Genomic DNA, 57,671 nt, shown 5'->3' on the forward strand with positions numbered 1-57,671 from the left:
ATGGATGCGCGTGCGGATGGTGATGGACCCGCCAGCAGGGGTGAACTTGATGGAGTTCTTCAGCAAGTTCCAAAGGATCTGCGTGATGCGGGCGCCATCGACGAGGATCATCCGCTCAGGCTCGGTGATGTCGCGGACTAGGTTGAGATCGCGCGCCTTGAGTTCGGGCAGGCAGGTCTTGATGGCGTCTTCGATTACTTCGCCCAATGGAACGGGCGTGAGATGAAGCTCGAGCTTGCCCTGGCTGATGCGTGTGAGGTCGAGCAGGTCATCGATGAGGCGGGATTCCAGTTCGACGTTGCGACGCATGGTCTCGAGATCGCGCGTGATCTTCTTCGGGAGCGAAGAGGCGTTTGTGCAGAGATCGGAGAGCAGGGCGAGAACGGGCGTCAGCGGAGTGCGCAGTTCGTGACTGAGCGCGGCGAGGAAATGGTCTTTCGCGTGGTTGGCCTGTTCCGCAGCAGCGCGGGCTTGTTGCTCGGCTTGGTAAGCGGTGGCGGTATCCATCGCGGCAGCGGTTTGGGCGGCGATGCCGACGATGATCTTTTCATCGCGTTCAGTGAAGACACCTGCCTCTGAGTGACCGAAAAACAATCCGCCCAAGACAGTTCCAGAGCGCGAGATGACAGGCACGGCAAGGTAGCTGACCACGGGCAGATGGCCAGCGGGCATGCCGTGATGCGGGGCGTTATGGCCGAAGCGCAGGTCTTGCCGCACATCGTCACGACGGATCACTCCCTCGCCGCGAAAGGTAGGACCGAACAAGCCGGTGGCGCGTGGCATCGGGAATTTGGAAAAGGCTTCGCGAGGAACGCCAGACAGGGCGTAGAGCATGTAGGAGCCGCCTTTGTCATCGAGCACATTGTAGAAGAAGGCACCGAATTGCGCACGTGTGACCTTGGTGCCGGCATCGGTGATGAGCTGGACGATCTTGCTGATGTCGAGCTCGGTGGCGAGGGCGCGGGCGACGCTGTTAAGCTGCTCGGTGATGGCGTATTCCTCGCGCAAGGCTTCCTCGACGTTCTTGCGCTCGGTGATGTCCTGCACGATGCCGATCATGCCGGTGATGGAACCATCAGCGGCATAAACACCCTGGCCATTGGCGGCGACCCAGCAATTCTCGCCGGAAGGGCGACGCACGCGGTACTCGATGCGATAGGCGGAGTGCGTGGCCAGCGCGCGTTCCACAGCGATTCGGGCGCGTTCGCGATCGTCGACGTGGAGGTAATCGCGGAGCTTGGTCCAAGAAATGGTAGTGCCTGGCTTGAGACCGAAAATCTCCAGACCACGAGCGCCGAAGACGACTTCGTCTGTGTGGGTGCTCCAGGACCAATCACCCAGTTCACCGGCGGCCAGGGCGAGGTTCAGATGCGCTACAGCCTGTTTGCGGCGGGTGGCTTCTACGGCACGATTGGTGATGTCGTGAAAGCTCCAGACGCGGCCGACTTTTTCGCCGTTCACGAGTTGCCATTTCGAGTAGCGTTCTACCACGCGGCCGTCATTGAACTCGATGATGTCAAATGTCTCCGGAGGCCAGACGGTGTAAATCTCCTCGATGCGTTCGAGAAAAGGGATGGGATGCTTCACCATGCTGGCGGCGAGCTTGCGCAGTTCAGCACGGTTTTCAGTGACGAACATTTCCCGGGTCACGCCCCAGAGTTTCAGGGCGTTTTCGTTGAACCAGGTTACGATGCCTTTCTCGTTGGTGACGATGATGGCATCCGTAGTTGCTTCGAGGGTGGCCTGCAGGAGAGAAAGAGAATGAGCCAAGGCGGCAGCATCAGTTGCGGCAGCCGGTTGGAGAGTCGAGTCTTTCTCAGAGTTTCCCAAGCGTGTGCTCCTGAGGATGGATTGAACCGGCAAAGCATTGGCAGGGGCAGTGCTTCTGCTGGAACCCTGCGTGTGCGGAGTGGCGATTCATGTGGGTGATGGTCTATGAGAAGACCCGTCGAATATAAATCTTTTTCAGTCAGCCGCAAACAAACATTCGTGCCGGGAGTGGCACAGGCTCAATAAACCAGCAGATCAATGAGCTTCTGACCGGTGGCGGTCAATTCCCACTGGTTGCCCTTTTTGCTGACCAGTCTGCGGCAGGGGTGTTTCGCTTGTTCTTCGGCATTCACACTCAGGAGCTGGATGCGCGCTTTGCCGGGGATCTCCATGGCAGAACGGGGGATGAGTTGGAAGGGCAGACCATTGTAGTTCAGGGCGATCTCGTATCCGGCGATACCGCTCTTCTCTGCCAGGGGATTGCGACGGACCAGACGGATGTAGCGCGCGAGCCACGGGAATTTATTGTCGCGCACCACGATCCGGCACAGTTCCCTTTGATTGCGTATATAGTTCAAAAAGCTGTAACGGGAACCGTCCTTGTGCTGTTCGCGCAAGACTTCCAGTGGATCGACGCCGATGAGGTTCTGACCGTTCCAATCACCGTGGTCGTTTCGCTGGCCGGGGAGATAGGACTTGTGCCATTCGGAAAAGCGATCGTTGACCATGAAGTTGATCTCAAAATGCAGGTGCGCGCGGTCTTTGGTGATGGCCTGACGCGTATTCGCCGTGCGGCCCATAAGGCCGATGACTTCACGCGACTTGACGGGCTGACCGATCTTCAAATCACTTCGGACAGAGGCTAGATGGGCGTAAAGCGTGTAAACTTCGAGTCCTTCGATGTTGTGCTTGAGGATGATGTAATTGCCGTAATTCGAGAGGGCGACTTTGCGGTTGATGTAGGCAACGGTGCCATCCGCTGCCGCCCAAACATCGTCAGTGGGTTCGCCTTTTTTGTCGCGGTTCAAAGGCAGGATGTCGATGCCTTCATGCATCTGCCAGCCTTCGGAGCGGACGCAACCGAAGGTGCCGCTGCGCCAATCGCGACCCGGTGTGGGTGCGAAATACTTGGTAACGCCTTCTGGATCGTAGATGGCCCGATTGGGCGAGGGCAAGATGAATGGCTGTGCGTTAAGCGATGCTGGCAACAGGATGAGTAAGGCGAGCAGCGTAGTGCGTACGACAGGTGGCATGTGTAAGGTCAAAGTGTAGGAGTTACGATGAGGCTTTGGCCCGGTCATTTATCATCAATATCTTTGATGAGGTTCTTTTTCCTGACTTCCACGATGATGTTGTTTAAGCCCAGAGCGATGCGTTCCGCCTCTTCGCGGGTGGCATCCGGGGTGAAGCGCAGCACGCCATCCTTGATCGGCTCATTGATGTAAGGAGCTGCTAAGAAGCGGAGCTTGTCCGTGGTGTCCCCGAAGAGGGCGGCGACGACTATCTGGCGGCCTTTGTAAGCGGTGGTCTGGTTTTCAAGCAACCACGTGCCGCGACGGTTGAATTCTAATTTCAGCACAAATCCGCCGATGTCATCCACTACGGAAGCCTTGGCCAAATTGATCTCATCCAAGAAAGCGATCTTATGGATGTCGATGGTCACCGGGTTGGCGCGATAGACTCGGACCTTGACGGTCCGCTCTGTGGCATCTGGTTCTTCTTGGAGATAAACACGCAGGAATGTTCGCTCCTTGCCTTTTTTATCCAGTACGGTCTTTTGTTCTTTGGGTGGCTTGTCCTTCGCATCCTTTTTGCTTTCGGAAGAGGAGGCGCAACCCGTCAGGACGATGGCCAAAGCCAGCGTCAAATAGATGTTGATACGTTTGCCATGAGTAAGCATAGTCTCGCCCTACAAATTCAGAACCGAATTAAAGATATGGGCAAACAGTATAACAAGACGATTAAACGGAAAAGAAGAGTTGCTTACGTGAAACGCCGCGCCGACAACGCCAAAGCGAAGTACGGCAGCAAGAAGGCCTAAGCCCAGCTTTTTCCCAGTCCAGCCACCACAAGCGATTGTGGTGGCTGTTTTCGTTTTCTTCAACCGGTAGATGTCCGGTTTTCTTAACTTCAGCGACACCTGTTTGTAACACATAGGTGCGAGCTTGGTGCTGACTTCTATGAAAAAAGTCATCATCCTGACAGCCGGATTCGGCGAGGGCCACAACGCGGCGGCCCGAAATATCCGCGACGCACTGGAGCACATCTCCGATGAGGTGAAGGTGGAGGTTCTCGATCTCTTCGAAACCAGCTACGGCTCCATCAATGAGATTGTCAAAAAAGCCTACCTCGGGCTGGTGCAGTATGCACCGGGGGTCTGGGGCGGCATCTATAACCTGCTGGATAACTCCGCGCTGCTGAACCGCAACCTCGGCGGCTTTGGCCGGTTGCGCGATGCTCTCGGCGACATCCTGCACGAGACGCAGCCGGACTGTGTCGTCTCCACCTATCCCGTTTACGCGCATGTCATACAGGAGTTGTTCAAGGATCACTCGCAGCGCAATTTCCGTTTCATCACCGTGGTCACGGATTCCATCTCCGTGAACGCCGCCTGGTTTCGCGCGCCGAGCGATCTCTATTTCGTGCCGAATGATGAAACAGCGGAAGTGATGATCGCCGCTGGCGTGGACTCTGAGCGTATCAAGTCCATGGGTTTCCCCGTCAGCCATCTTTTCGCGGAACTACAAAAGGAAGTGCTGGATCGTCCGGAAGCGGCGAAGCTACGGCGCATCCTCTATCTCATCAACACGGGTAAGAAAAAGTCCGGCAAGGCACTGGACCGTCTACTGGAATTGCCGGATGTCCACATCACTGTGACGGTCGGTCGTGATGCGGAGTTGAAAGAAAAATTGCTCGAACGCACGGCGGAACACAAAGACCGCGTGGAGATCCTTGGCTGGACGAATAACATGCCCGCGCTCATGCGGCAGAGCCACCTCATCATCGGCAAAGCCGGTGGTGCGACGGTGCAAGAGGCGATCGCCGCCAAGACGCCCATGATCATCAATCAGGTGATCCCTGGGCAGGAAGAGGGGAATGCGCGCCTCATTGAAGAAGCGGGCTTCGGTGCCATTGCGGAGAAGAACAAGGAAGTGGTGGAACTGGTGGAGGATGCCTTTGCGGATGGCTCCAAGCTCTGGCACAAGTGGAAGAAAAATCTCGAAGCCAAGAGCAAGCCGGATGCTTCTCTGAAAATTGCGGAAGCTATCCTTGCCGAGAGCGACCGGCAGGATGACCCAACGAAGAAGATCAAACTCTTCGAGAAACCCTCGGAACGTTTGATGGAACGAACGGTTGCTGGTATGCCGGGTGTCATCACGAATCAGCAGAAGATGCTCCTGTGCGATTTCCACATGCACAGCAATTACTCGGACGGCAAATTGTCCGTGCCCGATCTCGTGGATTTCTATGGCAAGCTGGGCTTTGACTGCATCTGCATCACAGACCACTTGGCCGATCCGCGTCGCCTCATCGGCAAGCTGGTGAAGCTGAGCAATCTCACGCTCGGCCACAATCAAGTGGAGGAATACTTCGCCGTCATCGAACGCGAGCGCAAACGTGCCTGGCGCAAGTACGGCATGATCGTGATGACCGGCATCGAGTTCAATAAGGACGGCTACACTGCAAAGTCCTCGGCTCACTTGCTGGGCATCGACCTGAAAGCGCCCATTGACCCCGCGCTGGATTTGCCCGAGACCATCGCGCACATCCATGGGCAAGGCGGCTTGGCCATCGCGTCACACCCGCACTTGATGAAGAGCGAGTGGGGTAAGAACACGCTGCACCTCTGGGAGAATATCGACACCTACGCGCCGCTCATCGACGCGTGGGAAATCGCGAATCGGAATGATATCTTCAATCCCGTGGGCACACGGCAGTTGCCCTTCGTGGCGAACAGCGATTTCCACAAGCCCAAGCACATCTACTCGTGGAAGACGTTGCTGAACTGCGAGAAGAACGCCGACGCGATCAAAGAGTGCGTGAAGAAAAACGAACACGTCGCCATCACGCTCTATCGTGATTTTCCGAAGACGATAAAGCAGATGCCGCGCGTGGAAGTGGCTCCAGAAAATGTGGTACACTTGGAGCACGACATGCGGTTGCGGCAAGTAGGGGCTTAAAGTCAGGGCGAGCGCCGCTTATTTGGCCTTCGCCAGTTCCTGCATCATCTCCAGAAGGTTCTTCACGAGGATAACGGAAGCATCTTCCTGCACAGTATTCGTGCCGAGCCACGTCTCATAACCTCCCAGCTTGTGATGTTCGGGTGTGGGGAGATAACCATGGCGGCCATTCGCGAGGCCGATCACCATGGTTTGCCCAAAGGGACTTTTCTTTTTCAGCTCCAGGCCGATCTCCACAAACGTTTCGAACGGGATGCCACATACCACGGTGTCCCCGATACGGATGGCTTGCAGCTTCACCGTCAGGCTGCCAGGCCGCTCGGCGGCGGATAACGTGCTGCGGGCATAGTTCTGCGCGAGGCGCGGCAGTTTTTCAATTGCCGCCGGGTCTTTGATAGCCACGACGCGCCGAGCCTCGGCGATCTGTTCTTCCGTGGGTTTGCGATAGTTCAAGGTGATTTCGCGTTCCACCATGCCGAGGCGGATGTCTGTTTCGTGCTTGGCGATCTTGCGGTGCGCCAGCCATGCCGTATCGGCGGCTTTGCTGGCGACGATGCGGATCTGCTCGAAGGGTTCGCGCGGCGGACGGGTGACGAGGAAGGGGATGTTGTTGATGTCCCCGGAAGCGCCATTGGACATCATGGCAACGAAATTTTCATCGCCACGCAAGCGCGAGGGCATGAGGCGGGCGAATTCACCGAAGTAATCGGCGGAGACCTGGGCACCGGGCATGCCACCGACGTAATGGAGGGCGTAGTTCGCAAAGAGGGCGAGGGGCTTGCGCTTCGTGTCTTGCAGGGAGAGCACCATGATATCGGGATCGGTCGGGCCAGCGGGGCGTTCCAGCACATCCGGGCTGGTGCCGGGGTTCATCTTCACCTGGTCGAGTTTGCCGTAGGGGTTCAGCGGCATCTTGCCAAGCTTGAGATACCAACGGCGGTTGAACACCTCGTCAGGCAGAGGATGCGAGGCGGCACCGAAGGCAGCGGGCTTCAAGGCGGCATGGGCCTTGATGATGGAATCCGCGAGGCCTGCGAGGAGAAGCTTGCGATAGGCGGCAGCAGGTGAGTTGCCTTCCTTGGTGCCCGAGGAGGGCGCGCTGTGCGTGTGCGTGGAGGAGACGAGCATGCGGTTCACGGGGATGCCGGTCTTTTGGGACGCGATGCCTTTGGCTTCCTCGATGGTTTCGGGGGCGGTGCCCAGATTATCCACCACCACCATGGCGAGGGAGAGCTTGCCGTCATCCAGAACGATGGCGCGGGAGTGTAAGGGGTCGTGGGCATTGGTGGCCATGTTCGCGCTGAAGCCGCCGGGCATGTTCAGAGGGAACTCCTTGGGCGTGATGTCCACGGCGGCGGCTCCGGCGCGGAGGGCGGCATGGCTGTCCAAACTGATGCATAGATGAATGACTGCAAGCAGGAGGACGTATCGGAGGGCAGTCTTAGTTTTCATTCTGGGAATTGCGTCCAGCATAGCGCAGGACAGGAAGGCCGTTCAAGCGGCGGTCTGAATTATTTCTGAAAGATTTCGCGATCGTTTTGTCCGTTTCGGACGTTTAACCTTGGTAAAGCTATGAGAAAAAACTGGCTGAAAATCTCGGCGGTGATTGGGTTGATGCATTATTTGGGTGGAGGTCAATTCGTTCAGGCTCATGTCATCGGCGAGACGGATGATCACGGTCATGCGGCGCATTATGATTTCTCCGTGGTGCCGCCGGTGGTGGTGCTTAGTGCGGCACAGCTCAAGCCGGATACCGTCTTGATGGCGCAAGCAAAGCCGGGGGCTGCACCGATCGCGGCCAAGCACGCTCCCGGGATGGTGGCGCATTTTGAAGCGTTCGCACCGAAGGTGAGGACGCGGATCGACGGGAAGTTTCTTTATGTGGAGTCGGACGGGATGCCGGCGCACAACATGATGGTGGGCATCACGGCGTGGCAGCAGCAGGTTCCTCTGCCGCAGCCTTATACGGGGAATAATGCGTGGCGCATCCCTTTGCAGCCGGTGCCGTCGAAGACACCAGTGCCTATCAAAGACCGGTTTCTACGAGGTGCGGTGGCACTGGCGGTGAATGGCATTCCGATCTTCAATCCGCAGAATAATCGCGGGGAAATCTCGCAGGAGATCGGGGAGCTGGATCAGTGGGGCGGGCATTGCGGTCGCGCGGATGATTATCACTATCACGCCACGCCGTTTCATCTGGAAGCGATCGTGGGCAAGGGCAAGCCGGTGGCTTATGCGCTGGACGGATATCCGATTTATGGGCTCACGGAACCGGATGGTTCCACGCCCACGAAGTTGGATGCGTTCAACGGGCATGAGACGCCGAGGCTGGGTTATCACTATCATGGTTCCAACAAGTACCCGTATGTGAACGGCGGGTTTCATGGTGAGGTTACGGAGGCGGGAGGACAAGTGGACCCGCAGCCGCGTGCGCAAGGTGTCCGGGAGGCACTGACAGCCTTGCGTGGTGCGCGCATCACTGACTTCACGGGAAAGGAAAACAAACAGTTCAGCCTGAAGTATGTGGTGGGTAACGAGACGCGTTATGTGAATTACGCGCTGAATGACAATGGCACAGTGAAGTTCGATTTCGTGGACGGGCGCGGTCAGGTGAAGTCTGAGGTCTACTCACCCAGGCAAGGTGGTGGCGGTGGAAACCGCCCGCCCGGAGAGCCGAAAGGAAAGGAAGGACAGAAGAAGGGGAAAGGAGGGGAGCGTCCACCGGGAGGCAAAGGCGAACCCAAAGGAGCGGATAGTGCGCGCCAGCCTTGGATGAAAGTGCACGCGAGCGAGATGGATGGAAACAAGGACGGCGAATTGACTCGTGATGAACTCAACACGGAAGTAACGGCGGTTTTCAAAGGCTACGATCGCAATCAAGACGCCCAGCTGACCCGAGAAGAGTATGAAGGGGGCAGCCAAGTACGTTCGGCCATGGGTGGTTTCGTGAAACAACACGCGAGCGAGGTTGATGCAGACCATGATGCGATAATCACCTTGGCTGAAATACAGGCCACAGCCCGCCGGATGTTCGAGAAAGCTGACACCAATGGTGACGGGAAGCTGTCCAAGGACGAACTGACGCTTCCGCCGGGTTATGTGGCTACGCCTCCGGAGAATTCAGCAAAGAAATAATAAGCCATGAAAATTTTTGCCACTAAACTCATGAGTTCCGTTAGATGGATGCTGCTGTTGCTGGCTGGACTTTGTCTGTTCGCTAGACCCGTGACTGCTGCCTCGAAACCCAACTTTCTCTTTATCCTAGGCGAGGGCCAAGGCTGGAGCAGCCTGTCCGTGCCCATGGATGATCGGTGGCCCAACTCCAAGAGTGATCTGCAACTGACACCTAACCTCGACCGGATCGCGAAGGAAGGAATGCGGTTCGCAAACTTCTATGCGCCTTCGCCGCGTTGCACACCATCGCGCGCTGCTTATTTCACCGGGGTGAGCCCGGCGCAATTGCATATGACGTTTGTGAATGAGGGAAAGGGAGATGCGGTGACCGCAGGCACGAAAGTCATTGCCGCCAAAACGACGACTGAGATGAGCCAGGAAGTGATCACCGTGGCCGAGTTATTAAAGAGGGCAGGTTATGCCACAGCCCATTTCGGCAAGTGGCACTTGGGCCGAACGAATCCTTCCCAGCATGGTTACGACGAAAATGATGGGCCTAATTCAAACGACGGGCCGGATCACGTGGCCAATCCAAATCCCAAGCAGGCTTATGCTACGGCTGAGCTAGGCATGAACTTCATGGAAAGGCAGGTCAAAGCAGGAAAACCATTCTACCTGCAAGTTGCACATTACGCCGGTAAAAGCGTTCTGGATGTGAAGCCTGAGACGTATGAGGCCGTCCTGAAGCGGGCTGGCGGCCGGGATAAAACCAGAGTGGGAGCGGCAGCAGTAGCAGAGGATGCGGACATCACGGTGGGTATGTTGCTCAAGAAACTCGACCAACTGGGCATCGCCGAAAATACCTACGTCATTTACACGACCGACCATGGGGCACAGGGACGTAGCGCCAATGAACCTTTGAACAATGGTAAAGGGACGATTTGGGATGGCGGCTTGCGAGTGCCTTTGCTTATCCGCGGACCCGGCATCAAAGCAGGGACTTTTGCACGCCAACTCACCAGTGGCGTAGACCTGTTGCCAACGATTGCTGAATTGGCCGGAAACAAAGAACCGCTTTCTGCGCAAGTGGAGGGTGGGAGTTTGGTGCCCATTCTAAAGAATGCGGGATCGGGAGAGGTGAAGCGGGCGCGTGAGGAGTTCGTGGTGCATTTTCCTCATTACGACAAAGACTTGGTAGGTCCGGCCTCGGCGATTTATCTCGGGGATCTGAAGCTGGTGCGCATCTACGAGACGGGTGAACGCAGGCTTTATGACGTCACGAAAGATATCGCGGAGAAGAATGATCTGGCCAAGCAACAGCCGGACAGAGTGGCCGCATTAGATCTAAGGCTTACAGACTACTTGAAAGCTGTGAAGGCAGAGATGCCATCGCTTAACCCGCGTCCCGACCCCAATGTGAAAGCAACTGAACTACCAGGCGACCGCCGTGGGGGCAAAGGCAAGGATGGAAAGAAAAATGGCAAAGATGCCGAGCAACCGAATAAACAGTAACATGAAACGCATTTCATTCCGCCTCATCGGGCTGGCTTTACTCACCCCTTTGGTTTTGGGGACGGCGTTCGATCTCTTACAACCTTTGGCTGCGCAATCCGAGCCAGCTAAAACAATCGAAAAGCCTCGCAATGGCGGCAAAAGCGGCCAAGGAAAAGGTGAAGTGAAGATGCCAACTCCGGCATTTCGCACGGAGGTGCCTGCTCATGAGTATGATTTGATTTTGGGCAGGCCGACCAAAGAGGCGATCACGCTGAGTGTGCTAACTTATGGGGAGAGGGAAGGTTATGTAGCTTATGGGACGAAGTCGGGGGAGTATGCGAAAGAGACGCCGAAGCAGAAGTTTCTAAAAGGGCAGCCGGTGGAAATGTTGATCAACAGCTTGGCGCCCAATACGCGTTACTACTACCAGTTCTGTTCGCGCGCTGTGGGTAAAGGAGATTTCGAACGCAGCGCGGAGGCAAACTTTATGACGGCCCGGCCACCGGGCAGTGAATTCACTTTCACAGTGCAAGCAGATCCGCACCTTGATTTCGCCACGGATCCCGATGTCTATCTGCGGAGTCTCACCAACGCGATCGTGTCGGGAACAGACTTCCACATCGACTTGGGGGATACGTTCATGACGGACAAGTATACGGACTACAAGGCAGCTGCTGACCAGTACCTCGCGCAACGATATTACTTCGGAGTCGTGGGGAGATTTGCTCCAGTTTATCTGGTGCTGGGCAATCATGATGGAGAGGCAGGGTGGTTTCTGGATGGAGGACGGGAGAATTCGGCTGTTTGGTCGAACGAGATGCGCAAACGCTACTATCCAAATCCGTTGCCCAATATTTTTTACACGGGAAATCAGGTGCCTGATCGGCAGGCCGGGCTCTTGGAGAATTATTATGCTTGGACATGGGGGGATGCACTGTTCATCGCACTGGATCCGTTCTGGTATACGCGCAACAAAACGCGTGGAGATGACAATTGGAATCGCACGCTGGGCGATGCGCAGTATGCGTGGTTGAAGAAAACTCTGGAGAACAGCACCGCAAAGTATCGGTTTGTATTTCTGCATCATCTGGTAGGAGGTTCGAGCAAGGAAGCGCGGGGCGGGGTGGAGGCTGCGAAGCTTTTTGAGTGGGGTGGGTTCAGTTTGAACGGGCAGAATGAATTCGCAACGAAGCGGCCGGGTTGGGCGCTGCCGATCCATCAATTGCTAGTGAAACACCATGTGAATGTGGTGTTTCATGGGCATGACCATCTCTTCGTGAAGCAGGAGCTGGATGGTGTGATCTATCAGGAAGTTCCTCAGCCCGGACATCCGCGTGGAACTACGAGGAGCGCAGAGGAGTACGGCTACAAGAGCGGTGTTATATTGCCCGCATCAGGAATTATGCGGATAAAAGTGTCATCGGAAAACGCGGTGGTGCAGTATCTAAAAACGGGCAAGGAGATGGAAGTGGCGCATGAGTATATGGTGAAGGGGCGGTGATAGAGGCCGAGTTTGTACCGGCGAACCAGCAGCGCAATGAAGGCGGGTGAGGGGATTTCAAATTGAGGATTTCAGATTTCAAAGGGGGAAGGTCAGCTCGTTGAAGCGAATCAACGTCAAAAGAGGAAAAGGGTACCCTCATCCTCAATCCTTCTCCCGGACGAAGTTCGTCTTCCATTGGAGAAGGAGGAATAGCGATCTGCGGCCAAGGGGAAATCGGTAGAATACCTCGGCACTTATGTGCATGTGTCAAGGTGATGGAGAGGGAAGGCGGGAGGTGAGCGAAGGGCGGGAAAATGGACTGGCGGGTAGAATTCCTCGGCAGTTGTGTACATGTGCCGAGACATGAGATGTTTCGAGTTTTTTGGTTTCTTGTTTCTGGTTGGAGAAAAAAAGGGGGGTGAAAACGGGTGGGTTTTGAATTTTGGCGCTTCAGAAGTGCAGATTTATGAGAATGGAACAAAGGACTTATTCACCGAGGGGTTGGCGGGTGGGTTTAGGATGGTGAATAACTTGGCTGGGTGTGGAGAAATGCTGGGTTTTATTGAGGGATTTAGTGCTTTTTAGGGGAGCGTTTTATCATTAGCGGTGTATAAGTTGTGCATAAGAATTCGTAGGCAAAATGGGGTTTCCTGTTATTGTGAATGCGTTCTCTGAAAGAACCGAGTGACCGGAGAGCGGCGCAAGTCGATGTGAAGGTTGCTCAGGATAATCCCCGGTGACGGGGGAAAGGTCGGGACAGGCTGATTGCCCCGGCCCCTCAACAATCTTAATTGGTTGCTGCAGGCAGGATTCACCGATGCCACTGGATGGGGTCGCGCCCGTTCCAGTCTAACGCGAAAAAAGGCATCTGGCGGCCAGGAGCGATTAGAAACCGCTTCAAGCCGAGTCAAGTAGTCCGGGCCCGTTTCGAGCCCGCACGAATCGCAGTCACCCCAGAGGGTGGAAGATAGCTACTGCGGATCAGCACGGAGATGGCGAAAACGTGGTTTAACCGCCACGCCGCGAAAAACACCGAAAGGTGAACAAGCGGACGCGATCCCCGGGAAGGTCACGGAGCCCAGGCAAGGCTCGTGAAAACCTTCCGTCCTGTTGGCGACACCGGTAAATACGGTTCGCTGGCATGTGAGCGAAAAGCTACCTGAGAGTTAAGAGGTCAGACCCGTTGCACGGGGCCAACGCATCGCCAAAAGCGATGGCCGACCCCGGGCAGAGAGGTCAAGACGCGGAACGCAGTCACAAGCGTGTCTTGACCCGGTCCGCCAGCCGGTGGCGCAACCACCAGCCGAAGCGGGCCCAGAGGCCTCACTCAATAATTCAGCGTGCGCAAGCCGCTGGACGGCCCTGCTACGAGGCCGATAACTCCGCTTGCCGTGGAGAATGGCGTCGGGAAGCTGGCAGCCAAAGTGCGCCTAATGTCAGCCCGGGAAAGAGAGTGCGGCGAACTCCCACCCCCCATTTCGTCCCCGTCTGGTCGCAAGACCGGGCGGGGACACTTGCTTTCAAGGGACGAGGTGAGAAGGGCAAAGGGCGATGGACCAGTTAGCCATTTTTCCGACTTGTTTCAGATGATTTCTTTAGTAAAAAGGGCGTCTTGTGTCGTTGAAACCGAAAGTCAAACTGGGTGTTCTGGGTTCGGGCAAAGGCTCCAACATGGTGGCCATTGCCGAGGCTTGCGCTGCCGGGAAGTTGAATGCCGAGATCACGATGGTGGTGAGTGACGTGGAGACGGCGGGTATCTTGGATCGTGCGAAGGAACGCGGCTTGGCGGCGAAATACATCGCACCGGGCAAGTTCCGCACGAAATTGGATGAAGTGGCGGAGCGGGAATACATCACGGCGATGCAGGCGGCGGGTGTCGAGTGGATCGTGCTGGCGGGGTTCATGCGCATATTGAAGGGTGATTTTCTCCGTGCATTCGAGGGCCGGGTCATCAATATTCACCCCTCTTTGCTGCCGTCCTTTCCGGGATTGGAAGCATGGAAGCAGGCGCTGGATTACGGTGTGAAGCACACGGGCTGCACGGTGCATTTCGTGGATTCCGGCATCGATACGGGCGCGATCATCGCGCAACGGACGGTGCCGGTCTTGGATAATGATACCGCGGCGACGTTGCATGAGCGGGTGCAGGTGGCGGAACGGGAACTGTATCCGGAAGCGTTGGGGAGATTGGTGAACGGAGGCGTCAAGGTAGTAGGACGCAAAACTGTCAGTCAGTGATTTGCTGATGGTTGATAGTGGCTAGTTGATGGAAAGATTTTTTGAAATGAGCAAACAGGTATTAAAGTTCGGATTGCCGAAGGGCAGTTTGCAGGACGCCACCATCGAGAAGATGGCGAAGGCGGGGTTCAATATTCAGGTGAGCAGCCGCTCCTACATCCCGTATGTGGATGATGTGGAGCTGGACATCCGCCTGATCCGTGCGCAGGAGATCAGCCGTTACGTGGCGCATGGGTATCTGGACTGCGGTATCACGGGCCATGACTGGATCAAAGAAAATGACTCGGATGTGCATGAAGTCGGCGAGTTCATTTTCAGCAAGATTTCCCGCCAACCGACCCGTTGGGTGCTGTGCGTGCCTGAGCAATCACCAGTGAAATCAGTGAAAGATCTGGAAGGCAAGCGCATCGCCACGGAAGTGGTGAATTTGACGAAATCCTACCTCCGCAAGAACAAGGTGAAGGCGGAAGTGGAATTCTCCTGGGGCGCCACGGAAGTGAAGGCCCACGAACTGGTGGACGCGATCGTGGAAGTGACGGAGACGGGTTCCTCCTTGCGCGCCAACAAGTTACGCATCGTGGATACGCTTTTGACCTCCACGCCGCGGTTGATTGCGAATCACGATTCGTGGAAGGATAAGTGGAAAAAGCAGAAAATCGAGACGATCTCTTTGCTGCTCCGTGCGGCCATGGAGGCCGAGACGAAGGTGGGCATGAAGCTCAACATTGCCGAGAAGAACCTCGCAAAATTGTTGCAAAGTTTGCCCGCTTTGCGTAATCCAACAATTTCCAAGCTGAGTCAGGATGGCTGGGTTGCGGTGGAAACGATCATTGACGAGCACGTTGTTCGCGAATTGATCCCGCAGTTGAAGGCGGCCGGCGCAGAAGGAATCATTGAGTATCCGCTGAACAAAGTGGTTTACTAAACGAAGAAAAAAATATGGGATCATTGAAGAAACGTCGTAAGTCGAAGATCAACAAGCATAAGCGCCGCAAGCAGCTCCGCGCCAACCGCCATAAGAAGCGTACCTGGCAGAAGTAAGCCTCCCGGCTTGCTTCTTTGGAAAAAGAAATGCCTTTCACCGCCGTCCCGCTCTTGCGGGACGGCGTTTTTGTGGCACAGAATACGTAGCGATGCGTCATTCTGGATTAATCGGGTGTCTCGGTGTGGCCGCCAGCCTTCTGCTGGCTGGGTGCCAGTCATCCGCTCCGAAGTCTTCTGCCGGTCCAGCCAAGCCTGTATTAGTCACTGCTGAGGGCATTCCCGTCGAGAAATGGGATCTGACGCTCGATAAGGCAGGCGAACAGCGGGTGGAGGCGTTTGCCCGTTTCTCTGCGGGTATCAGCCTTGAATTGCAGGAGAAGGGTGATGAAGCCCTTGAAGAGTTTTTCCGGTCCGCACTCTCCGATCCCAAGAACGAGCAACTCGTCTTGGACGTCGCGCGTCGCCTGATGCAAGCGCGGCAATTGGAGAAGGCGGCCGTCCTTCTGGCCGAGTCTGGCAAAAACCCAGATGCTTCAGCGAACATGCTGACCTTGCTGGGAGCGGTGTATGCTCTGCAGGATCGTGTGGAAGATTCCGTGGCTGCGAACCGGCGAGCGATGCAAAAAGCACCGAAGTCGCTGGGACCGTACCGCAATCTCGTGGATCTTTATCTCAAGAAAGAAAACCACGCTGCGGCGCTCAACACGTTGAACGAAGCGTCCAAAGTGGAAGGGGCCACGCCGGATTATTACTTGGGGCTGGCCGAGCTTTACGGATTTTATCTCCGCTCCAAACCCGATCAGGCCGAGCTGGTGAAACCGAATGCGAAGGCGGCCTTGGACAAGGTTTACGAGGCGAAGCCGGAGAATGCCGAGGTGTTGCAGAAGCTGGCGGAGGGGTATCAGTTCATCAAGGACACGGCGCGCGCCACGAACCTTTATCTGGAACTTCTGAAGCGCTTTCCCAATGCGCCGGGATTGAAGGAGCGGCTCACGAACCTGTTCATCCAAGGCGGCGAGAAGGACAAGGCGATAGATTTGTTGCAGAAGATGATCCGGGAGAATCCGACCAGACATCCGGAAGCTTATTTTATCCTGGCGAACTTGCTGCGCGAGGAAAAGAAATACACCGAGGCGGCTGACCAGTTGGAGCGTATGCTGATTGTGAAGGATGATGCCGAGCCTGCTTATTACGAACTTGCGGAGATCCATAACCTGAACGAAAAACCGGAACAGGCGATGCTTGTGCTGGACAAGGCGAAGCGGCGTTTTGGCGAAAGTTTCGTGAACCGCTTCTATCGCGCCATCACTTACAACCGGCTCAAGAAGTATGATCTTGCGGTGGAGCAGTTGACGGCTGCGGAGATCATGGCGCGGGCTACAGCGCCGGAGCGGCTCACGGCACAATTCTACTTTCAGATGGGCGCGGCGTTTGAACGGAACAAGCAGCACGATCAGGCGGTGACCTATTTTGAGAAAAGCATCGAGCTGGAGCCGGATTTCGCAGAGGCCATGAATTACCTCGGCTACATGTGGGCCGAACGCGGAGAGAACCTGGAGCGGGCGAAAGTTCTTATTGAAAAAGCACTGAATCAAGAGCCGGAGAATGCGGCGTTCCTCGACAGCATGGCGTGGGTGCTCTTCAAGCTGAACCAGCCCAAGCCCGCATTGGAGTGGATGCTCAAGGCGATGAAACACGTGGAGGAAGAAGACGCCACACTATTCGATCATCTGGGCGACATCTATGCTTCCATGAAAGATTATGGCAAAGCACGCGAAGCGTGGGAGAAGTCCTTGAAGATCGAGGTGAACAACGACGTGAAGAAGAAGCTGGATTCAGTGCCGAAGTGATCTGTTTTAGCCACAGATCAACACGGATGGGCATAGATAAAGACTTCCTGTGAGAACACTTCTTATTCTTGTGGCGATGCTTTTGCTGATGAGTTGCTGAACCAAGCACAGGGAAAGAAAGGTTCAACAGTGGTCGTGCCGTAAGGCACGTAAGATTCATAGCGGCAACTTTCAAGCCGCCGACATCGTTTGAGAGGCAGCGTCGCATTGGCGACGCAAGATTCGACTTCTTCGGTCACTACGTGACCGTGTATGTATGGCGTTGAAACAGCGGCTTGAAAAGCCGCTGCTATGAATCTTCTGGCCCTACGGGCCACGGAACAATTGTCCGTTGATCGGCAAACTCGATTCTTATTCGGGGTAAAGCCGGGGCGGACTCGATGCTCATTTCCCGAACTTCTCGAAGGCCGCTTTATAGAGCGTAGGCTGGATGGTTTTGCCGTTATCCGGTCCGGCGTAACCCTGGTGTTGCACCATATAGATGAGGGCCAGGCCTTTGTCTTTGTAGATCGTCATGTTCGTAGCGAGCGCGCCGCCGTGACCGAATTGATCTTTTCCACTGCTCCAGCCGAGGCCGTAGCTTTCTTTCAATTCCGCTGGCGTCTGGCGCTTGCCCATCTCGGCGATGGAAGCCTCGGAGATGTAACGTTTGCCGTTCAGTTCGCCACCGTTGAGAATCATCTGGCAGAAGCGGGCCACGTCCGATGTGCTGGAGAATAATCCGCCACCAGGCATGGGCTGCCGTAAACGACTATCAAGTGGGTAAGTGAGTTGGCTGATTTTCGTGGCTTCCAAGCCGTCTTTCTTCGCATTGGGTTTGTGCGGCGTGACAAGACGTTTTAACTGCTTCTGATTCGGCCAGAAAGTCGTGTCCTTCATGCCGAGCGGTTCAAACAGGCGGACGTCGAGAAACGTTTCGTAAGACATGCCGCTCACCACTTCGATGATACGCCCGGCGGTGTTGATGCCTTCGTTGCTATAGAGATATTTGCTGTCCGGCTCGTGCAGCAAAGGCATGGCGGCATAGCTCCGCACCGCCTTCTGCAGGGTGAGCATGTCCAGAGTGGGTTCTTCCACAGGGGATTTGAAATTCAGGCCGCTGGTGTGCGAGAGGATATTACGGACCGTCACTGGGCGCGTCGGCTTCTTCAGCAGCACATGGTTGTCATCTTTCTCAGCAATGACCATTTGGCCTTTGAATTCCGGCAGGTATTTCTCCACCGGATCGTCCAGCTTCACCTTGCCTTCATCCACCAGCATCATGAGCGCGGTGGCGGTGATGGGTTTTGACATGGAGGCGATCCAGAAGATGCCGTCCGTCTTCATCGGCTGCTTCTGGGCGACATCAGAGTAGCCGACCGATTCCAGGCTCTGGATGCCGTTCTTATCCACCACGGCTGTCACGGCACCGGCCAAGACGTTTTGCTCGACGAATCCGACAAGGCTGTTGGCGATGCCTTTCGGAGAATCAGCGGGAATGTTTTCGGCGTTGGCGATATAAGTGTGAAAACAAATTGCCGCACCGATAACGGCGATAAAATTCCGTCGCGTGATGTTCATGGTGTGTTGTGTGATAGGGAGAATGAAAGCCACTGTTTGCGAATCAATCAAGCATGATGGCCTTACTTGATTTGGATTGACCCATCCGCTTTATGCTAAATAAATAGGCTCGATCCTATCTCATATGCATCCTCGTGTTTCGCCTGTGCTTGGCCTTATCGTGTGGCTTGCTTGCATACTTGGACTGTCTGATGTCTTCGGAGCCACTTTGATCCAAGGCTACGTGCGCGCTGAGACTGCAAGATCCACCAATAGCAGTCATTTTTCACTCGTTCTGGATGGCGACGGTTCATGGCTGATCAGCCTTAAACCTGCTGCTGCACATCTGGACCGCCTTGAGGCCGGACATCTCTCCCATGAAGACACGGCTTATCTGTGCATGTCCTATCCTACCGCCTATCGCCGAATGCTCCGTTCGCTTCCGTCCAATGAAGCATATGATGCCGACGGTATCGTAGGGAGGGGTTGGATCAAACGTGGGGAGATTCCTCAATTCGTGTTTTCAGAATACATGGCCATGCTCTGGCTCGCTTACTCCTCGGACCGGTATTTGGATGCGCACGACCGCTTGCTGGAACCTTGCTATCACGTGGGACATCAAGATTTTGTGGAAAAGAATTTGAGATTTAAAGCTGAGGTAGCCCGGTTCACAGAGCCTCCGCATTTGCCTCGCTCGGTCATCTACTTCAATGACGGAGTATTCCGCGGGACAGATAAGAATGGTAAAGCTGCGAGCAAAAAAGAAACCCCGCCATACGATCTCGGCTATACCAATGCCATCCACCAAGTTTTAGCAGTAACCAATATTGCGGGCCTGCATTTCCCGGTCAGATTCAGTTTTCAGACATTTCGTCCTCAACCCGGGGGCAAGACCAATGTGGATCTGCTGCTGATGAAGGATTACACGTTCATCGCCACGAACTTTGCCGTAGTTCCCAAACTTACGGATTATCGCCCCAAAATCAGTGGTCCCACCGAAGTCACCGATCGACGGGAGTTTCCTCTTACCGGTGTCGAAACGGAATACGTCATCACGGACAGTTGGGTGGACCGCCCTATCCCTGATAGCGGGAAAAAATCGACTGCCAAGTAAGTGGATCAGATTTCTCTTACTTGATTATCGCATCGTAGATCGGTTTCTTCAGTGCCCATTCGAGCATGAAGGAGTAGGGGATGGTTTGTTCCATCGTCACGACCACGAGTTCATCTTTTGGCGAGGCCCAGTAATGTGTGCTGGCCATGCCACCCCAGCCCCATTCACCTACGGGCGCGGCGGCATCCCATTTGTCAGACGCCGCGGTGCGGACATTGAAGCCAAGGCCAAACCCAATGCCATGACGCAGTTCGTTGCCGAACCGGATGGGCATGGCCTCCTCGGGCACTTCATTATGAGTCATGAGATCCACGGTCTTCTTTTTCAAAAGACGTTTGCCGTGCAGCTCGCCGCCGTTGGCGATCATTTGGAGGAAACGGAGATAATCGCGGGTAGTGGATACGAGCCCGCCACCGCCGGAGGAGAAGTTCGGCTTGAGGCGATAATTGCTCGTGGCCGGAACATCATTGGTTTTCAGCGTGCCTTTGCCGTCTGAGTTGTAAGCGGTCATGAAGCGATCCAGTTTTTCCGCGGGCACATGGAAACCGGTGTCCTTCATATCGAGCGGCGTAAAGATGCGTTCTTGGAAGAAGACGGCAAGCGGTTTGCCGGAGGCCACTTCCACGACGCGACCCAAGACATCGGTGCCGAAGCTGTAGAGCCATTGTGTGCCTGGTTCAAACTTCAAAGGAAGCTTGGCAATCTTCACGCCAAACTGTTCCAGCGTTTGATTACGATCGAAGAGATTGGCCGCCTTAAAAGCCTTGTCGGCTTCACCATTACCCACACCGCCATAGGTGAGGCCAGAGGTGTGGCGCATGAGGTCGCGCACGGTCGGTTCGCGTTTCACCGGTTGCAAGCCGCTTTCAGACCAGATCTTGATGTCTTTGAATTCAGGGATGTATTTGGAGACGGGATCGTCCAGGCCGATCTTGCCTTCCTCATAGAGCATGAGCGCGGCGGCGCTGGTGATGGACTTGCTCATGGAGTAGATGCGGATGATGGCGTCCTCACGCATCGCCTTGTCCGCTTCGATGTCCATTTTGCCGAAGGTTTTGTTGTAGACGATCTTGCCCTTGCGCGTGACGGCGACTTGCGCGCCCGCGAGACGTTTCTTGGCGATGAGGTCCTCCACGATCTTGTCCACCTGCGCGAGTTTTTCGGAAGACATGCCCACGCTTTCCGGCTTGGCGGTGGGAAGTTCTTTGGCGCAGAGGGAGAGTGACTGGCCAAGGAGGACGAGAGCACACAACGGACTGACCCAAGAGTTGGAGATGGACATGGCGCGAAGGATGTTGGGTGGGGTAAGGAGTTGCAAGTTTTCAGTGCTCAGTTTTCAGCCGGTTGTACCGGAGGCCTAAAAAGTTTCGTGTTTCTGGTCTTGGGTTTCGGGTTGGTAAGGATGCGCTGATCGATTTGGGGGCATTGCCGCGACTCGGAGAGTCCGGCTCCAAAGAAAAAGCCCGGAAGCTTTGGCTTCCGGGCTTTGCTAGAGTTTTAAATGGTCAACCGCTTAGTCCTTGGCGGTGATGGTCCACATGCCGGACATGATGGCGGTGCTGGTGTTGGTGTTGCCCAGCGTCTTGGCCGGAGGCAACGTTTCCACATGGCCGTCCAGCATCAGGTAGTTCGCCATGCCGTTCTGGAAATCATTGGCGAGCAAGCTGGAGGAAGAGGACGAGGTGGAGAGCAACTCGGAAGCGCTCTGCATCCACGCGTTCTGTGTGACCAAGGAGCCCTGGGCGTTGTCTTGGTTGATCATCTCCGTGTAGAGGATGGTGTCATCCGCAGCCTGCACCATGGAGGTGCGGACGGCGAGCTGACGGCGGGCAACGATCGGGTTCGCCGTGTTCGGCGAGGTGTCCATCGTGTTCCAACCCACGGCAGCAGCACCTGCGCCAGAGAGGGCGTCTACGTTCCAGTTCAGGCCGATGCCCGTCTTGTTTGCCGGGCTAGGCGGCCAATCGCGGGAGGCTGACGGGGTCACGCTGGCAAAGGTGAACGTGCCCATGTTATGCCGCGGTATGGAGTAGCTGCGGCGCACGTTATTGCTGGGATTGTTGCTCGGGTTCATCGGAACCTTGTCTGCCGGGCAGATGAGGAGCGGGATGCCCTTGAGGCTGGTCGTGCCGCCGTACGTGGTGGAGGCGCCGATCTGCGTCGCGGAGCGGCTGCCACCGAGATAGGTATCCAGCAAATCATCCCACGTGACGCCCAGGCCGGAGCCGGGACGGAGGGAGGCGTAAGTGGTCTTTTCGGTGTTATCGCTCGTATACATCGCGGCGGAGACGCCGATCTGTTTGAGATTGCTCATGCACTTGGCAGTGAGGGCGCGTGTCTTGGCCTTGGAAAGGGCCGGGAGCAACATGCCCGCGAGGATCGCGATGATCGCGATGACGACGAGCAATTCGATGAGGGTGAAAGCCCGCATGTTATGCTTGGGCTGGATAGGGGAGGTCATATGTGTGTCTCGAGTCAGGTTTAAATCAGTTGCCGATGCGTTTGTTGATCTCGGCGGCGGTTTGCAGGTAAGCGCGTTGGGCCTGTTCGGCGGTCAGCGGGGCGGGATCGACATCACCGGGCTGGCGAGCGGCGAGCACGATGCGATTCTGCTGGGCGTCATAGAAGAATTTTTTGCCTTCCGGCGCCTTAGGAAGCTGGCGGATGAGGCCGCGCTCCACGAATTCATTCACACTGGTAGGCGGGCGACCGATCTCGGCGAGAAACACGCCGGTCAAAATTTGGTTTAACTGGGCGAGTGCCTGTTCAGCATCCGCTGGGACTTCTGTGCCGGCGATGGCTGCAGGGGCACCAGAATTGCCGCCAGCGAGCGGAGCGGCAGTGGGGGCTGCTGGAGCGATGGCTGCAGCGGGAGCCGCACCTAATTCAACACTAGCTTGGGCTGCGGCCGGAGCGGGAGCCGGGGACGGAAGATCGGCTTCTTCTGACTTACCACAACCTACCAAAAGGAGGCAGGCCACAAGGTAAGGAGAACTTTTTACAACTGTGTGCTTCATAAGTTTACTATTTAACTCCACTGCAGTGTGTTTGGCTCGCTTTTTTTTAAAAAATCAGTAAATACACGTAAAACTGTCAAATTTTTCCCGGTTGATTTATTTAAAACTAATGAAAATCATGTTTAAAATTCAATAATCTAATCAATGTTTGCGCCGTAATACTCGGTAAAGATAGAGATAATGGGGGAACTCCTAGTCGATTTAGCGGCGTGGACGGTAGAAAAGAGTCAAAGATTCGAGATCTTGGCTTAAAAGCTCCAACTGCCAGCCTTGATGGCCGGCGGCGATGGTGGAAAGCATAGCGGCTGTGGTGAGCTCCGGCTGAGTGGTGAGGGCCGTGAGCCAAGTCTCCGCCTGGATCCCTTGGGCGGGTAAGTGGATTGTTTCAGGCAAGCGGCCGTGAAACCAGCCCGCGGGCATGCCGATGAGGCCGCGCTCCGCGCAGGTGAGAGCCCAGAAGACACGGACGAGTGAAGCCAGCATGATGGAAGCCCCACCTTTCAGCGGGCCGTGACAGGTCCAGCCCTCTTCCGCTTTATTCTGCAGACAAAGAGTGATGCCATCGCGCTCCAGTTTCCACGCGAGGACTTTTGCAGGAGCGGGCCAGACGCCGGCACGATTGAAGCGCGGTTTCAATTCGCGCAACAAAGAGGCTTCTTGTGCCAAGGCGGCGTTTTCATCCGTGCATTCCTGATAATCAATCCGAACCACGCATTTCAGGAGACGCAGGAGGCGTTTGGGGACACGGTCGGGATTGGCCACGCGATAGCTGCCTAATCGTTGACGGAGATTCTTGGCTTTGCCGATGTAAACGATGGCCTCGGTATGATCGCGCATCAAGTAAACGCCAGGGCGTTTGGGGAGCTGGCGGAAGAAATCGGCGCCGAGCCGTTCCACCAACGGCTTGGCATCCGGAAACAGCAATGTCTGACCGCCTGTCATCACACTTATGGAACGGCAATCGATAACGGCTGGCGAGTGCGATTTTGTCGCATTTTTGTCTCACTTTCAGGTGGGCATTATTTGAATCTCAAATGACAAATTTTGTTCACTGCTTTTGATTGGTGCTGTTAACCGATGTTGTCATTAATATCTCGACAGATACAGCCGCCATCCTAGCTTGCGGTTTGTCACCTGTTCGCAGCTTTCAGTGACACATGTTTGCGCGGAGCCTGACACAACTTCGCGTAGCCAGAAAAAACTATCGCCTATGGCACAGCCGCCTCCGGAGCAGATAAACTTTTCTGCCGCCGCCCGCTTCAAGGGCATGATCGTGGGCATCATCGTTCTGATCGCCACGATCCTTTGTTCTGCCGTGCTGCACTTCCGCGCGATGGATGCGCTCAAGCATCAGGTGCGCAACAACCTCATCCGTGCAGCGCAGAATGTCGCCCGGGAAGTGGATGGTGATCTGCACCGGACATTCACGAGCAAGGACCAGGAGACAACGCCAGAATACGAGAAGGCACTAATACCTCTGCGGCGGGCATTGTATTTCGTCGAACACGGCAAGATGCGGCGGAATGATTATCGCTTCATTTACACGTGCGTGATGTCCAATTCACAGGTCTATTTCGTGCTCGACCCGACTCCGCCGGGTGATGCAGACAAGGACGGTGTGGAGGACAAATCGCACATCATGCAGCCGTATGATGAGGCGAGTGAACAGCTCAAGAACACCTTGACGAGCGGCGAACCTTACGGCGATGAGGAACCTTACAAGGATGCTTGGGGCACGTTCGTGAGCGGTTATGCGCCGTTCTACGATTCGCACGGGAAACTGGCGGGCGCAGTCGGTGTGGACTGGTATGCGGATACGTATGCCGAGCGTCTCGCAGGCATCCGTCGCGCCTGGTATCTGCAGATCGCGTTGTGTTTGATCAGCGGGTTCGTCTCCGGTCTCGGGGCAGGCATGGCGCTCGTGAAACGCGAACGCGCAGAAGCTGAACGGCGTCATGCAATCGAGGAAGCGCGGCGCAATCGTGAGCGCTGGCGAATCATGGTGGAAACCTTGCCCAAGCCGGCGGTGCATTTGGAAGACGGTGTGTTCTGGATCAATGCGCAGACGGAACATGCGCTTGGTTACAAACGTGATGAGATCAAGTCGCTGGATCATTGGTTCGAAGTTCTTTTCGGCGACAAGGCCAAAGAGATCCGCGCGTTATATGATGCCGATCGTGCAGCCGGCTTCCCGAAATCACGTGAAGTGGTGGTGAAGCATAAGGATGGCCGTGAACGCTGGGTGGAATTCACCGCACACATCTACGAGCCGGGTGAGGTGTGGTTGCTCGAAGATATCACGGAGCGGAAGGAATATCAGGCGCATATCATCAGGGCACGTGAGGAAGCGGAAGCGGCCGCAGCGGCGAAGAGTTCCTTCCTCGCTACGGTCAGTCATGAGATCCGCACGCCGATGAACGGTGTCATCGGCATGACCAATCTGTTGCTCGAATCGCCCTTGGAGGTGCGCCAGCGTGAGATGACGGAGACGATCCGTAATTGCGGTGAAGCACTCATCGTGGTGATCAACGACATCTTGGATTTCTCCAAGATCGAGTCCGGCGGTATGGAGTTGGAAAAGGAGCCGTTCGACCTGCGTGCGTGCGTGGAAGATTGCCTCGATCTCTTTGCACCGAAGGCGGCGGAGAAGAGCATCGACCTGGTTTACTCGATGCCGAAGGAATGTCCGGGCACTGTCCGTGGCGATTCCACGCGGTTCCGTCAGGTGTTGTGCAATCTCATCGGCAACGCAGTGAAGTTCACCCACGCGGGTGTGGTGGAGGTGCGATTGGAGATCGAAGGTGGTGGCAATCCGGCGACGGGGGATGACTTCACCTTGCGTGTGAATGTGCGTGATACGGGTATCGGTATCCCGGCAGACCGCATGGATCGCTTGTTTAAGAGCTTCAGTCAGGTGGATTCCTCCACGGCCCGCAAGTACGGTGGCACAGGCTTGGGTTTGGCTATCTCGAAGAAACTTTCGGAATTGATGGGTGGTGCGATGGGTGTGACGAGTGAAGTGGGCAAAGGTTCCGTGTTCTTCTTCACGCTCCGCACGAAGGCTGAGAAGCCGCTCAATCCGCTGGGCGCGATCCAGGCGAATCCTTCGCTGGAAGGTGTGAAAGTATTGCTGGTGGTGGACAACCAGACGACGCGTGAGATTCTGCAAGGCTACTTGCACCAGTGGGGCATGCAGTGTCTGGCGGTAGATGAGGCGCAGCAGGCCATCCGCCTGTGGAATGACCGCGGGCCGTATAATCTATTGATCACTGATCTGCAATTGCCGGGTATGGACGGCATGCAGCTCTGTCGCAAGCTGCGCGAGACTTCGGCGAAACCGCCGAAGATCATCATGATCACCTCCACGACGCGGGAGGACATCAAGAACGAGGCGAAGGCGGTGGGTGTCTCGCAAGTGCTGCAGAAGCCTTTGCGCCCAAGCACGCTGCTGATGGCGATCGAAGAGATTCTTGCCTTGAGCACGCGTCTCGTCACAGCGGCGCAAGCGGCTCCGGCGGCTTCTCCGACATCGGTGCTGGCGAATGAGCATCCGCTGAAGATTCTCGTGACGGATGACAACAAGGTGAATCAATTGGTCGCGCGCCGCATGTTCGAGCGTTTTGGTTATCAAGTGGACATGGCGGGCAATGGTGTGGAAGCGGTGGCGGCGGCGCAGAAGCAGACGTATGACGTCATCTTCATGGATGTGCAGATGCCGGAGATGAACGGGTTCGAGGCCACGCAACGCATCCGCGAACTGCTGCCGAAAGAGAAGCAACCGCTCATCGTGGCACTCACGGCGAATGCGATGGAGGGTGATCGTGATACGTGCCTGCAAAACGGCATGAATGATTATCTCTCGAAGCCGCTCAGGTTCCCGGATCTGGAGAAGGTGTTGAAGGGTGTGAAGCGGATTTCCGTCAGTTGATGACTAGGAAGCGGTAGCCGACATCGTAGCTGGGCTGGGTTCTGAGAGAGCCATACTTGGCATCCCATTGACCTGATTGGAGATCGTCTTGCAGACGTTTCAGGCCGTGTGCGACTTTTGCCTCATCCTTCCACGCGAAGTCGGAGATGCTGTCGAGGATGGCGGGGTTCAAATAGTCCTCAGGGTGAGTTAGACGGGTGGCACCGAATTTATCCAAGAGATCGAGCGGCAGTGGAAAATCCAAAGCGGTGACGTTTCGTTGAGTGAGGCGTTTGAATTCATCAATGACTTGCGAGAGGCTGGCAGTGTCGCTGTAGGGGAGGCCGAAATCTGGAAAGTAATCGGTCAGCCAGTATTTTTCGAAGTGCCGGTGGTCGAACATCAGCATAATGATGGGGCCCCGCCCTATGACTCGGCAGATATCACGGAAGGCTGCGGGGTAATCGTGCAGGCGGTGTGAGGCCAGAATGATGATCGCGGCGGCGGCAGAGTTGGTGGGAAGGGGGAGGTTTCCAGCTTCGCCGTGAATAATACGAACGCGTTTGTGAGGGGTGGTTTCACAAGAAGTGAAATCATGAGAACCAACGACAGCGATCATTTCGTAGGCGCGATCGGCAAGGGCGAGGGAGTATTTATCCGTGCTAGGGCAGATATCGAGAATGGTGGAATCGGGAGGCAGGTTTAGCAACATCACCAGTTTTTCGATGATGAGCGGATCGGCAACGCCGGGTTGTTGGGCGAAACCATTGCTGATTCTTTCGAAGAGAGATGGGGGGCGCTTCTTTTCGAGGATCATGATGTCCTCATGGGCCGACCAATATGCGCGTCTAGTATCCCAAATGCCTTCATAAATCTCCTCCGGGTCCAGGCCTATGCCGACGTGTTCACCGAGGATATCTTTGAAGTCATTCCGGAGTTCGGCGTGTGAATTGCCGCTGCCCGCCCAACAATGGCATTGTGAGGGGTAGCGTTCAGCCAAGTTTTTTATGACTAATTCTTTATGATCAGGAAGCTCTTGAAGAGCGCGGGCCAGCAAGGCTTCGTCCGCGATGCCACGGATGGGGAACTGCAAGCGGCGGAAAATGGTGACGACGAGTTCCGGCCATTTTTCATGGGCGAGATGGGTTTCGAGATCGGCGACGGAATCGAAGAAGTAGTGATCGCTGGGTCCAGCACTGTGTGGTCGATACCAGTCTACGTAAAGCTCACCGGCTTCTGTGAGCCATGCCTGGAGTTTTTGGCGTTGTTCAGGAGTCAGGGTGAGTTTGCTCATGAGGCAGAATTAATGGAGAGCAGCTTGTTTGCGGAGACTTTCCAATTGGTGGAATCGGGTTTCATGATGCGTTGCCCTCAGCTTGGTTTATCCGAACGGTGCTGCTGATTCAATCGCTCATGCGGGGCTGGATAGCAAGCGGCGGATCATTCCTTTTTGGGTGAGGCGGGCTTTCATCCGCCTCACTGGGGCGGTGAATTTTAAGGACGGTGAACCACTGGTTCTTGTTGCTCACCCGTAGTTGCAGATGCCGTCGAAGCTGGTCTGAATTGGAGATGGAAGGGAATGGGGATGAGGCCGGATTGTTCGCGGCGGCGAATGATGATCCATGATCCGAGGCCAATGGTAAGGATGGCGGCGCATTCGCGGGCGAGGCGGGGCCAGTCGGTACGGATGTTTAGATTGTGATACAAAGGGCTAGATTGCCAGTTGCGATAAGGTTCCTGCCTGAAGGAGAGCAGTCCTCGTGGAGCTGAAGATGAATCGAAGTTGCCTTCGCTCCACGCCTTGCGTGGGAATAGGCAGGCGAGAGCGAGCAAGCAGCCAGTGCATAGAATGACGGCAGCGGATAGACGGTAGGGCAGACGTATCGACTGCGGAATGGGCAATAAAAATAGAACGAAAAGGGTGATACTTCCTAAAAAGGCTTCAATGCCGATGAATTCAAGTCCTGCCCGGATGGCGTTCATACCTGGCTGCCCCCGTGTGAGAAGAGCCGTGGTTTCCAGCATGAGATAGCTCAAGCACAGGGTGAACAGGAATAAACCAAAGCGTTGAAGGCGGCTGACATCCTGCCAAAGCAGAGCGATCATAACGGCGAGCAGAACGGGGGACAGTAAAAGAATCCACACATATCCGCCATGTGTAACCGCGAGAATCTGGCACCAGAAAAATTCCAGATGGGTGATAACGGTGATGGCGACCAGATTTAGAAATCGGTCTGACATGTGTTCTCAATTAGACCGGGCAGGGTGAGCCGGCTCACGTGATGAAATACGTGGCTGACTTCCAGAGGATGCTTTTGGTTTCTGTGTCGAGCCAGTTCATTTGGTAAAATGGATTGTGGAATCTGGTGCTCGCTTTTCTGAAATATCAAGGGAAGCGGGTGATTGGTCAAATGGGAATGAGGGGAGGTTAGTTCTTGTTTCTGGTTCATCCGCCCCTCCGGGGCGGTGTTTTTTAACACGGTTAACCACGGGTTCCCTTTGGTCACCCGTGGCATTTGCCCCGTTCGGGGCAATAGGGCTGTTGCGTGATTGAAGCACCTATATTGATTGGTGGTGATGGGTTCTGTGTAAGTAATTGGGAATCAGTTTGTTTCGAGGTGGGAAGATAAGTTATTCACAGTATTCACATGGACAGCCAATGTCCTACCCCCTTCGGTAAAGTATGAGGTATGAAGGATGAATTATGAAGGAGACAGATGGGAAACATCGAACACCGGTTGCACCGGCTGGCCAAAACATCGAACTCCGAACATCGAAATGCGGAGAAGGTGTGGTAAGGGAGGGGATTAGGCGCGCTGGTAGGTGCAAGGGAGGCCTTGCGGTGCGGGCGGGGGGTATCCATATTTCTAGGGTCATTGTGAAGATGTTGTCGGGCACCCCTCACCCTGGCCCTCTCCCCTCCGAGGGGCGAGGGAAGTGGAAGCCTCAAGGGTTATTGAGTGGGTGGTCAGTTCGGATGCGAACGAATGAGATGAGACTTTTGATTGCCATAACGGGTGCGAGCGGGTCGATGTATGCCCAGCGGTTGCTGGATAACATCGATTGTCGCGTCCATGAGGTGCATGTGATGTTGAGCCAGTATGCGCCGCAGGTGATCGCGGAGGAGCTGGGCGAAGGGCTGAAGCTGCCGGAGGGGGTGCTGCAGCATAGTCATAAGTCCATGAATGTGCCGTTCGCGAGCGGGTCGAATCCACCGGATGCGATGGTGATCATCCCGTGTAGCATGGGCACGTTGGGGCGGGTAGCGCATGGGGTGAGTTCGGATTCGCTGCTGCGGTGTGCGGATGTGATGCTGAAGGAGCGGAAGAAGCTCATCCTGGTGCCGCGTGAGACGCCGATGAGTCTGATCCATGTGAAGAATTTTGAACTGCTGTTGCTGGCGGGGGCGATGATCCTTCCGGCGAATCCGTCTTACTATACGTGTCCACAAACGGTGGAGCAGGTGGTGGATACGGTGGTGGCGAGGGTGATGGATCATTTGGGGTTGCCGCAGAAGCTGGTGGCTAGGTGGAAGGAAGAGGAAGAATGAAGAACGCAGAAGGTAGAATGGGGGCACCCCTCATCCTCAATCCTTCTCCCCTCCGAGGGGAGAAGGAAGATTTGAGGGCGAGGACGATTACGAAGTAGAAAATTTAAGATGTTTTCGACGATCAAAAAATGGGCGGAGTTTGTGAAGTTCAGCCATACGGTGTTTGCGCTGCCGTTTGCCATCGCGTCGATGGCGCTGGCGTCGCGGGACACGAAGGGCTGGCCGGGATGGCGCGTTTTCGGCTTAGTCTTGCTAGCGATGGTAGGAGCGCGGACGTGTGCGATGGCGTTCAACCGCATCGTGGACCGGAAGTTCGATGCGGAGAATCCGCGCACGGCGGAGCGGCATCTGCCGGCGGGCAAGATATCGCTGGCGAGTGCGTGGACGCTGTGTGCGTTGAGCGGCGGGCTGATGGTCTTTGCGGCTTACATGCTGAATCCGCTGTGTTTCTATCTGTCACCGGTGGCGTTGTTCTTTGTGTGTTTTTATTCGCTGACGAAGCGGTTCACGGATTTCACGCATGTGTGGTTAGGCCTGGCGCTGGCTTTGGCGCCGATCGGTGCGTGGATCGCAGTGCGGGGGACGGTGGATTTCACGCCGATACGCGAAGGGTTCGCGCTGCCACTGATGCTGGCGGTCATCGTGTTGCTCTGGCTCATCGGGTTCGACATCATTTATGCGATCCAGGATTATGAGTTTGATCGCAAGAAGGGTCTGCACTCGCTAGTGGTGCGGTGGGGGCCGAAGAATGCGCTGCAAGCGGCGACGCTGGCGCATGTGATCATGTTGGTGCTGCTGGCGCTCTTCGGATTCCTGGCGAGTTTTCGTATCGCCTATTTCATCGGTTACCTGATGATAGGCATCAGCATCGTGTTCGAGCATTGGCTGGCACGGCGGCGCAGCATTAATTGGGTGAATAATGCTTTTTTCCGTTTGAACGCCGTGGTGAGCATCGTATTCATGTGTGTTACGGTGGCTGAAGTGACTTTTGTTGGTTTTCGTTACGACCGATGAGCTTTGTCTTAAAACATAGTGAGTTGCGCGACATCTACGAGAAGGTGGTCGCGGGGACGCGCATTACCGATGAGGACGCGCTGCGCCTGCTGGAGAGCAAGGATCTGAACGCGGTGGGCGCCATCGCGGATTTCGCGCGGCAACGCAAGGTGGGGAATCGCGCGAGCTACATCGTCAACCGCTACATCAACTATTCGAACTACTGCATCCTGAGCTGCCAGTTCTGCTCGTTCTCGAAGAAGAAGCGCGATGCGGATGGCTTTGAACTGACGGTGCCACAGATCGTCGCGAAGGCGAAGGAAGCGCAGAGCATCGGCATCACGGAACTGCATATCGTGGGCGGGCTGCATCCTTCGCTGCCGTTCAGTTATTACACGGATATGTTGCACTCGCTGAAGGCGCTGGAGCCGAAGTTGCAACTGAAGTGCTTCACGGCGATCGAGATCTTGCATCTCGCGTGGCTGGCGAAGAAGAGCGTGGAAGAGACGTTGCGCGAATTGAAGGCGGCGGGGTTGGATTCGTTGACGGGTGGTGGGGCGGAGATTTTCCGCAAGGAAGTGCGGCAGCAGATCGCGAAGGGTAAGGAATCCGGCGAGGAGTATCTAGATGTGCATCGCACCTGGCACAAGCTGGGCGGGCGCAGCACCTGCACGATGCTCTTTGGTCATGTGGAGTCGCTGCCAGATCGCGTGGATCATTTGCGACAAATCCGTGCCGTGCAGGATGAGACGCATGGGTTTGTGGGCTTCATCCCGCTGGCGTATCAGCCAGATGGGAATCGCATTCCGGTGGATCATCCGCCGACGGGATTTGATTCGCTGCGGACGATCGCGGTGAGTCGCATCTACTTGGATAACTTTGATCACATCACGGCGTATTGGGTAGGGCTCGGTACGAAGCTCGCGCAGGTGGCGTTGAACTACGGTGCGGATGATATTCACGGCACGATTGTGGAGGAGCATATCTTCCACATGGCGGGTGCGAAATCGCCGCAAGCACAGAAGGAAGCGGATATGGTGAAGGCCATCCGCGAGGTGGGCCGCACGCCGGTGCAGCGGAATACGTTCTACGAGCCGATCAAGGTGTGGGATGACGCGGGTGTGAAAAAAGAGGAGGCGATGGCGACGGCATGAGTGATTTTCCTCCAGCATTACAGGCGTATCTGGACGCGTTGACTGCCAAGCAGCAGCGACTGGCCGGGATGCAGCCATTGCCGCCGGAGTTGGTCCGCAGCCTGGAGCATAAACTGCGCATCGAGCTGACGCATGCCTCCAATGCGATCGAGGGAAATACTCTGACGCTGCGGGAAACGCAGTTGCTGATCGATGAAGGGATCACGCCAGCGGGAAGCAAATCGCTGCGGGAGATCCATGAAGCGATCAATCACAACGAAGCGGTGAAGCTGCTCTACACGAAGGCGCAGCAAACGGAGCCGGTGAGCGAGCGTGATATTTTGGATTTGCACGCGGTGGTGTTGAAGAACATCGATGATAATTGGGCGGGACGTTATCGGAACATGCGCGTGTTTGTGACGGGCAGTCCGTTGATACCGCCGAATCCGCAGAAAGTGCCGACGCTGATGGCGGAGTTCATCGAGTGGTTGGCAAAGGAAAAGGCGCATCCGGTGAAGCTGGCGGCAGATGCGCATTATCGATTAGCGAAGGTGCATCCCTTTGTGGATGGCAATGGGCGCACGGCGCGATTGCTGATGAACCTGATCCTTTTGAAGCATCAGTATCCGCTGTCGGTGATCCAATCGGAGCGGCGGGCGGAATATATCACGGCGATGGATGAAGGGGATCGTGGAAATTTTACACCGTTTTATCAGGTGATATTTCAAGCGGTAGAGCGTTCGCTGGATCTGTATCTGGGAACGGATGAATAGAAGTGCATGAGTGACGAGATTCCAAAATTGCGCATGGCTTCGCCCAGAGAGGCGGATGAATTGGCGCATAATATCCAGCGTGAACAACGCGCGGTGCAACAGCAGCGTGCGTATGAGCTGGAAGATTCGCTCGCGCCATTCCGCGTGGGTTCGGTGCCATATCTGAACGCGGTGCCGCTGACGCGGGGATTGGAAGACCAGATTGTGTTTGAGCCGCCTTCGAAGCTCGCGAAAATGTTGAAGTCGGGTGAGCTGGACGCGGCGTTGCTCAGCATCACGGAAGCGTTGTTGAACGATGGCTACGACATTCTGGACAGTATGGGCATCGCCTCGCTGGGCGAGGTGTACAGCGTGGTGCTGGTGCACAAGGTGCCGCTGGAGCAGGTGAAGGAAATTTTCTTGGACACGGCTTCCTGCACGAGCGTGAACTTGCTGAAGGTGTTGCTCGCGGAGAAGGGCTGGAAGCCGGAGTTGAAGCCGCTCGAGAGCTACGATGCGGCGAAGAATCACGATGCGGTGTTGCTCATCGGCAATGCGGCGATCGAGTTTCGTCGTGCGAATCCTGAGGCTGAAGTGTGGGATCTCGGCACCGCTTGGATGGAGCTGACGAACCTGCCGTTTGTGTATGCGGTGTGGGCGCTGCAACGCGGGCAGGAGAATCGCAAGCTCCGCCGACTTTTGCGTGAAGCGCGTGATTTCGGGCTGGACACGATGGATCACATCATCAGCAGTAACACGCTTTACGATCTCGATTTCCGGAAGGATTACCTCGGCTGGCATATCCATTATCACATGGGCAGCGATGAGAAGCGCGGCATCGCGAAATTCATCGAGCTGCTGAACAAGCACGGGCTGGGGCCGACGTATCCGCCGAAGTATGTTTCATAGCATGATCTACGACGCGACATTGGATGAGTTGTTGCAGAAGGTGTGGGATGGCGGGCGCATCGATGCCGTCGAAGCGCGCCGTCTGTATGCGTTGCCGCTGGAGGAACTCGGTGCGCTGGCGGATCGACGCAAGCAACTGGCGCGTGCGAAGGCGCATGGTGGCAAGGGTAACGACATCGTGACCTACATCGTGGATCGCAACGTGAACTATACGAATGTCTGCAATGTGTATTGTAAGTTCTGCGCGTTCTGGCGGTCGGAGAAGGATGCGGATTCGTATGTCATCACGCTGGATGAGATGGATCGTAAGATCGAGGAGACCATCGCGCTCGGGGGGAATCAAATCCTCATGCAGGGCGGGCATCATCCGAAGCTCACGAAGCAATGGTATCTCGATCTGCTCTCACATATCCGCGCGAAGTATCCGGGCTTCAACGTGCATGGATTCAGTCCGAGCGAATTCATTGCGTTTCAAGAGTTTTTCAAAGAACCCGTCGAGCAATTGCTGAAAGATTTCACGGCGGCGGGGCTCGGCAGCTTGCCGGGTGGCGGTGGTGAAATCCTCGTGGATCGCGTGCGGAATCGCATCGCACCGTTGAAGGCGAACACGGGTGAGTGGATGGGCGTGATGGATAAGGCGCACGCGCTGGGCCTCGCGACTTCGGTCACGATGATGTTCGGTCATGTGGAGACGGTGGATGAACGCATCGAGCATCTCGAGGTCGTGCGCAGCCAGCAGGAGAAGTCTTTGTTGCGCTTGGGTGCACGGGGCACGCCGATCGAGCAAGCCGTGTGGTTCGCGGATCAAGTGGAGCAGGGGAAGCTAAACGGTGGCGCGTTCACGGCGTTCATCTGCTGGACGTTCCAGCCGGAGAACGCGGTGTTGAAGGCGCCGACGGTCGGCTCGCATGAGTATTTGCGCATGCAGGCGCTGGCGCGGATTTACTTGGATAACATTCCGAGCATCCAGAGTTCCTGGGTCACGCAGGGGCAGGAGATCGGGCAGATCGCGCTGAAGTATGGTGCGAATGATCTCGGCAGCATCATGATTGAGGAGAACGTGGTGAGCGCGGCGGGGACGACGTTCCGCATGGGCGTGGCGGATATGCAGCGGCTGATCAAGGATTTGGGGTATGAGCCGAAGCAGAGAGATAATTGGTATCGATTGGTGGAGCCGAAGGTGGAAACCAATGTGCTGCCGGATTCCAGCCGGCAGTAAGGGGGCTATCGTTTGCAAAGCTCGTGTGTGAGTAGAAAGCGAGTTTGTTTTGCCGCCAGGGTAAGGGGAGAAAAGGTTGTTGGCTTCGTCGTGAGCGCTTGAACTGCCGGCTGGAAGCCGGCAGCACGGGGCGGTGGGATTCGTCGGTGCCCCACTATTGACGGGAGAGGAAGCGCGGCCTAGCTTCGGGACGTTCCGGGGAGCCAACCAGCTTCGCCTGCAATGCGAGTTCAGGCGGATGCTAAAGGCTGAGAGTTCAGTGCGGGTGCACTGGAGACCCTTTGAACCTGATCCGGGTAATGCCGGCGAAGGGATGGCGGTCGCAGTGCGACTTCCCACCTTCACCTCATCCCGGTCCAAGTCAGCATGAATGTGTATATGCGTGTAGGCGCTGGCTGACTGGCTGAAAACTTGAAACTGAAAACTTTACACTTTCAAATATGATCGCACCGAAAGACTCCATCGAACCGCACAGCAGCGAGCAGTTGCCCAAGTCCAAGCGCGTCTATGTGGCGGGCCAGCTCCATGCGGATGTCCGCGTGCCCATGCGCGAGATCGAGGTCGGCGATACGAAGTCCTACACCGGTGCTGTCACGAAGAATGCGCCCGTGCGCGTCTATGATTGCTCCGGTCCGTGGGGCGATCCCGCCTTCACCGGCCGCTCGGATGAAGGTCTGCCCGCCTTGCGCCGTGACTGGATCATGAAGCGCGGTGACGTGGCCGAATACGAAGGCCGCGAGGTGAAGCCCATGGACAATGGCTACCTCTCCGGCAAGCACGCGGAATTCGCCAGCAAGGCGGAACGCAACCGCCTCGTGGAATTTCCCGGATTGCTGGGCAATCGCCGTCAGCCTTTGAAGGCGAAGAGCCATCCCGTCACGCAGCTCTGGTATGCGCAGCAGGGCATCATCACGCCGGAGATGGAATACATCGCCATCCGCGAGAACATGGGCCGGGCGAAGATGGCGGACCTCGCGAAGGACAATATTCGTAACGACCTGAACAAGCAGCACGCTGGTTCCACGCAGTTGCCGAACAGCGAATATTCGCCCAGCGTTTTCCGCCGCTTCCCGCAACGTATCCCGAATGAGATCACCGCTGAATTCGTCCGCAGTGAAGTCGCTGCCGGACGCGCCATCATCCCGGCGAACGTGAATCACCCGGAGCTGGAGCCCATGATCATCGGGCGTAACTTCCTCGTGAAGATCAATGCGAACATCGGCAACAGTGCCGTCGCTTCGAGCATCGAGGAAGAAGTCGAGAAAATGCGCTGGGCCACCAAGTGGGGCGCGGACACCGTGATGGATCTCTCCACCGGCAAGAACATTCACGCCACGCGCGAATGGATCTTGCGCAATTCACCTGTGCCTATCGGCACTGTGCCAATTTATCAGGCGTTGGAGAAAGTCGGTGGCAAGGCTGAGGACCTTACGTGGGAGATTTATCGTGATACGTTGATAGAGCAGGCGGAGCAGGGTGTGGATTATTTCACCGTGCACGCCGGCGTGCTCCTGCGCTTCATCCCGCTCACGGCGAACCGCATGACGGGTATCGTCAGCCGCGGCGGCAGTATCATGGCCAAGTGGTGCCTCGCGCATCACAAGGAGAGCTTCCTCTACACCCATTGGGACGAGATATGCGACATCATGGCCGCGTATGACGTCAGTTTCAGCATCGGCGACGGCTTGCGGCCAGGCTCCATCGCGGATGCGAATGACGAGGCGCAGTTCGGCGAACTCCAGGTGCAGGGTGAACTCACCAAGCGCGCATGGGCAAAGGGTGTGCAAGTGATGAACGAAGGCCCCGGCCACGTGCCCATGCACATGATCGAGGAAAACATGGCCAAGCAACTCGAGTGGTGCCATGAAGCGCCGTTCTACACGCTGGGGCCACTCACGACGGATATCGCGCCCGGTTACGACCACATCACCAGCGGCATCGGTGCCGCTATGATCGGTTGGTACGGCTGCGCCATGCTGTGCTACGTCACGCCGAAGGAACACCTCGGCCTGCCGAACAAGAAGGACGTGAAAGACGGCGTGATCGCCTACAAGATCGCCGCCCACGCGGCGGACATCGCCAAGGGCCATCCCGGCGCGCAATATCGCGACAACGCCCTGAGCAAAGCCCGCTTCGAATTCCGCTGGGAAGACCAGTTCAACCTCGGCCTGGACCCCGTCACGGCGCGCGAATTCCACGACGAAACCCTCCCGCAAGAAGGCGCGAAAACCGCCCACTTCTGCTCCATGTGCGGCCCGCATTTCTGCTCCATGAAGATCACGGAAGACGTGCGGAAATACGCGGCAGAGCAGGGGATCGCTGAAGAAGAGGCGTTGAAGAAGGGGATGGAGGAGAAGAGTAAAGAATTTGTCGAAAAAGGTGCAGAAGTTTACTCAAAGGCCTAAGAGTGGCGTGTCGCGCCGAAGCCTTAGTGTAGGCGGAAGAAGGGCTCAGAAGTTTATTCGAAGGCGTGATAGATTTTAGACGCGTTGGGCGCGTCATCGGCTAATGCTCAACGAACTTGATATTGTACGCGATGTTTCCATCCGCCTTGAGCGGGGAGGCATCGCTTTCATGCTTACGGGTTCGATGGCGATGAACTACTACGCCCAGCCGCGCATGACTCGTGATATCGATGTCGTGGTGGCGCTCGCTCCGGGGGATGTAGAGGGTATCATCAAGGCCTTCTCGTCGGACTATTATGTCTCGCGGGATGCTGTGATGAGTTCCATCCAGAATCATTCCATGTTCAATCTGATCCATCTGGAAAGCGTCATCAAGGTGGACTGTATTGTTCGCAAGGATATCGCTTACCGGCAGATGGAGTTTGGCCGCCGTCAGCGCATCCAGATCGAAGATTTTTTCACATGGATCGTGAGCAAGGAAGACCTCATCATCTCCAAATTATTTTGGGCCAAGGATTCTCATTCTGAGCAGCAGTTGCGAGATGTGAAGAATCTCGTGGATACAGGCTTTGATGCGGCCTATATCCAGCACTGGACGCAAGAGTTGGGAGTGGCTAGCTTATGGGAGCAATGCAAACCATGAGTGACACGCCTCCGGAGATCGCTGAGATGGTTCGTGCCCGGCTCATGGCGCGCTCTGGTGCGGAACGCTTCCGCATGGGAGCGGATATGTTCGTAGCGGCCCGCCGGATGGTATTGGCCTCCTTGCCTGCGGATATCACTGCTGAGGAGCGCAAGCGGTTGCTTTTCGAGCGGATTTATGGAGAGCCGTTTCCTATGGCGATTAGGCTTGGGTGATGAGAGACACGAAACTAACAACCCAAAACTCGAAAACCTGCGCTAGCGGAGTTTGTAGAGAAGGGCGCGGAGGTTTGTTTGAAAGCGTGACATATCCGAGTGTTGCGCTCTACTATTTGACCAACCATCTATGAAGACACGCACGCATCTAGCAGTTACACTAAATCAGAATAATCGGAAGTTCTTTCTGACAATGCTTCCCGCTCGGGATTTGGTTCAAATCAGCTATGCATCAGTGCGAAATCGTGACAAAGAAGAGGGGGCTGTCCAAAGAATTCTTAACCCTCGTCGTATCGACAGTGTAAAGGACTTCACATTAAAAGGTGGCGACTATCCAAACTGTATAATTCTTAATTGGGTTGATACTCACGATAAATTGAAAATAACGGGCAATAAAATCACTGTTCCTCTTAAAGACCGGGCTGCTCAAATAATTGATGGGCAACATCGAGTTGAAGGGATACGAGCGGCAATTAAAGCGAAACAATCAATTGGCGATTTGGAAGTTCCAGTGGCCTTTTATCAGAATCTCTCTACGCAAGAATGTGCCGATATTTTCCTTTCGATTAATACTGAACAGAAACCCGTTGCACGAAGCTTGGTTTATGACCTTTATGATGTTGCAAGCGATCATGTTGTCGATCCAGCAGCAGTGCGTGCACGTGATATAGCCGAACAGTTGAATGATCAGAAGGAATCGCCATTCAATGGTTTGATTCGCCTTCCAAACACAGAGGTAAAGAAGGGGCGGGTAGCTGGAAAGCAAAGCAACGGCGTCGACTTGTCCACAGTCGTTACCGCTCTCAAGCCCCTTGTGGAAGACAAGGGAGTCTTTGAACAGGTCGGAATAATCGAACTTCAAATGCAGGCGTCTGCTTTGCTCAATTTCTTTGAAGTGTTGAAGGGGTGGTATGCTGGTCTTTGGTCCGACAAAGACAACGTGTTTCTGACCGCTGCCGGATTCTCGGGCGCAGTCGACTTTTTCAAGAACAGGCTCGTTCCTTATTGTAATTCAAAAGGCTCTTTTGAGTTCAAAACTATCAATGAAGCGCTTGATTTGGATTCGCATGCAGTCATTCTTAGGTCGCATCTCAAAGGTCTCCAGGGTCGAGCTGCACTGCGTGCAGTGTCGGAGATGTTAACTGAGCGTTTTAATCCTAAAATTGCAGCAGGTGCAAAAAAATTGAAGTTTTAGCGCTTGTATGCCCAAAGGAGATGCATATGTCTCAAGACTCCTGCCGGTGGGGATTTCAAAGGCAGACATTCGCCTAAGAGTGATTACTCCAGTTGAGGCAGTGACTTTAGAGAGAGCGCTACTTGAAGATGCTGTAGACCTTTACTATTCGGCTTGGGTTAGTTTTATGGATGCGTTGCGTGGCATTCAGTCGGAATGCGGCACTTGGGCTACAGTGAAGTTATACTATTCCGCATTTTATACACTTCGCTCTGCGCTAGCGCTTGGGAAAATATGCGCTTTTCACGTGGGCCATTCATCCTTTTCGGTGAAGGCGATCGCTGGTCAAACTCCGAGTTCATGCACTGATAGAGGAACTCATAAAAGTGTCCTGAATACTTTCAATCGCGAGTATCCCGGACACGCTCTGGTTTCCCAACAAATCGATTTGCAGAATGCTTTAGATTGGTTGGTTGATAAACGAGAGGCGGCTAATTACCAGCAAGCGAGATTTAGCGAGCCTGAATTTTCTCCTGAATTTGACTTTGTGAATAGGCAAGGGTTACGCAAGACGTTGGGGACATATCTTTCTGACACATCACTTCTCTATGTGTTCGATCCTGATCATGCGATCGTCGCCTACCCGCTTCGCGCGCTCCAGATGATAGGCGATCAGATGCTTGCGGCAGCTATTCCTATGGCTTTGTCGCCAGAAGAAGAATCTTTTCTCAAATCAAAAGCTTCAGACAAGGTGGGCAACTTGACGGCGTTAGTTAGTGAAATGAAACGCTTGAGGCTCCTTAGCTAGTTTTGCTATACAATATGGCATGTAAGAGGCCTGAAAGACGACTTCTGTTAGAGCAAACTTGTGGCTTTAACCTAACTCTTTCCACGAGGCGGGTACTATGGTTGTTGAATCCGTTCCCAACATTTAACGACTATCGTTTGAAAAGGTCAGCCTAGCGCAACTCCGCTCTACCAATGTTGGAGGTTGAGGGCAGCCGCTTCTTTGAATTTCGTGCGTCTTTTGCCTTACTACTCCGTTGCTGCTGGGCGAAACCGTTCTGCAATCTTATCCACACCACCGCGCTTACCTTCAACGGGTTGAAAGGTGGAGTTAGTGGCGTTCCATCCAATTTGGGTGGGGTAGGGGTAGAGGGGCATTTCCCAGGTGGGTTTGCCGTTTTCGGCGTGTTTGCCGGTTAGGGCGAAGGGGGCTTTGCCGGTTTCGCGCCAGGCGCGGACGGCTTCGAGGAGGTTGGGCGGTTGATTGATGCCCGGGCCGCCGCCGTGGGCCAGACCCGGGACGACGTAGAAGCGGAAGAAGGACTGCACTTTTTCCAGTCCACCGCACTGGCCGATCACGCGCTCGTAATAATCAATGGAGGCGTGGTAGGGCACGACGGAATCCGCAGTGCCGAGGGTCATAATGAGCTTGCCACCGCGTTTCTCGAAGGCGCGCAGGTCAGAATTCTCTGCGTTCAGATAGGGCGCGAGCTTCGCCGTGTAGGTGTCGATGTCCGCCCCGAAATTGATCTCCTGCAGATTCTTCTCCGCGCCGAAAACCCAGTTGAAGAGATACAGGTGCCCGTGCGACAGCTCGATGGAACTGCCGAGCGGGATGCCATTGAAGATGCGTTCACCGGTCACGGCATGGCGCGGTCCATCGAAGAGTTTGCGCAGCGCGTCGGCGTGTTCATCGGTGAGTGTCTTATCCTTTTTTCGCGCCAAGGCGATGACGGCCTCGATGTCCTTCGCATCGCAACGTGGATCGGAGACGAACTTGCCTGCGGCGATCGGGATTTCCCGCGAGGCCATGTATTCATTCGCCGCCGCCATGATGTTGGCATCCTGCGACTTCGTGAAGGGGCACTTCTTCAATATCTGATCGTTCCACAGGAAGTAAGCGTGCAACGGCGTGCGGCAGTGCGCCGCGACGGCCGCCGCGATGCCATCGTAATCTTCGGGATAACGCTGCGCCTCCTGCAACGCTTGCTGACCACCCGTGGAGCCGCCGCTGAAATACGAGAACTCCGGCGCCTTCCCGTAATGCGCCCGCACGATCTGCTTGGCCGCCACCGTCATGAGATGCGTGGCGCGATAGCCGAAATCCTTCCACACCTCCGGATTGCCCACGCCCGAGAGCGCATTCGGCGCCGTGCCCATATCCGTGGTGGCGACGGCGTAACCTTGGGCACTCGCGCTCGCGAGCCCACCGGGATTGATCTTTCCCGCCGCACCGCCGTTGCCCAGGCCGAGGAAGCGCGCATTCCATTTCTCCGCATCCGGCAGCCAGACCTCCACCTGAATATTCGAGCCTTTCGCCGGTTTGAGCGTCAGCTTCACGATCGTGCGTGTGCCCGAGGGATCGCGTTCCACGCTGGTGATTGTCGCGGTGTCGATCTTCAGCGCGCGTAATGCGGCTGATTTATCTGCGCTGCTTTGCGTCGTCGCCGTCTGGCCGGAGACGGAAAAGCAACTGAGCAGCAACGCGAGCGCGAGGGAGGAAATCTTTCTGTTCATGGGAATGTGCTAGTGCGGGGATGGTAAGCAGGGCAGGGCGGGGCGTCGATGGTACACTCTGGCGCGTTGCCGCTATGGGCCAAGCCATGGGGACGTGAAAGCATAGCGAGGACAGCAGCCGTTTGCCGTGGCCCTTGAACGCTTTTCAAACTTTCAACCGCCCTTCATCCACATCGATGAACTCAAACATCGTCTGCACTGTCCCAGCAGGCAGACCGATCTCCTCAAGGCGTTCGTTCAAGCGTTGCGTCCCCGCATCCCGCCAGCCGCGCTTGCTCATGAAGGCATTCCATATCTCGATATCTTCGTCGGAGGGCTTGCGTCCGGTCTGGAACACCCACTCCAACACCTGCTCGTCACTACCACCCTTCAGCACCTCCGCCTCCAGCACGTGGTAGTCGATGCCTAGAAAACGGCAGCACCGAGCATCAAACGTCATGGCTGACGCCTTGCCACGCATCGCCTGCCATTCATCCGGTAATTTGCCTGCAGCTGCGAGACGCATTTTGTCCAGCATACGCCCGAAATAAACCAGGCCCTTCACTTGGTCGGATGGGCTCCTAAGCCCCGGAATGATCGTCGGATATGGTTTAGCCATGAGAGCCGGAATAAAGCACGTTACAATTCAATTCGCAAGCCGTGGCATCTGGAGTAATATGTCCGCAGTGAAACGATTCTTCGATCCCAACATCGAGACGAAAGGCCGCGTGATGCGGGCCGTGACTGCCCTGAGCCTCTTTATCGCCTCCGGTGTCGCTTTCTACCGTTCGACTGCGTGGCTGGGAATCGTCTTGGGCTTGATTGGCATCTTCGTCACCGTTGAGGCAATCCGTGGCTGGTGTTTCCTGCGCGCTTGCGGCATCAAGACCAAACTTTGATTCAATACTCTGTTCTATCTCCGCAGTCAGGTTAAGACCTACCACGCCAATGGGGCCGATGTGTGGAACATTTTTCCATGAATTCTATCGGCGAGAACCAGACGGAAGAACATCACCAGGACCTCCGGGGCCAAGACGCTGTCGGCAAGATTCGTGAACTGGTGGATAAAGCCAAATCCTGCTTCTTCTGCACTGCTGCCAGCACAATTAATTCCATAGGTGCCCGACCAATGGCCGTGCAGGAAGTAGATGATGACGGCAACGTGTGGTTCCTGAGTGCGGAAGACAGCCATAAGAATGAGGAATTGGCACGCAATCCGCATGTGCGCCTCTATTTCCAAGGATCGCCTTACACAGATTTCATGATCCTCGAGGGCAACGCCACGGCGTCACATGACAAGGCACGCATCCAAGACCTTTGGAACCCAACCATGAAAACGTGGTTCACCGAGGGGCAGAATGATCCGCGCATCAGCATCATCAAATTCGAACCGTATGAGGGCTATTATTGGGATACCAAACACGGCATGGCCGTCGCCGGTATTAAAATGATTATTGGCGCTGCGATCGGGAAAACCCTGGATGATTCTGTGGAAGGTAAGCTGAAAGTGTAGTGATCAAAGCTGCTGATATTTTTGAGGCTTGGCTATTTCTCAGCCACTCGTCCTAACTCCGCCAGCTTGAGCACCGTATTCCAATTCCGCGCCGTGTTCACCACTCCGATCCATTTATCGAACTTCTCCGCCATCTTGCTTCGGCCAAACCCGTGCGGTGTATGCAGAAACGCCACATCGCCCACAATCTCGATCTCCTCCCCCTTCACCGCACACGCACGAATCCGCTCCACATCTTCCTTCTTCGGCGCGCTCTCCAGTAACGCCGCATGCACTGACGTCGGCGCTTCCGCTGCATGCTTCGCAAACGGATTACACACGATCAAATCATCCCACTCCGCGAGTGTCGGTGCGAAGATCGCCTTGTCGAAATCGAATTCCTTGCGGCAGATGTCTGCGATGGTGGAGATGACCTGTTTGCGGCTCAGTCGGCTGCGGACGATGGCGTTGCCACTATTGATATAAGTAGCCACGTTTTCAAAACCCGCATCCGTAAGTTTCTCGCGCAACTGCTGGACGGGTAATTGCGTCTTCCCACCCACGCCCCGAAACAGGATGAGGTAAACCGTGCGCTTCATCGCTTGAAGATGTCCCGCTTTTACGCCGAAGCCTTCATCTGCGTGATCTGCTTCGTGGCCAGCCCGATCGGGCGGTCCATCGGCACACCAGCGCAATCCAACAACGTCGTGAGCAGATCGCCCTGGTTGCCTTTGATGCCCGTGAGGTAACGACCCGTATTCAGGGAACCACCGCCCTTGCCCGCGACGATGAACGGCAGATTCTCACGCGTATGCTTGTTGCCGTCCTCAAGGCCCGAGCCCCACATCATGATGCAATTATCCAGCAACGTGCCGTCGCCTTCCTTCAAGCTCTGCATCTTCTTCACCATGTAAGCGAACTGCGCGATGTTGAATTCCGTGATCGCGGCGACCTTGCCCACCTTCCCATCCTCATTGTTATGATGCGTCTGCGAATGGTGCGCATCCGAGAAGCCGAGTTCCGGATAGGAAACCCCGTTCGGCGTGGAGCCGATGTAACTGCTCACGCGCGTCGTGTCAGTCTGGAAGGCCAGCACGTTCAGATCGCACATCACCTGCATGTATTCGCTGCGCTTGTCGCCGATCGGGATCTTCACCTCGATGGGCGGAGAATCCGTCGCGTTGCGCTTGGCCACACTCACACCCGCCTTCTCCAAGGCCGCTTCCTTCTGCCGATACTCGATAGCCGCGATGCGACGCTCTACACTACGCACACTGTCCAGATACTCGTCCAGCTTGTGCTGATCGATCTGCGGAAGCGTCCGGCGCAAATCCTTCGCTCCACCCAGCACCAGATCCAGCATGCTGCGATCCAACGCTTCACGGCGCATGGCTTCAGGCGACTTCGTCCCCGCCGTAAGTCCGGTCTTGTTGAAAAGCCGGTTCAATACCGCTCGCGGATTCGTCTCTGCAGGAACTGCCTGCGTGGGTGAACGGAAACTGCAGTGCGAGTAATACCCTTCGTTCAACCCTTCCTGATTTTCCTTATGCGTCTGCGGCATCGTAGCCAACTCGAGCGACGGCAATGATGTCATCGCTCCGATATAATTGGCCGCGACCTGGTCCGCCGAGATGCCGATGTTGATCTGATTGCGCTTGTTCGCATCCGGCAACGTCGCCGTGAGCCACGTCGAAAGTTCCAGCGCATGCGGTGCGCCATTGAACGGCGAGATCGCGATGCCTGAGATGCCCTTCATCATCAGGACGTATTCCATCACCGGCTTCAGCGCGGCCAGAGCACGCGGCGGACTGGTGAGAAAACCTTCCGCATCCTTCGGCCAAAACTGATCCATGATCACGCCGTGCGGCATGTACATGAAACCGATGCGCACCGGCGGCTTGTAAGTCTTCTGGCCCGGAGCCGCCCAACCAAAACTCTCCAGCATGGGCAACGCCAAGGCGACGCCCAACCCCTTCAGGCACGTACGACGGTCGATCAGGTAGTTGGTTTTCATGGTGCTTCTATAAGTATCTTACTGCAACCGGCGCTGAGTGAAAGGGTAACTTGTGACAATTTCCGCGATGACCGTCTGCATCCGGTAACCATCCTTTTCAACGGCCTCCATTATCTTATCCACCACGATCTCATCATACCCTTCGATCTGGCGGCACAAGGCATAAGCCATCAATTTCGAAGTCAGATTCCGCGCGAGATCATCCTTCCGATCCGCGATGAATACCTTCAATTCCTTCGGCTTGGTGAAACGCTTCCCGCCCGGCAACTCACCACCGGCATCAATCGGCCCACCGCTATCATCCTTATCCCGCCAGCGTCCAATGGCATCGAAGTTCTCCAATCCAAATCCGATCGGATCGAGGATTTTGTGGCAATTCGCGCATGAGGCGTCCTTCCGATGCAACTCCGTGCGCTGCCGCAACGTCATGCTCTCGATTTTCTTCGCATCCTGTTTTTCTAATGACGGCACATTCGGCGGCGCAGGCGGCACATGCTCGCCCAGCACTTGTTCGAGCACCCATACACCGCGCAGCACCGGGCTGGTGCGGTTCGGGAACGACGTCGTCGCCAGCACACCCGGCATGCCGAGGATGCCACCGCGATTCGCATCTGTGAGCTTCACCTTGCGCATCTCGGGCCCCGTGACGCTCTTCTCCATCCCATACACCGTCGCGAGGGTGGCGTTCAGATACGTGTAATCACTGTCCACGAAATTCACCACGCTGCGATTCTCCCGCACGATGCTCTCGAAGAACAGGCGCGCCTCATCATACATCGCCGTGCGCATCGCGGGCGTCATCTGCGGGAACTTCGCCGCATCAAACGTCTTGTCCGCCAAGGCACCCAAGCCGAGCCACTGCGCGCCGAACCCATCGAACAACGCACGTGAACGCTGATCCGCCAACATGCGTTTCACTTGCGCCTTGAGTATCTCCGGCTCGTGAAGTTTCTTACCATCCGCGAGCGCGGACAGCTCGGCATCCGGCATCGTCGCCCAGATCAGATACGAGAGACGCGAAGCCAGTTGATAATCATCCAGCGGCACGATCTTGGTCCCCTTCTCCACTTCGCTCGCGGGCGTGATGAAGAGGAATTGCGGCGAAACCAAAATGCCCTTCAGCATCAGCCCGAGCGATGCCTGATAGGAAAACTTGTTCTCCCGCCCGAGCGCGAACACCTGCATCAGCACATCCAATTCCGCCTCCGTAGGCGGACGCCGATACGCACTCCGCGCCAATGATCGAGCGACGTTCCGCGCCGCTTCTTTTTCACCTTTCGTCGAAGGTGTCTTGCCAAAGAGCCGCTTCTGCAACGCCGTTGGAGCTTTGCCATCCGGCGCAAGAATCTGTTCCAGCACCTTGTTCGCGATGCCGAGATATTGCTCCGATTGCAGCGGAGACAATGTATTCAGATAACCCGCGCCGAACACCTCATCCGGCAGCTCATGCGCGATGGACGCATCCACGCCGAAGAGATCGCGCAGCGTGTTCCCATATTCCATCTTCGTCAGGCGACGGATCACGAATTCACCGGGATCTTTCGGGCTGAGATACTTGACCTGATTGATCCCGGCCAAAAACCTCTGACGCTCCTCCTCAGTCGGCTGCTTGTCCTCGTCCTCCGGCGGCATGTCATGCGTCTTTACACTCCCGACCGATTGTTTCCAGCGGACGACCGAAGCAGGGTCACCCGGATTCTTGAGGGCGAACTCGAGGTTGATCCCACCCCTTTGCCGCTTGATGCCGTGGCATTTGGCGCAGTAGTTCCTGATGAACAGATCGACATCATCCTTGAAAACCTTTTTGGCCTCCGCCTGCAACGCCGCAAAGTCCTTGTCTTCCACCACCGCCGGAGCCGCCCCTGACGCCGCGCCATGGCAAGGCGCAACCATGGCCAAGGCCATCGCGAAAAGAGCCATCGCCTTCACACCCGTCCTAAAAACACTGGACATTCTCATCATTGGAAGCCCGCACTATCAGGAATATTCAAGGGATGCTCAATCATTATTCGGGGACTCATGATCAAGGTGCTGAGTCTCGTTTGGGGATTGCCGACGAGGCCGATATCCATTACCGTTTTTGGCGATCTATCACCCTATAAGGCGTTGCTACGCGTATCTCATGAAAAAAGTTTCCATCAACCCATCTGCCAACAGCGCCATCACAAAATTGACCTCTCGCCGCTCTTTCCTCAAAACCTCCGGCTTGGCGCTCGGTGCGCTCAGCATCCAGGGAATCGCCCAGACGACCAAGCCCCAGAAAACCGTCTTACTGCATTGCGGTTGGGCGACGAAGAACATCGGCGATGTCGGCCACACACCGGGCACTTTGCGCTTCCTGGAGCAGCATCTGCCGCAGGTGAAGGTCATCCTCTGGGCCGCCAATACCAACGCGCAAGTGGACGCCATGCTCATGAAGCGCTTCCCCAAGCTGGAGATCGTGAAGGGTTCGCTTTCCGAAAAAGACGGTCCGGTCCAGCAGGCGGTCAACCGCGCCGATTTCTTCCTTCGGGGTCCCGGCATGGGACAGGACACCACGTTCATGGCCTACTGCCGCAAGATCGGCAAACCTTGGGGTCTGCAAGGCCAGTCCTATTTCCCGGACATGGTCACGGGTCCCAAGGGAGCGGATAACATCGCCCTCCTGAATAGCGCCGCTTACATCTATTGCCGCGACTCCAAGACGCTCAAGATGCTCAAGGAAGTTGGAGTAAAGCCGCCCGTACTCGAATTCGGTCCGGATGGCTGCTTCGGCATCGACGTGCGCGATGAGGAGAAAGCGCTTGCGCGGATGAAGAAGCATGGTTTGGAACCGAAGAAATTTATTACCCTCCAGCTCCGCACGCATACGCCCAGCAGCCCAGGCGTGGATGACAAGCGGCCGCAGAAACTTAATCCGTTGAATCCGACGCCGGAAAATATCGCCGACGACAAGCGCCGCGCGAAAGTCTATCAGGATCTCATCGCCATGTGGGTCAAGGAAACGGGCTGGAAAGTGGTCATCGCACCAGAGGTCTTCAAGGAGATGGAGTATAACAAAAAGTTCGTCTATGACCCGCTGCCGGACAACTTGAAGAAGCACGTGGTGAACTTGGACGATTTCTGGGCTGTTGATGAGGCGTGCTCATTCTATGCGCGCGCTCACACAGTGATCTGCCATGAGCCGCACACGCCGATCATGGCGCTGGCAATGGGCACTCCCATGATGCACACCTTCTCCGAGTTCCACTCGCCGAAATGCTGGATGTTCAAGGATATCGGCTTGGAGGGATGGGCACCTGAATTCGACAGCACGCCAGCGACGAAAATGTTCGAGATACTCATGGGAATACATAAGGACTACCCGGCGGCGCAGGCTCAGGTGAAGCAGGCCATGGCATACGTGGAAGAGAGGTCAGCGGCGCAAATGAAGGTGTTGAAGAAGGTCATCGGTGCGTGAAAGCAAACTGACGTCAGAAGAATACTCTGAAAGTAAAGTTCAGCCAACTGATGGAGGCGAGGGGCTGAATTGCTCGAGAACCCATGCATTCAGAAGAAAAACCGGGAAACCGAATTTTTCCAAGGAATCAAGCTGTATCTCATCTAATCCTCCTTAATCAGGTTTCAGAAATTTGATGCACGTTTTGGGGCGCATTCACCGGGCCAGCTCTGATATTTTAGAGCGGCTAAAAAAATGATGTTGCCGGGTGGAGTGAGGATTTTTTGGGTTCTGACGAAACTTTGGCGAGGAGCAGGGTTGGCAATCGATCATTCCATAAGTGTAGGCAATCTCACATCAGTATTTCATCCACCTTGGTCGCCTTTCGGAAGCGTGCTGCTGGCGAGTTGTGGCTGGCAAGCTCAGCAAAATGCGCTTCGCCACACTTGATCTTAGCGCTTTCTTTGTCGCGAAGGTCATCAGTGAAGAGGCTGCTCTTGGTTTCAACTACCAAATAAAGCCGTTCTGTGCCGTCTCTATCCACTAGGATTGCCCAGTCCGGGTTGTAGGGACCCAGAGGTGTGGGAACTTTGAACCAACTTGGGAGCTTGGCGTAAACCTTGATAGCTTCGTTTTTTTCCAACTGCTCCGCGAAATTGCGCTCGGTATCGGATTGGTAGATGACCTGTTCGTGGACGCTCTTGCCAGCATCAATCATGGACTTCAGATATCCGGTCAGTTCTTCGGTCTCGAAAAGTTGCTGGGCGTAGTATTCCTCGGCTCCGATACGCTGGTATTTGATGCCGTCCACCAGTGCCATACGCTTACTGCGGTTGATGATTTCGGCGGCCAGTTCGATGAACTGTTGGGGATTGCGTTTGAAATCATCAAGCCGCCCGCTGTTCACGAGGATGCGATGGATGCTTCGACGAGTAAGCGAGGTTTTGTCCTGGAGATCGGTAAGGATGTCCGGCAACTCGATGTCGCCTTCGTCGAGGGTCACCGGGGCCGAGGTGGCCGTCTCCTTCGTGTCCACGCCCGAACGTCCGATGGCGAGGTCGGCTTTACGCCATTGCAGACGGGTCTTGGCGATCAGGAAATTCGGATCTTTCAAAGCCTTAATGCAGGTCGTCAGCAAGGCTTCGTTGTCGAACTGCACGCGGTAGGTGGTTTTATGTTTGATACGATCCCACAATGCTTTGAACTCCGCTCCTTGCAGCACCGCCTGACGAGTCTTCACCTGCTTGCGCTCGTCGGCGTTCTTTATCTCCAGGCGTCCGGCCAGCTTGCGTAGGATTTCCTTCACCTGCGGCAGATGATCTGTGAATGGTTCCGGCAAGGTTAGTGTCCCGTTCTTGAGGGCCGTGCGCAGGGCGTCCTGTATTTTGCCTTGAGCGTTGACGAGGCCGGTGGTTCTTAGATGTTCCCACAGGACTTTCGATTGGTCAAAACCCAGGGGCGCGGGCTGGCCGTCGGCTCCTGTGACGGTAATGCCGGCAAATTGATGCGTTTCCACGATCCCGAAACGGATGCCCGTCTCTTCCTCGATTTCTTTCTGGAGGCTCTCGGCGAACTGTTCGTAGCTCTCGGTCGCGATGACTGTCAACGTGTTGACCTCGAACCCGCGTAAGCGTTCGCCTTGCTGGTTCACGCAAAGACGCAGGCCGCGTCCAATGGTCTGGCGACGTTGCTGTTCGGAGGACATCTCACGCAGGGCGCAGATCTGGAAGACGTTCGGATTGTCCCAGCCCTCGCGCAGGGCGGAGTGGGAAAAGATGAACTTTAGCGGCGTCTCGAAGCTCAGGAGCTTCTCTTTGTCCCGCATGATGAGGCTGTAGGTGTCGTCGTCGGCTGCTGTGGTGCCCTTGGTGTCTTTCAATACTTCTACTGTCTTTGACCCAATTTTCTTCTTATCGACCGAAAAATACCCATTGTGAACCTCCTCAGCAGAGGTTTTCATATCCACCTCCTTGAAAAGACTTTGGTAGTCGGGGTGCTTCGCTAGCCGGCGGTATTCCTCTTCAAAGATGCGGGCGTAGTCACCCTTCACCGGGTTGCCTTCGGCATCGTATTGCCGGTATTTCTCCACGGAATCGATGAAGAACAGGCTCAAAACCTTTATGCCTTGCGGCGCGAGGCGCTTTTCCTTGTCGAGGTGCTCCTTGATGGTGCGGTGGATCATCTGGCGTTGCACCGTCAGCGGTTCTACGTCGCCGTAGGCTTGGCCAGGGCGAAGGTATTGTTCACCTCCCGGATAGCGCAGTTCGAGAAACTCATCACCTTTGGCTACTCGGATTTCGCCCACCCGGCAGTCGTGATACACAGGCCGGCCCGTGGTCATTTCCAGATTATCTCCATCCTGCACAATCACTTCTTTGCGTGTTACGCCAGTTTTTGCCTGCGTATCCAGCTCCACTTTCGCGGTGATAACGCCTTTCTTGTTGCTGACCGACAGCAAGCGCACATACGGCTTGTTGTGTCCGCCTTCCACCGAGGCAGCGGCCACCTCGATCTGCTTCACCAGCTTGCGCTCGTAAGCGTCCACCGCATCGAGTTTAAAAATCATGTGATGCGCCTCGCGCGGCGTCGCGGAGTAGCGCAGGTTGCAGAGCGGGTTCATACGCTCCATGGCCTTTTTGCCTTTGCCGTCCAGGCCGCCTTCGACGCTTTGCGGCTCATCCACGATGAGGATAGGACGCGTGGCCCGGATCAAGTCGATGGGTTTTTCGCCGCCGGTCTTCTCGCTGGGGCGATACATCACGTTCTTCGATTTCTCGCGGCGGGCCGCTTCGTCTGCTTCCTCGGACTGCGCGGCCTGTTCGTCGCCGAACTTGTTGATGGCGCCGACGGTCATCACCATGATCTGGATCTGTGGACTGGTGGCAAAGTTGCGCACCTGTCCCAGCTTCGCCGAGTCATACAGGAAAAAGTCGAACGGCACGCCCGCATAGAGCGCCTTGAGGTGTTCCGCCGCCGTCTCGATGGTGTGATACACGCCCTCTTTGATCGCCACCGAGGGAACCACGATGACGAACTTGGTGAAGCCATAGCGTTTGTTCAGCTCAAAGACGGTGCGCAGATAGACGTAGGTCTTCCCGGTGCCGGTCTCCATCTCCACGGTGAAATCGCCCGAGGCGAGCGAGGCCGAGGGCGCAAGGCCGTGGCGGAGCTGGATGGCATGCAGGTTCGCTAACAGCTCATCATCCAGCAGGGTCAGCCGGTTGCCGATGCCCAGATCATTTTCGGCAAAGGCCATGCGGGCCTGAGCGTCAGCTCCGTCCCGAGTTACGGTGAACTCCGTGCGGCACATCTCCTGGCCGCGGAAGAGATCGCAGACCGCTTCGATGGCTTGGATCTGGTAGTCGAGGTTGGGCTCGAAGTGCAGTTTCATGGTGGTCACTTCCAGAGGGTATGATTGCGCCAATCGGGCGGCAGGCCCATTTCGGCAAGCGGGATTTCAGGAAATTCGTCGAACAAGGCGAAGAGCCGGGTGCGCCATCTGGTGGTGGTGCTTACCTTGCCCAGCCAGAAATGGCAGACGGTCAGCATCAGTCCCACGCGGTCATTGGCGAAACCTGGTTGAACATGCCAGTCGGGATTCTTTCTTTTACCTGGCACGGATGGCTTCACGCCGAATACACGATTCCAGATACGGGCGTGATGCGCACAGGCATTGCGCAGCGTGAAGATGGCTTTTGTCCATGACAGCAATTGCTCGTCCGTGAACTGGTAGTTTGCCGCCACCTGTTTGATCAGGGACCGGTCAATTCCATAGGCGAGCTGCATTACGGTCTCACATGTCATGAGCTCACAGGCCATCCAGAGGGGCAGATATTTGTGATCGGTACCGTAATTTATGTCGAAGTGTTTTACGAAAGCATCGCTTGAACGACGTTTTTCGTTGGAGAGCTTGCCCAGCCAAAGCTGGTATTCAGTCCTTTCCAGTCCCTTTAGACTCACCAGGGATTTCAAATTCCGCAAGCAACGTGACCAGAGCGCCTTTTTTTTGAACCCGGGAAGATTCCCCTCATTGAGGTACCCAAACGGGCCATGCACACGGACAAAGGTGAAAACGATTTGGGTTCGCACCGAAACTTCAATCCGCTCGATGGCGTCCAGCAGCAACATCCGCAGACGCCGGTCAAAATTGTATCGCCGCCAAACGAGGTTAAAGTCGGTGCCGGGATGGAAAGTGTCGGTGGGTTTTCCGGCGCTGTCTCGAATCCGGAAAGGGTATAAGTAACCGCTCAGCCGGTAGTAATTCACCGCCTTGAGCCGGGCAATCAGCTCGTCACGATTGGCGACCAATCCCCTTTTTAGAAGCAGATCGGCTTGGTCTTCGAGTGAAAGCGCGTGCTTGGCATAAATCATTCGCTGCCACCTTTCATGGAAAGCGTCGAATCAGGGCAAAAAAAGAGCCGCCGAATTGCGCATGCAAGCAGAGGCGCGGCAGCTATGATGTAGATACATTGCCTTGTCACTGGCCACTCGTCAATACCTGATCCAATCACGCAACGCATGTTCTCAAGGGTTGTTTCCTGAGTGTTTTCCGGGATTCCCCTAAGTATCTTGTTGGCAGTCAGTTGCATCAAAGGCTGCGAACATTGCCCAAGCCGTATTGCTGGAGGATGGCGGCGAGGTTGGTTTTGGCCACGTCGTTGGCGAAGGCGCTGTCGCGGAAGACGACGGTGGTTTCGCCCGCGGGTTTCAGCTCTTTGTGCCAGGCCACGAGGCCGAGGGCCAGCGGCTCCACTTCGGCTTGCGGGATGGATTTGGAAAGGCAGACGAGCAAGGTGCCCGCGCCGATGCTGTGGACTTCGTGGGTGCCGATTTTGCGCGTCTCGATGGGCACGCAGAGGTCGAGGCCGAGCTTGAGGAGCAGTTCGAACAGGATGTCCTGCTCGGTGCGGTTGGTCTTGAGGTGCTCCACGGAGGCTTCGAGGCTCTCGGCGAGGTTCGCGCGGTTCGGGTCCCACTCGCGGATGTTCGTGGAATCCAGCTTGAAGACGCGGAAGCCGAGATCGCCAGCGAACAGCGAGTTCTCGTCTTTGATTTTCTTCCCAGCACGGCGCAGGCGCTCCCGCGTTATGTGGGCGATGGTTGGGTAGTCCTTTCGCTCAGTGGGCTCGGGTAACTGGACCAAAATGTATTTTCGATTGCCGTTGTCCAACAAGTTTTGATTTAGAACTGCGTGCGCCGTTGTGGCGCTTCCACCAAAGAAATCCAAGACGATATTCTCTTCATCGGGGATCGTACCAAGGCTCAGAATTTTCGAGATTAAACGAGTGGGCTTCGGTGTTTGAAAAATATCTGGCGCATCCGGAAACAGAGTTTGAATTTCTTTTTTTGCTTCGTCGTTGTGTCCCGTTTCGCTCCACAACCAAATCGTCTGCGCAACCACCCCTTCCACGTCACTCAAGAAGCGTTTGTATGCAGGAACCAAATTTGTGCCGTCAACGCCCCACCAAACGCGCTTATCTTTGCAGTTCTGCTCGTGTTTTTCTTTGCTGTATCGCCAAACAGCTGACTTATTCGGCCAGATCACGTCACCAGTGTTTGGTTGAATGATGGAGTAGTAAAGATTAGGGCGCTCTTCTGACGTCTTGTTACATTTGTAATTATCAGCACGCCACAATCCGCGAGGGTCGTTATCTGGGTTCTTGTAAGCCGCGTTCGTTTTTTCACTTCTTTCCTCACGTGATAGAATTGCCTCCAACTTTCCATTCTGCCCAGTTGGCCTCAGCTTCGCGTAAACTAGCAGGTAGTCATGCGATGGAGAGAAATCGATTGTGTCGTTAGCTGGTGCGTATTTTTTCTGCCACGTAATACATCCCAAGAAGTTTTCTTCACCCAATATCTCGCTGCACAGCTTTTGCAGATTATCTATTTCATTGTCGTCGATGCTAATAAAAATCACTCCATCATCCCGCAAAAGATTTCTCGCCAGCTTGAGCCGCGGATACATCATGTTGAGCCAGTCGGTGTGGAAGCGGCCGGAGGCCTCGGTGTTGGACGAGAGTTTCTGGCCGCCTTCGCCAGTCTGGCCGGTGATTTCCAGGTAGTTCTTGATGTTGTCCTGAAAGTTGTCGGGATAGACAAAGTCCTTGCCGGTGTTGTAAGGCGGATCAATGTAGATGAGCTTCACCTTCCCGGCGTAGGATTTCTGGAGGAGCTTGAGCACTTCCAGATTGTCCCCCTCGATCATGAGGTTCTGGGTGGTGTCCCAATCCACGCTATCCTCCGGGCAGGGCCGCAATGTGCCGGTAGAGGGCGTGAGGGCGAGCTGGCGGGCACGGCGTTTGCCATGCCAGTTCAGGCCGTATTTCTCCTCCGCTTCGGTCACGGTCCGGTCCCCCACAAGCTGCTTCATTACATCAAGATTCACCGCCACGCCCTCCGGCCCCTCGGTGAGCAACTCAGGGAACAGGGCCTTGAGCGCAGCCAGGTTCTCAGCCACCAAATCAGGCGACTTGGTCTCAGGATCGTTCACGGTCAGTTTCTGCATCGGCATGAACATAAAGTAGGAAGAAAAACTGATTTAGGCGAGATTTAGCCCCCATTATTTTCATCGTCTGTGTCCTCCTCTTCCTCATCGAGGTCGGGCATGGTATCGGTGTCCACTTGCTGCGGATTGGGCATAGGCCAAACTTCCAGGGCTGTGTCAGCCAAACGTTCACCGCGCTGCACAATCGTTTCTTCATTCCAGGTTTCGAGCTGGCCAAGGCCCTGATTAAGTCGAAGAGGGCTTTGTGCAAATCCACCCGGTAAATCGCGCTTGGTGAGAAACGGGTGATCCCGATACTCGGAATTGTAACCAGTCAGTGTTAGGTTACCTAGAGTATGCAGCCATTTATCCTGCACAGTCTGCCAATCGGGGCCGAGAGCGGCGATCCACTCGGGTTTAAGCACTTTATTCTGCGGCAAGATATGTTCAATCGTGAGTCCTTCAATGGATACAGGCTCCTTGCGATCATAATTCTCGAAGCGTTTGAGGATGAACCGCAAGGGACGTAAACTGTACAGATGGTTGCGGCAGAGAGCATGGCGGAATTCAGCATCATCCGGAAACCTTGCCCTGCCTGAAAGGCTTGTGAAACGGGCTTGTATGGCGTCTAAGTAATTATCCTTAACAAGGTTTTGCGCAAACGCAGCAAAGGTTTTGTTGAGAACGTTGGTTGGGACGCCACAGACGGCACGGCGCAGCACGAAATTCTCAATCAATCGGACGGAGGACAGCATGTCGACTCGGGACAGCTGACCCTTACTATAATCATGGTACAATTCCAGAAGCAGTGGGTAAGCCACGTCGACCTTGAGTTCACCAAGATCGGCAAAGGCGGCAGCAAGGGCCGGATCTTTCTCCTGCCCCAAAGCCATGGCGGCATAGTGGCCGGCATGGGCATAGATATCTGCCAGCACCTGCTCAACGCCAGCAGCCTGTTCAGCGAGATAGGCTTTGAACTCATTGTAGACCGCGCTGATTCTGGGGATTTTACGTGTTTTTAAAGTCAGATAATGGCGCATGAATCCATCAAACGCTTGCCGATATGCCTCTTGTCCAAAGCGCTCTTCAATAGGACGCCAATAGCTTTGATAGAGCCGGGTCTGTTCGTGAGGTATTTGCCCCATGAGGACGAAGTTGCGGATGAGATCGGCCTGGCTAAGCGCTAGGCCAGTCGAATTCATGCTCTCAAAGATAAGCTGAGGGTTGTCTTGCCCACGTTGCAAGGCGACTTCAACTATCATCAATTTGGCAAGACCACGGCACAGATTCCGAAGGCCTTTTCCATCCAAACCGCCTATTTGACGGGTAAAATATTCAAAATTTTCCATGACGCGTATGGACTTAGCGTCTGGAATCGGTTGCTGGCCAGTGAGAGCCAGCATCGTCGTCTTATCAGTTTGGGTAAGTATGAGTTTATGGCGGCGCTCACCCGTTTCCTCGGGATCGAGCAAATAGTAGTTTCGGATTTTGCGTGCCGTGAAGCCATCCTCGGGCTCTTCTTCTCCAATGGTACGTGCCAAAGCTTCAAGCAAAATTGTTGCAGTGGTTACGCGCTGTTGTCCGTCAATGATCAGGAGTGCTGAAGGATTTCCCACGGTCTGTAAATCGGCCTCGACATAAACTATCGAGCCGATGAAATGAGCATTCACCTGAGGCAGTGAACCAACGCGAAGAATATCATTCCAAAGCTGTTCACAGTTTTGGAGCGACCATGAATAGGTGCGCTGGTAAATTGGAATGGTGAGCTGTGGCGAACTACGGAGGAATTTTAGCAATGGTAGAGCTTCGGCTTTCATAGTGATTTTAACAGCAACTGCATTTGAGATTCTAGACGGTTCACGGTCAGGTTTATTTCCACGCGACGGTTAAGCTGCTTTTCCTTATCGGCTTGGGCGCGGAGATTGGTGATTTCACGGCTGAGGCGTTGAAACTCAGCTAACGCTACGCGACGACTCTCGGCAGCAGCAGGATCAAGAGCAGGCGTGAATTTTCCGGTTTGGCTGGCGGCAGCATATGTCTCAAAGGCCTCGATCCAGCCCTGATAGAAAGCATGGAG

Annotated in this window: 46 protein-coding genes and 1 riboswitch (2 of these 47 cut by a window edge); of the genes, 25 read left to right on the plus strand and 21 right to left on the minus strand. The window is 55.4% G+C overall.

What is annotated here, in order from left to right; all coding sequences use genetic code 11:
* The 3 genes from VGH19_18155 to VGH19_18165 form a co-directional block, all read right to left on the minus strand.
* On the minus strand, positions 1–1,830 hold the 5' portion of the coding sequence (locus VGH19_18155) for an ATP-binding protein (protein HEY1173298.1). It extends 699 nt beyond the left edge of the window; only the first 1,830 of its 2,529 coding nucleotides appear in the window; its start codon is at positions 1,828–1,830; its stop codon lies beyond the left edge, outside the window.
* A 179-nt stretch (positions 1,831–2,009) separates the two neighbouring features.
* A complete protein-coding gene (locus VGH19_18160) occupies positions 2,010–3,023 on the minus strand; it encodes a M23 family metallopeptidase (GenBank protein HEY1173299.1) in 1,014 nt (337 codons plus the stop codon).
* A gap of 44 nt (positions 3,024–3,067) precedes the next feature.
* Complete coding sequence (locus tag VGH19_18165; protein HEY1173300.1) at positions 3,068–3,670, minus strand: hypothetical protein; 603 nt, start codon at positions 3,668–3,670, stop codon at positions 3,068–3,070.
* A gap of 280 nt (positions 3,671–3,950) precedes the next feature.
* Between VGH19_18165 and VGH19_18170 the strand changes: the two genes are divergently transcribed.
* Complete coding sequence (locus tag VGH19_18170; GenBank protein ID HEY1173301.1) at positions 3,951–5,951, plus strand: glycosyltransferase; 2,001 nt, start codon at positions 3,951–3,953, stop codon at positions 5,949–5,951.
* Between the two features lie 18 nt (positions 5,952–5,969).
* Here VGH19_18170 and VGH19_18175 read toward each other — a convergent pair whose 3' ends face one another.
* Positions 5,970–7,403, minus strand: coding sequence for a hypothetical protein (locus VGH19_18175; GenBank protein ID HEY1173302.1), 1,434 nt, complete (start codon positions 7,401–7,403; stop codon positions 5,970–5,972).
* 120 nt (positions 7,404–7,523) lie between these two features.
* Here VGH19_18175 and VGH19_18180 point away from each other — a divergent pair, with 120 nt between their 5' ends.
* The 8 genes from VGH19_18180 (at position 7,524) to VGH19_18215 (ending at position 17,114) form a co-directional block, all read left to right on the plus strand.
* Positions 7,524–9,086 (plus strand): YHYH protein, encoded by a 1,563-nt coding sequence (locus VGH19_18180; GenBank protein HEY1173303.1) that lies wholly within the window; start codon positions 7,524–7,526, stop codon positions 9,084–9,086.
* 30 nt (positions 9,087–9,116) lie between these two features.
* Positions 9,117–10,577, plus strand: a complete 1,461-nt coding sequence (locus tag VGH19_18185; GenBank protein HEY1173304.1) for a sulfatase — start codon at positions 9,117–9,119, stop codon at positions 10,575–10,577.
* A gap of 1 nt (position 10,578) precedes the next feature.
* Positions 10,579–12,060 carry a metallophosphoesterase family protein gene (locus tag VGH19_18190; GenBank protein ID HEY1173305.1) on the plus strand — a complete coding sequence of 494 codons (1,482 nt, stop codon included), beginning with the start codon at positions 10,579–10,581 and terminating at the stop codon, positions 12,058–12,060.
* A gap of 345 nt (positions 12,061–12,405) precedes the next feature.
* Complete coding sequence (locus VGH19_18195; GenBank protein ID HEY1173306.1) at positions 12,406–12,627, plus strand: hypothetical protein; 222 nt, start codon at positions 12,406–12,408, stop codon at positions 12,625–12,627.
* Between the two features lie 1,029 nt (positions 12,628–13,656).
* Positions 13,657–14,280, plus strand: a complete 624-nt coding sequence (gene purN / locus VGH19_18200) for a phosphoribosylglycinamide formyltransferase (protein HEY1173307.1) — start codon at positions 13,657–13,659, stop codon at positions 14,278–14,280.
* Between the two features lie 46 nt (positions 14,281–14,326).
* Positions 14,327–15,205, plus strand: a complete 879-nt coding sequence (gene hisG / locus VGH19_18205; GenBank protein HEY1173308.1) for an ATP phosphoribosyltransferase — start codon at positions 14,327–14,329, stop codon at positions 15,203–15,205.
* Between the two features lie 14 nt (positions 15,206–15,219).
* A complete protein-coding gene (locus tag VGH19_18210; GenBank protein ID HEY1173309.1) occupies positions 15,220–15,321 on the plus strand; it encodes an AURKAIP1/COX24 domain-containing protein in 102 nt (33 codons plus the stop codon).
* A 92-nt stretch (positions 15,322–15,413) separates the two neighbouring features.
* Entirely contained in the window at positions 15,414–17,114 is a 1,701-nt protein-coding gene (locus tag VGH19_18215; protein ID HEY1173310.1) for a tetratricopeptide repeat protein, read from the plus strand.
* 384 nt (positions 17,115–17,498) lie between these two features.
* On the opposite strand, the gene VGH19_18220 is transcribed toward VGH19_18215, so the two are convergent.
* Positions 17,499–18,674 (minus strand): serine hydrolase domain-containing protein, encoded by a 1,176-nt coding sequence (locus VGH19_18220; protein HEY1173311.1) that lies wholly within the window; start codon positions 18,672–18,674, stop codon positions 17,499–17,501.
* Positions 18,675–18,798: 124 nt separating this feature from the next.
* Between VGH19_18220 and VGH19_18225 the strand changes: the two genes are divergently transcribed.
* A complete protein-coding gene (locus VGH19_18225) occupies positions 18,799–19,767 on the plus strand; it encodes a hypothetical protein (protein HEY1173312.1) in 969 nt (322 codons plus the stop codon).
* A 16-nt stretch (positions 19,768–19,783) separates the two neighbouring features.
* Here the strand turns inward: VGH19_18225 and VGH19_18230 are convergent, their stop codons facing one another.
* The 4 genes from VGH19_18230 to VGH19_18245 form a co-directional block, all read right to left on the minus strand.
* Positions 19,784–21,049 carry a serine hydrolase domain-containing protein gene (locus VGH19_18230; GenBank protein ID HEY1173313.1) on the minus strand — a complete coding sequence of 422 codons (1,266 nt, stop codon included), beginning with the start codon at positions 21,047–21,049 and terminating at the stop codon, positions 19,784–19,786.
* 231 nt (positions 21,050–21,280) lie between these two features.
* Complete coding sequence (locus VGH19_18235; protein HEY1173314.1) at positions 21,281–22,228, minus strand: type II secretion system protein; 948 nt, start codon at positions 22,226–22,228, stop codon at positions 21,281–21,283.
* Positions 22,229–22,253: 25 nt separating this feature from the next.
* Positions 22,254–22,784 carry a hypothetical protein gene (locus tag VGH19_18240; GenBank protein ID HEY1173315.1) on the minus strand — a complete coding sequence of 177 codons (531 nt, stop codon included), beginning with the start codon at positions 22,782–22,784 and terminating at the stop codon, positions 22,254–22,256.
* A 201-nt stretch (positions 22,785–22,985) separates the two neighbouring features.
* Entirely contained in the window at positions 22,986–23,726 is a 741-nt protein-coding gene (locus tag VGH19_18245; protein ID HEY1173316.1) for a nucleotide excision repair endonuclease, read from the minus strand.
* Positions 23,727–23,994: 268 nt separating this feature from the next.
* On the opposite strand from VGH19_18245, the gene VGH19_18250 reads away from it, so the two are divergent.
* The gene (locus tag VGH19_18250) at positions 23,995–26,712 is read left to right on the plus strand and encodes a response regulator (GenBank protein HEY1173317.1); all 2,718 of its coding nucleotides are present in this window, start codon (positions 23,995–23,997) and stop codon (positions 26,710–26,712) included.
* Here the strand turns inward: VGH19_18250 and VGH19_18255 are convergent.
* Positions 26,705–27,985 carry a methyltransferase domain-containing protein gene (locus VGH19_18255; GenBank protein ID HEY1173318.1) on the minus strand — a complete coding sequence of 427 codons (1,281 nt, stop codon included), beginning with the start codon at positions 27,983–27,985 and terminating at the stop codon, positions 26,705–26,707. The genes VGH19_18250 and VGH19_18255 overlap by 8 nt on opposite strands.
* 200 nt (positions 27,986–28,185) lie before the next feature.
* Positions 28,186–28,932, minus strand: a complete 747-nt coding sequence (locus VGH19_18260; protein HEY1173319.1) for a hypothetical protein — start codon at positions 28,930–28,932, stop codon at positions 28,186–28,188.
* 751 nt (positions 28,933–29,683) lie between these two features.
* Between VGH19_18260 and VGH19_18265 the strand changes: the two genes are divergently transcribed.
* The 11 genes from VGH19_18265 to VGH19_18315 all read left to right on the plus strand — a co-directional run bounded on the left by VGH19_18265 (position 29,684) and on the right by VGH19_18315 (position 40,492).
* Positions 29,684–30,241 carry a UbiX family flavin prenyltransferase gene (locus VGH19_18265; GenBank protein HEY1173320.1) on the plus strand — a complete coding sequence of 186 codons (558 nt, stop codon included), beginning with the start codon at positions 29,684–29,686 and terminating at the stop codon, positions 30,239–30,241.
* Positions 30,242–30,349: 108 nt separating this feature from the next.
* Positions 30,350–31,255 carry a UbiA-like polyprenyltransferase gene (locus tag VGH19_18270; GenBank protein HEY1173321.1) on the plus strand — a complete coding sequence of 302 codons (906 nt, stop codon included), beginning with the start codon at positions 30,350–30,352 and terminating at the stop codon, positions 31,253–31,255.
* Positions 31,252–32,388, plus strand: coding sequence for an aminofutalosine synthase MqnE (gene mqnE, locus VGH19_18275; GenBank protein HEY1173322.1), 1,137 nt, complete (start codon positions 31,252–31,254; stop codon positions 32,386–32,388). Before VGH19_18270 ends, mqnE begins: the two co-directional genes overlap by 4 nt.
* Positions 32,385–33,140, plus strand: a complete 756-nt coding sequence (locus VGH19_18280) for a Fic family protein (GenBank protein ID HEY1173323.1) — start codon at positions 32,385–32,387, stop codon at positions 33,138–33,140. The genes mqnE and VGH19_18280 overlap by 4 nt, the downstream gene beginning before the upstream one ends.
* A gap of 6 nt (positions 33,141–33,146) precedes the next feature.
* The gene (locus VGH19_18285; protein ID HEY1173324.1) at positions 33,147–34,028 is read left to right on the plus strand and encodes a menaquinone biosynthesis protein; all 882 of its coding nucleotides are present in this window, start codon (positions 33,147–33,149) and stop codon (positions 34,026–34,028) included.
* Positions 34,018–35,247 carry a CofH family radical SAM protein gene (locus VGH19_18290; GenBank protein HEY1173325.1) on the plus strand — a complete coding sequence of 410 codons (1,230 nt, stop codon included), beginning with the start codon at positions 34,018–34,020 and terminating at the stop codon, positions 35,245–35,247. The genes VGH19_18285 and VGH19_18290 overlap by 11 nt, the downstream gene beginning before the upstream one ends.
* A 186-nt stretch (positions 35,248–35,433) precedes the next feature.
* Positions 35,434–35,578: riboswitch (TPP riboswitch) on the plus strand.
* Positions 35,579–35,687: 109 nt separating this feature from the next.
* The gene (gene thiC, locus VGH19_18295; GenBank protein ID HEY1173326.1) at positions 35,688–37,652 is read left to right on the plus strand and encodes a phosphomethylpyrimidine synthase ThiC; all 1,965 of its coding nucleotides are present in this window, start codon (positions 35,688–35,690) and stop codon (positions 37,650–37,652) included.
* Between the two features lie 103 nt (positions 37,653–37,755).
* A complete protein-coding gene (locus tag VGH19_18300) occupies positions 37,756–38,295 on the plus strand; it encodes a DUF6036 family nucleotidyltransferase (GenBank protein HEY1173327.1) in 540 nt (179 codons plus the stop codon).
* Entirely contained in the window at positions 38,292–38,510 is a 219-nt protein-coding gene (locus VGH19_18305) for a hypothetical protein (GenBank protein HEY1173328.1), read from the plus strand. Before VGH19_18300 ends, VGH19_18305 begins: the two co-directional genes overlap by 4 nt.
* A gap of 130 nt (positions 38,511–38,640) precedes the next feature.
* Entirely contained in the window at positions 38,641–39,705 is a 1,065-nt protein-coding gene (locus VGH19_18310; GenBank protein HEY1173329.1) for a DGQHR domain-containing protein, read from the plus strand.
* A 7-nt stretch (positions 39,706–39,712) separates the two neighbouring features.
* A complete protein-coding gene (locus VGH19_18315) occupies positions 39,713–40,492 on the plus strand; it encodes a hypothetical protein (GenBank protein HEY1173330.1) in 780 nt (259 codons plus the stop codon).
* Positions 40,493–40,719: 227 nt separating this feature from the next.
* Here VGH19_18315 and VGH19_18320 read toward each other — a convergent pair whose 3' ends face one another.
* Together VGH19_18320 and VGH19_18325 are read right to left on the minus strand one after the other, a co-directional pair.
* The gene (locus VGH19_18320; GenBank protein ID HEY1173331.1) at positions 40,720–42,207 is read right to left on the minus strand and encodes a tannase/feruloyl esterase family alpha/beta hydrolase; all 1,488 of its coding nucleotides are present in this window, start codon (positions 42,205–42,207) and stop codon (positions 40,720–40,722) included.
* A 145-nt stretch (positions 42,208–42,352) separates the two neighbouring features.
* Complete coding sequence (locus VGH19_18325) at positions 42,353–42,805, minus strand: DUF5069 domain-containing protein (protein ID HEY1173332.1); 453 nt, start codon at positions 42,803–42,805, stop codon at positions 42,353–42,355.
* 58 nt (positions 42,806–42,863) lie between these two features.
* On the opposite strand from VGH19_18325, the gene VGH19_18330 reads away from it, so the two are divergent.
* Both VGH19_18330 and VGH19_18335 read left to right on the plus strand, forming a co-directional pair.
* Complete coding sequence (locus VGH19_18330; GenBank protein HEY1173333.1) at positions 42,864–43,085, plus strand: YgaP-like transmembrane domain; 222 nt, start codon at positions 42,864–42,866, stop codon at positions 43,083–43,085.
* A gap of 77 nt (positions 43,086–43,162) precedes the next feature.
* Positions 43,163–43,699, plus strand: coding sequence for a pyridoxamine 5'-phosphate oxidase family protein (locus VGH19_18335; protein ID HEY1173334.1), 537 nt, complete (start codon positions 43,163–43,165; stop codon positions 43,697–43,699).
* A 32-nt stretch (positions 43,700–43,731) separates the two neighbouring features.
* Here the strand turns inward: VGH19_18335 and VGH19_18340 are convergent, their stop codons facing one another.
* From VGH19_18340 to VGH19_18350, 3 genes are read right to left on the minus strand one after another with little or no spacing between them, the layout of a single operon-like run.
* Entirely contained in the window at positions 43,732–44,277 is a 546-nt protein-coding gene (locus tag VGH19_18340) for a DUF1697 domain-containing protein (protein ID HEY1173335.1), read from the minus strand.
* Between the two features lie 20 nt (positions 44,278–44,297).
* Positions 44,298–45,692, minus strand: a complete 1,395-nt coding sequence (locus VGH19_18345; GenBank protein HEY1173336.1) for a DUF1552 domain-containing protein — start codon at positions 45,690–45,692, stop codon at positions 44,298–44,300.
* Between the two features lie 18 nt (positions 45,693–45,710).
* Complete coding sequence (locus VGH19_18350) at positions 45,711–47,645, minus strand: DUF1592 domain-containing protein (GenBank protein HEY1173337.1); 1,935 nt, start codon at positions 47,643–47,645, stop codon at positions 45,711–45,713.
* Between the two features lie 169 nt (positions 47,646–47,814).
* On the opposite strand from VGH19_18350, the gene VGH19_18355 reads away from it, so the two are divergent.
* A complete protein-coding gene (locus VGH19_18355) occupies positions 47,815–49,131 on the plus strand; it encodes a polysaccharide pyruvyl transferase family protein (protein ID HEY1173338.1) in 1,317 nt (438 codons plus the stop codon).
* Between the two features lie 331 nt (positions 49,132–49,462).
* Here VGH19_18355 and VGH19_18360 read toward each other — a convergent pair whose 3' ends face one another.
* From VGH19_18360 to VGH19_18380, 5 genes are all read right to left on the minus strand, one after another.
* Positions 49,463–52,501, minus strand: a complete 3,039-nt coding sequence (locus VGH19_18360; protein HEY1173339.1) for a DEAD/DEAH box helicase family protein — start codon at positions 52,499–52,501, stop codon at positions 49,463–49,465.
* 5 nt (positions 52,502–52,506) lie between these two features.
* Positions 52,507–53,481 (minus strand): Abi family protein, encoded by a 975-nt coding sequence (locus VGH19_18365; protein ID HEY1173340.1) that lies wholly within the window; start codon positions 53,479–53,481, stop codon positions 52,507–52,509.
* Between the two features lie 217 nt (positions 53,482–53,698).
* Positions 53,699–55,615, minus strand: coding sequence for a site-specific DNA-methyltransferase (locus VGH19_18370; GenBank protein HEY1173341.1), 1,917 nt, complete (start codon positions 55,613–55,615; stop codon positions 53,699–53,701).
* A 44-nt stretch (positions 55,616–55,659) separates the two neighbouring features.
* Positions 55,660–57,411 carry a DUF262 domain-containing protein gene (locus VGH19_18375; GenBank protein ID HEY1173342.1) on the minus strand — a complete coding sequence of 584 codons (1,752 nt, stop codon included), beginning with the start codon at positions 57,409–57,411 and terminating at the stop codon, positions 55,660–55,662.
* Positions 57,408–57,671: the 3' end of a DUF4391 domain-containing protein gene (locus VGH19_18380; GenBank protein ID HEY1173343.1), read on the minus strand. It continues 489 nt past the right edge of the window; the window shows 264 of its 753 coding nt (coding positions 490–753); its start codon lies off the right edge, out of view; it ends in the stop codon at positions 57,408–57,410. The genes VGH19_18375 and VGH19_18380 overlap by 4 nt, the downstream gene beginning before the upstream one ends.

It is taken from the genome of Verrucomicrobiia bacterium (genome assembly GCA_036405135.1).
In the GTDB taxonomy this organism is placed as follows: Bacteria; Verrucomicrobiota; Verrucomicrobiia; order Limisphaerales; family JAEYXS01; genus JAEYXS01.

What these genes read in the sequence shown, in the direction of transcription:
- VGH19_18240 (HEY1173315.1), bottom strand. Translation starts at nt 22,784, where the DNA reads ATGAAGCACACAGTTGTAAAAAGTTCTCCTTACCTTGTGGCCTGCCTC.
- VGH19_18190 (HEY1173305.1), top strand. Translation starts at nt 10,579, where the DNA reads ATGAAACGCATTTCATTCCGCCTCATCGGGCTGGCTTTACTCACCCCT.
- VGH19_18185 (HEY1173304.1), top strand. Translation starts at nt 9,117, where the DNA reads ATGAGTTCCGTTAGATGGATGCTGCTGTTGCTGGCTGGACTTTGTCTG.
- VGH19_18345 (HEY1173336.1), bottom strand. Translation starts at nt 45,692, where the DNA reads ATGAAAACCAACTACCTGATCGACCGTCGTACGTGCCTGAAGGGGTTG.
- mqnE (HEY1173322.1), top strand. Translation starts at nt 31,252, where the DNA reads ATGAGCTTTGTCTTAAAACATAGTGAGTTGCGCGACATCTACGAGAAG.
- thiC (HEY1173326.1), top strand. Translation starts at nt 35,688, where the DNA reads ATGATCGCACCGAAAGACTCCATCGAACCGCACAGCAGCGAGCAGTTG.
- VGH19_18175 (HEY1173302.1), bottom strand. Translation starts at nt 7,403, where the DNA reads ATGAAAACTAAGACTGCCCTCCGATACGTCCTCCTGCTTGCAGTCATT.
- VGH19_18235 (HEY1173314.1), bottom strand. Translation starts at nt 22,228, where the DNA reads ATGACCTCCCCTATCCAGCCCAAGCATAACATGCGGGCTTTCACCCTC.
- VGH19_18250 (HEY1173317.1), top strand. Translation starts at nt 23,995, where the DNA reads ATGGCACAGCCGCCTCCGGAGCAGATAAACTTTTCTGCCGCCGCCCGC.
- VGH19_18285 (HEY1173324.1), top strand. Translation starts at nt 33,147, where the DNA reads ATGAGTGACGAGATTCCAAAATTGCGCATGGCTTCGCCCAGAGAGGCG.
- VGH19_18320 (HEY1173331.1), bottom strand. Translation starts at nt 42,207, where the DNA reads ATGAACAGAAAGATTTCCTCCCTCGCGCTCGCGTTGCTGCTCAGTTGC.
- VGH19_18315 (HEY1173330.1), top strand. Translation starts at nt 39,713, where the DNA reads ATGCCCAAAGGAGATGCATATGTCTCAAGACTCCTGCCGGTGGGGATT.
- VGH19_18225 (HEY1173312.1), top strand. Translation starts at nt 18,799, where the DNA reads ATGCATCCTCGTGTTTCGCCTGTGCTTGGCCTTATCGTGTGGCTTGCT.
- VGH19_18230 (HEY1173313.1), bottom strand. Translation starts at nt 21,049, where the DNA reads ATGTCCATCTCCAACTCTTGGGTCAGTCCGTTGTGTGCTCTCGTCCTC.
- VGH19_18170 (HEY1173301.1), top strand. Translation starts at nt 3,951, where the DNA reads ATGAAAAAAGTCATCATCCTGACAGCCGGATTCGGCGAGGGCCACAAC.
- VGH19_18210 (HEY1173309.1), top strand. Translation starts at nt 15,220, where the DNA reads ATGGGATCATTGAAGAAACGTCGTAAGTCGAAGATCAACAAGCATAAG.
- VGH19_18375 (HEY1173342.1), bottom strand. Translation starts at nt 57,411, where the DNA reads ATGAAAGCCGAAGCTCTACCATTGCTAAAATTCCTCCGTAGTTCGCCA.
- VGH19_18325 (HEY1173332.1), bottom strand. Translation starts at nt 42,805, where the DNA reads ATGGCTAAACCATATCCGACGATCATTCCGGGGCTTAGGAGCCCATCC.
- VGH19_18355 (HEY1173338.1), top strand. Translation starts at nt 47,815, where the DNA reads ATGAAAAAAGTTTCCATCAACCCATCTGCCAACAGCGCCATCACAAAA.
- VGH19_18195 (HEY1173306.1), top strand. Translation starts at nt 12,406, where the DNA reads ATGAGATGTTTCGAGTTTTTTGGTTTCTTGTTTCTGGTTGGAGAAAAA.
- VGH19_18330 (HEY1173333.1), top strand. Translation starts at nt 42,864, where the DNA reads ATGTCCGCAGTGAAACGATTCTTCGATCCCAACATCGAGACGAAAGGC.
- VGH19_18215 (HEY1173310.1), top strand. Translation starts at nt 15,414, where the DNA reads ATGCGTCATTCTGGATTAATCGGGTGTCTCGGTGTGGCCGCCAGCCTT.
- VGH19_18265 (HEY1173320.1), top strand. Translation starts at nt 29,684, where the DNA reads ATGAGACTTTTGATTGCCATAACGGGTGCGAGCGGGTCGATGTATGCC.
- VGH19_18365 (HEY1173340.1), bottom strand. Translation starts at nt 53,481, where the DNA reads ATGATTTATGCCAAGCACGCGCTTTCACTCGAAGACCAAGCCGATCTG.
- VGH19_18290 (HEY1173325.1), top strand. Translation starts at nt 34,018, where the DNA reads ATGTTTCATAGCATGATCTACGACGCGACATTGGATGAGTTGTTGCAG.
- VGH19_18335 (HEY1173334.1), top strand. Translation starts at nt 43,163, where the DNA reads ATGAATTCTATCGGCGAGAACCAGACGGAAGAACATCACCAGGACCTC.
- VGH19_18305 (HEY1173328.1), top strand. Translation starts at nt 38,292, where the DNA reads ATGAGTGACACGCCTCCGGAGATCGCTGAGATGGTTCGTGCCCGGCTC.
- VGH19_18360 (HEY1173339.1), bottom strand. Translation starts at nt 52,501, where the DNA reads ATGAAACTGCACTTCGAGCCCAACCTCGACTACCAGATCCAAGCCATC.
- VGH19_18370 (HEY1173341.1), bottom strand. Translation starts at nt 55,615, where the DNA reads ATGCAGAAACTGACCGTGAACGATCCTGAGACCAAGTCGCCTGATTTG.
- VGH19_18310 (HEY1173329.1), top strand. Translation starts at nt 38,641, where the DNA reads ATGAAGACACGCACGCATCTAGCAGTTACACTAAATCAGAATAATCGG.
- VGH19_18280 (HEY1173323.1), top strand. Translation starts at nt 32,385, where the DNA reads ATGAGTGATTTTCCTCCAGCATTACAGGCGTATCTGGACGCGTTGACT.
- VGH19_18180 (HEY1173303.1), top strand. Translation starts at nt 7,524, where the DNA reads ATGAGAAAAAACTGGCTGAAAATCTCGGCGGTGATTGGGTTGATGCAT.
- VGH19_18350 (HEY1173337.1), bottom strand. Translation starts at nt 47,645, where the DNA reads ATGTCCAGTGTTTTTAGGACGGGTGTGAAGGCGATGGCTCTTTTCGCG.
- VGH19_18255 (HEY1173318.1), bottom strand. Translation starts at nt 27,985, where the DNA reads ATGAGCAAACTCACCCTGACTCCTGAACAACGCCAAAAACTCCAGGCA.
- VGH19_18220 (HEY1173311.1), bottom strand. Translation starts at nt 18,674, where the DNA reads ATGAACATCACGCGACGGAATTTTATCGCCGTTATCGGTGCGGCAATT.
- VGH19_18160 (HEY1173299.1), bottom strand. Translation starts at nt 3,023, where the DNA reads ATGCCACCTGTCGTACGCACTACGCTGCTCGCCTTACTCATCCTGTTG.
- VGH19_18260 (HEY1173319.1), bottom strand. Translation starts at nt 28,932, where the DNA reads ATGTCAGACCGATTTCTAAATCTGGTCGCCATCACCGTTATCACCCAT.
- VGH19_18245 (HEY1173316.1), bottom strand. Translation starts at nt 23,726, where the DNA reads ATGACAGGCGGTCAGACATTGCTGTTTCCGGATGCCAAGCCGTTGGTG.
- VGH19_18300 (HEY1173327.1), top strand. Translation starts at nt 37,756, where the DNA reads ATGCTCAACGAACTTGATATTGTACGCGATGTTTCCATCCGCCTTGAG.
- hisG (HEY1173308.1), top strand. Translation starts at nt 14,327, where the DNA reads ATGAGCAAACAGGTATTAAAGTTCGGATTGCCGAAGGGCAGTTTGCAG.
- VGH19_18165 (HEY1173300.1), bottom strand. Translation starts at nt 3,670, where the DNA reads ATGCTTACTCATGGCAAACGTATCAACATCTATTTGACGCTGGCTTTG.
- VGH19_18340 (HEY1173335.1), bottom strand. Translation starts at nt 44,277, where the DNA reads ATGAAGCGCACGGTTTACCTCATCCTGTTTCGGGGCGTGGGTGGGAAG.
- VGH19_18270 (HEY1173321.1), top strand. Translation starts at nt 30,350, where the DNA reads ATGTTTTCGACGATCAAAAAATGGGCGGAGTTTGTGAAGTTCAGCCAT.